The sequence below is a fragment of the Bradyrhizobium sp. genome (genome assembly GCF_036735945.1).
GTDB lineage: Bacteria > Pseudomonadota > Alphaproteobacteria > Rhizobiales > Xanthobacteraceae > Bradyrhizobium.
The window spans coordinates 1-57,671 of sequence record NZ_DAINNI010000026.1 but is presented as its reverse complement, the minus strand read 5'-3'; the positions used below and the strand labels follow the sequence as shown (position 1 = coordinate 57,671).

Below are 57,671 nucleotides of genomic sequence, written 5' to 3'. Positions count from 1 at the left end.
CTGCGGGAAACCCTGCCATAGTGGCCCCAAGCCGGACCACCGAAGGAAGACGCGATTCTCACCCATCACCCGCCACAAATCGCCCGCGCCAACGGCATCGACATCTGCTACGAAATCTTCGGCGATCCGGCTGCGGAACCGCTGCTGCTGATCATGGGGCTCGGCGCCCAGATGATCCACTGGGATGACGATTTCTGCCGCCAGCTTGCCGCGCGCGGGTTTCGTGTCATCCGCTTCGACAACCGCGACATCGGCAAATCCTCCCATCTCTCCGGCGGCAAGCGCCTGACGGCGTTCGAACTGCTGAAGCTGAAGTTCCTGAAGATGCCGGTCGCATCGACCTACCGACTGATCGACATGGCCAAGGATACCATCGGCCTGATGGACGTGCTCGGCATCAAGTCCGCGCACCTCGTCGGCGCCTCGATGGGCGGCATGATCGCGCAGGAAGTCGCGCTCTCGTTCCCGCAGCGGGTGCGCTCGCTGACCTCGATCATGTCGACGACAGGCAACCCCAAAATACCGCCGCCGACGCGGGAGGCCGCCGCCATGCTGATGGCGCCGCCGCCGCGGACCAGGGAAGAGTATTTCGAGCGGTTCGCCAGGACCTGGAAGGTGCTGCGCGTCGGCTCGTTCCCCGAGGACGAAGCGCTCGACCCGGCGCGCGCCGCCCGCACCTTCGAGCGCGGCCTCAATCCGGCCGGCGTCGGCCGCCAGTTGCGGGCGGTGCTGGCATCCGGCAGCCGCAAGGAACGGCTGCATCACCTGAAAATCCCGACGCTGGTCATCCACGGCACCGTCGATCCGCTGGTGCGCCCCGAAGGCGGCAAGGACACCGCGGCCTCGATCCCCGGCGCGAAGCTTTTGATGGTCGAAGGCATGGGCCATGCGCTACCGATCCCGATGTGGCCACAGATCATCGATGCGATCGACAAGCACGCGCATGGCGCGGCGGCGAAGGCGGCGTGAATTACGAGTGGCCCGGATGGAGCGCAGCGCACTCCGGGATCATCATCAGCCCGCGCAACTGCCCCGGATTGCGCTGCGCTCCATCCGGGCTACGGTTTCTTCGCCATCCAGATGACGTGACGCACGCCGCTGCCTTTGCCGGTGGCGCGGATGTTGATCTCGTTGGCGTCGAAGCCCGCGCTGCGCAGGCGTTTTGTGAACGCGGGATTCGGTCCCGAAGACCACACCGCCAGCACCCCGCCCGGCCGCAGCGCGGCGCGCGCGGCATTCAAGCCGGTCAGGCTATAGAGCGCGTCGTTGCCCTTGCGCGTCAATCCTTCCGGACCGTTGTCGACGTCGAGCAGGATCGCGTCGAATTTCGCACGCTGCGAGCGGATGGTGTCGGCGACATCGGCCTCGCGAATGGTCACGCGTGGATCATTCAGGCTGTCGCCAAAGATGTCCGCCATCGGGCCGCGAGCCCAGGCCACCACCGCCGGTACCAGTTCCACGACCACGATCCTGGCCTTGTTGCCGAGAACCGCGAGCGCCGCGCGCAAGGTGAAGCCCATGCCGAGGCCGCCAATCAGCATGTGCGGGCCTGCGACCTTCTCGAGGCGCTTCGCCGCAAGCGTCGCCAAGGCTTCTTCTGAGCCCGAGAGACGGCTGTTCATCAGCTCGTTGCTGCCGAGCTTGATCGAGAACTCCTTGCCACGGCGCATCAGGCGGAGTTCATCGCCGGTGCCGGGAATGCGGGCGGTGTCGATCTTTTCCCAGGGAATCATGCAGGGCTTTTAGCATGCCGTCATGGTCGCTGTGGTCATCTGCGTTCGCAGAGACGACAAAATTACCCACCCGCCCACACATCGAGCACATAGCGGTTCTTCGTGCCCAGATCGTCGATCCAACGCAATCCGGCATCGGCATCCGCCCCCGACTTCTCGCGGTAGATCGCAACCAGCGCCGCCTTGACGTCAGGCTCCATCTTGCCGCCGTCGCCGCAGACGTAAACGATCGCACCCTGCTCGATCAGGCTCCAGACGCGATCCTTCTGCGCGGCGACCAGATGCTGCACATAGGTCTTCGGCCCGTCGGCGCGCGAGAACGCGATATGCAGCTCGGTGATCCCGTCGGCGGCGAAGGCCTTCAGTTCGTCGGCGTAGAGGAAATCCTGATCGGGATGGCGGCAGCCGAAGAACAGCATCGCGGGACCGAGCTTCGCGCCTTGCGCCTTGCGGTGCGCGCGTTCCTGCAGGAAGCCGCGGAACGGCGCCAGCCCGGTGCCGGGGCCGATCATGATCACGGGCACTGAAGGGCCGTCCGGCAGGCGGAAGCCGGCCTTGGTCTCGCGCACCGTCGCATGCACGCTGTCGCCGACCCGGCGGCCGGCGAGATAATTGGAGCAGACGCCCCTGTAGACGCCGCGGCCCGAGTTGGCGGGCGCCTCGACCACGCCGACGGTGACGCTGCAGCGCGCTGGATCGAGCGAGGGCGACGAGGAAATCGAGTAATAGCGCGGCGCCAGCAGCGACAGCATTTCCAGATAGGCGTGGAACGGCAGCTCGCAGGCCGGATGTTCCTCCAGGAGATCGAACACCGATTTGCGCTTCGCCAGCACGTCCGATCGATACAGCTCGGTGGACGCGGCATCGTCGCCGACATAGGCGAGCAGCTTCGGCTTGGTGACGGGGCAGCGGGTGTGCTCCGACATGATCTGGATCTGCTTGCGGGTCGCGATCTGCTGCAACTCGACGAACTCGGTCAGCAGACGCCCGACCGAGACGGCATCGCCGACCGGCAATTGCGCGCGTCGGCCTTCCGCGACCTGCAGCCGGATCTGGTCGGCCGGCAGGAAGCCGAAACGCCGCGCGACGGAATCGACCAGCGCCGGATCGTTGCGTGGGACGACACTGAGATGGTCGCCGACGCGGTAGGTCACCCCGGGCGGCAATTGCACCTCGATATGCCGGGTCGAGCGGTCGGACGGATGGCCGCCGGCCTTGCTCTGCAATTCGGAATTAACCAGCACCTTCATCGGCGCGACGCCGCCCTGCGCCACGATGGCGTGAACCGTCGATGCCGCGACCGGCTCGATCGAATAAAGCGGTGCGTCCTCGGCGCTGCGGGCGAAGCCGGTATCGACACCGAGTTCCTTCATCGCCGCGGGCGCGGCCGCCGCGAACCACTTCTCGAACTGGCCGTCGAGATCGCTGCGGGCGTCGCCCTCGCCGCGGCCATGGAGGCTGCGCGCGCCATGCGCCGCCAACTGCTCGTCGATCAGCCGCGGCACGGATTGATAGGTCGCGGCCCAGTCGCTGTTGCCGCAGCCGAACACGGCATAGCGCACCTTGGCGAGCGCATCCTTCGCCAGGCCGCTGTCCAGCCATCTAACGAACTGCGTGGCGTTGTCGGGAGGCGCGCCATTGTAGGAGGCGCAGAAGATCAGGAGCGCGCCCTGCTCCGGCAGCTTGCCGACATAATCGTCGAGCGCGCCGAGCCGGGTCGAAAAGCCGTTGACCTCGGCGAGATCGGCGACCCGAGTCGCCAGCTCTTCGGCGCTGCCGAGATTGGAGCCGTAGAGCACCAGTAGCGGCGTGTTGTGTCCGGGTCGTGTGCGGGCCTGCGGCGCGGCCGCATTCGAGGCGGCCGCCGCCACTGCGGCGCGACCGGCAAAGGCGCCGCGGTCCTTCTCGGCGCGCGGCCGCACCTTGATCTTGAAGCCGTCGGGCTTGACGGTCAGCGTTTCCTTCAGGTGCATCTGGTAGCGGTGAATGTCCAGCAGCTTGAAGCGCTGCAGGATCATGCCGACCGCCAGCGCCGCCTCGTGCATCGCAAAGCCGCGGCCGATGCAGGCGCGCTGGCCGTTGCCGAACGGCTTCCACGCATTGATCGGACGCCTGGCCTCGGCCTCGCGGCTGAAATTCTCGGGATCGAAGACGTCCGGGTTCGGGCCCCAGACGCTGGGGTCGCGGTGCAGCGCCATCACCAGCACCGTGATGAACGTGTTCTTCCGCAGCTTGTACTTGCCGCCGGCGAGGGTCTCGTCGCTGAGCGGCGTGATCCCGTAGGCCGGCGCCGGCGGCCACATCCGCAGCGCTTCCTTCAGGATCTGCGTGATGTAGGTAAGCTGCGTGACCTGCTGGTAGGTTGGCCTCGCATTGACGTCGGGCCCGAGCACCCGGTCGACTTCCTCATACGCCTTCTTCAGCACCTCTGGGTGCTTGAGCAGCGCGTAGAGGGTGCACGAGAGCAGCCCGCTGGTGGTTTCGTGCCCGGCGATCAGAAACGTGTTGATCTGGTAGCGGATGTTGACGTCGTCGAGCTGCTCGCCGGTCGAGCGGTCGACGCCGGTCATCATGGCGCCGAGCATATCTTTCTTCGTCTCGGTGGCGTCGGCGCTGCCGCGGCGCTCGGCGATGATCTCGTCGACCATCCTGTTCATGAACATCACGTCTTCGGCGAGCGTCTTGCGCCGCTTCTGCATCCACAGATTTTCCAGCGGCAGGCCGCGGGTCATCATGATGGTCTCGAGCGAGCGCACCAGCGCTTCCACGAATGGGTGGTAGTCGCGACGATAGAACGAGTTGAAGCGGTACTCGAAGCCGCACAGCCCGATGGTGTCGAGCGTCAGCGCCGTCATGTCCTGCACGACGTCGATTTCCTCGTCGGGGTTGAGGCGCTCCCATTTCTTGACGAGCTGCTCGGCGATATCGACCATACTCGGGTGGTAGGACTGCATCGCGCGGTTGCCGAACGGCTGCAGCAGGATGTTGTGCGCCTTGCTCCAGTTCGGCTCTGATGTATCGGCCGTGAACAGCCCATCGCCGCCGACGGCGCGGACCCGGCGCAGCGAACCGCGCACCGTCTTGTCGAAGCGCTTCTCGTCGGAGAGTTCGTCGATCAGGTCGTGGCCGGAGACGATGACGAGCGGCGCGCCCATCATGTCGAGCCAGAAGATCGGCCCGAGCTCCTTCGAAAGCCGCACCAGATCCTGCACCGGCGCGTTGGGGTCCAGCGACAGCATGTTGCCGACGACGGGCTTCTTCGGCGGATGCGGGATCGGACTGAGTTTATTGCTGGACGCCATTGTCGAAGTGTCTCCCTGCCTAATCCCATCCTCGCCGTCATTCCGGGATGGTCCGAAGGACCAGACCCGGAATCTCGAGATTCTCAGGGGCGCAAGGGCGCCCCGTAGTTCGATGCTGCGCATCACCCCGGAATGACTGCAAAGCTCGCTTCGCTCCTCGCAATGACGGTGGAGATAGCCCCTATTTATCCAAATCTCTTCCGATGCCATTCGATCAGCTTGGCGCTGACCTCGTCAGGCTTTTCCTGCTGCGTCCAATGGCCGCTGTCGCGCACGAGATATTTTTCGAGATCCGCGACCAGCCGCTCCATGCCTTCGGTGGCCGACGGCGGCAGCACCGCGTCGTTCTCGGCCATGATCATCAGCGACGGCACGCGCACCGTATGGTCGAGCCCTTCCGAGCGCTGCCAGTTGCGTGAAAAATTGCGGTACCAGTTGATGCCGCCGGTGAATCCGGTCCTGCTGAAGGTATCGACGAACACCTTCTTCTCCTCCGCCGACAGGATCGGCGTGCGCGGATCGAATTTGGCGTCATAGGCCGCGATCATCTGCGGGAACGCCAGATTGGTCTTGGCCGAAGCGCCGACGCCGGCAACCGGCGGCTGATCCGGCTCATCCTTGCGCGGCAGCGGCTTGCGCATGAAGGCGTCGAACGTCTGCTCGACCCGGCTGCCGAAGATCCTGTCCGGCTCGCGCGCCGGATCCTGGAACTGCACGATATACATGCTGTCGCCGAACCGTTTCCGGAACAGCTCGATCGGATCGGCCGGCGAGCGGTCCCAATGCGGCGTGTTGACGCCGACGACGCCGGCCACGCGAGCGGGATGACGCAGCGGCATCTGCCAGACGACGAAACCGCCCCAATCGTGGCCGACAAAAATCGCCTTGTCGATCTTAAGATGATCGAGCAGACCGACGAGATCGCCGGTCAGATGCTCCATGTCGTAATCCTCGACCGCTTCGGGCCGGTCGGTCGCGCCATAGCCGCGCTGGTCCGGCGCAATCACCCGGATGCCGGCCTCGCTCAGCGCCTTGATCTGGTGGCGCCAGGAAAACGCCAACTCCGGCCAGCCGTGGCAGAGCACGACCGGCGGCGCGTCGGATCTGGGCCCCGCCTCGTAGTAGCCCATGCGAATACCGTTCACGTGGGCGAACTGCAGCGGCGGCATTTCAATCATTGCGACTTCCTATTCAGCGGCGCTGGTCATGCTCGGCGGTGGCGCGAACGCCGCCTCCAGCGCATCAAATTCGGTCGGCAGCATGTCGCAGAGAACCTGGACATGCGGAATGATGTTGGCGCCTGCGATGAAGCCGAAATCGAGTTGGTCGCGATAGCTCTGCACGGTGATGTTGAGCGCGATGCCGTGCGTCGAGATCGACACCGGGAAGATGTGCAGGAGTTCGGCGCCCGCAGCATAGAGTGTCTGCCGGGGCCCGGGCACGTTGGAAACCGTGATGTTGGCCGCCGGCGGCAGCACGTCGGACAGGTTGGACCGGCTATACAGCAGCGCAAGGATCTGCGTCACGATCGGCGCACCCAGCATCGACAGGTTGGAGACCTGCGGCACCAGGGCCCGCAGCGGATGCGACATCTCCTTCGACTTGGTGGATTGCGCGATGATGGTTTCCAGCCGCGTCTTGGGATCTTCCACATTGGTGGCGATCGAGCAGATCATGCCGAACACCTGGTTGTTGGCGTCGGCATTGCCCTCTTCGCGCAGCGAGATCGGCACCGCCGCCGTCAGGGATTTGTTCGGCAGCCCGCCCTGGCTGATCAGATAGCGCCGCACCACGCCGGACGAGAGCGCCAGCACGACGTCATTGAGCTTGCCGCCGGAGGCTTTCGCCAGCGCCTTGGCGCGCGACAGCGAGATCGAGACGCCGGCAAAGCTGCGCTCGGACGAGATCGACTTGTTGAGGATCGTCGGCGGCGAGGCCATGCTGGCGAGGCTGTCGCGCGACTTCGGATCGGAAATCTTGCCGACCACGTCGGAGAGCGACTTCAGTACGGTCGGCACCGAGCTTGCGAACTTCACCGCGGTCTCGATCTGGAACATGGCGTTGTCGAACAGGATCGAGCCGAGATCGCTTTTTCCCGTGCGCGGCAGCTCGAGACTCTTCGGCGCGGCGTTGGCGTCGAACGGCTGGGTCCAGAGCGCCTGATAGGAATCGATCAAGTTGGCGGCGATGTCGCGCGGCTCCTGCGCCACCTTGCGCGCGGCGGGCGGCTCGACCTGGCGCGGCACCGGCGTGACGTCATAGATCATGCTGGTGAGCGCGGCGCCTGCGCCGCCGTCGATGCAGGCATGGTGCATCTTGGAGTAGAGCCCGATCTCGTTGTCCTTCATGCCCTCGAAGACGTAGAACTCCCAGAGCGGGCGGGCACGGTTGAGCAGTTTGGCATGCGCCCAGCCGACGATGCGCTCCAGCGTGGCGCGGTCGCGCGGCGCCGGCAGGCTGGCGCGGAAGATGTGGCGGTCGATGTCGAACTGGTCGTCCTCGACCCAGGACGGATGATCGATGTCGAGTGGCGCCTTCTCCAGACGGGCCTTCAAGATCGGCGCGATGTGCAGCCGCGAGGCGATCATCGCCTTGAACTCTTCGAAGAAGTCGCCCTTGTAACCGTCCGGCAGGCGGAAGATCGCCATGCTGCCGACATGCATCGGCATTTCCGGCGTTTCCAGGTACAGGAACGACGCGTCCAGCGAAGACAGTTTCTTGGCGTCCGCCATTTTCTCCTCCCGCAGTCGATAACGCGGCGCCTTGGCGGCGCTTCTGGCGTCTGGAATGTCTTTATTATTGGAGCATATCCGAAGTCCGCTAGCCATCCCGCGTCAAATGCAGGGCGGGACCATCAGGGATCATGCCCTTGAAAGTCAGGGCGCTGGTTCAGGATTGTGCATTTTCAGGGGGGCCGTAGGCAATGGCAAAAGGTCCTGATCGGTCAAAATGCTTGAATTCGCCCTCCGGCTGCGCCAGGCGGTCGGCCACCGCCCATAGTGCAGCGGGGTTGACGCCGAGCCCGATATGGCTGGCGAAGTGGACCTCGATGTTCTCGGCGGTCGCGGAGGGGCGCAACAGGCTGGTGTGCCAGTTCACGATGCCGTCGGTACGGGAATAGATCGAAGTCGCCGGCACCGGCATGTCCCCGGCGATCGCCGCGAGGATTTGCGGATTGTCGTCGACGGTCTCCCCCGACAGCGCCTCATACAGGCGCGTGGCATTGGTCGCGCGGATATCGTTGGCGAAGGGGCTGCCGAGCGTGATCACCGAGCGCACCATCTCCGGCGCCTGCACGGCAAGATCGCGGGCATAGACGCCGCCGAGACTCCAGCCGACCAGGCTGACCTTGCGGCCGGTCGTCTCATGAATGCTGCGCAGAAGGTCGCACAATGCGCCGCGCCTGGAGACGACGCCGCCGAGATTGCGGCCCATGTTCCATGCATGGGCATCGTAGCCGAGTTCTTTCAGGTAGCGCCGCATCGGCGCCATCGAGATATCGCTGGCGAGAAAGCCCGGCAGCGCCAGCACCGGATGGCCGTCGCCCTTCGGCGCGCGCAGCAACAGCGGCGACAGCCAGAGGCTCGAATTCAGTTCGAACAGGCCCCGCGCCTCGGCCAGCATCAGGAACAGGCTCGGCGGCCGAAGTCGTTGCTCTTCCGTCGCCACCCCGCCCTCCGCGATGGCCACTTACTTCTTGTCCTTCGAAGCCAGGCCGCCGAGGCCGGCCATGGTCACGAACATATCCTGGAACCGTTCGGCGATCTTCGGATCGAACGTGAACCAGCTCTGGATCAGCGATTCCGGCGAGACCTTCTCGATATTGGCCATCACCTGCTGCTGCATCTTGTCCATCACGGCGGTCTGCATCGGCGAGACATCGGGCAATCCGAAGAACTGCCTGGCCTCCAGCGGCGTGCAATCGATTTCGACGTTAACTTTCATGACCGCTCCTCTTGCTGGCTTCCTTGCAGTATCGCCACGATGGCCCTGATTGCGCAAGGAAAAGCCCGGGTCCCGCCTTGCTCAATTCCGATATGGTCAACCAAAACGTTCGGCGGCGAACGGCCTGGCGTCGGCAAACGGGGTCTCGCCGGTCATCAATTCAGCCACCAGGCGGCCGGTGGCAGGCCCGAGCGTCAGGCCGTGGTGCTGGTGGCCGAAATCGAACCACAGCCCGGCATGGCGGGGGGCCTTGCCGATGACCGGCAGCATATCGGGCAGGCAGGGCCGTGCGCCCATCCATGGCTTGGCGTCGACCGGCCCGTCCAGCGGAAACAGTTGATGCGCGCGCGGCAGCGCCCGCTCGACCTGGACCGGCGTCGGCGGCGCATCACGGTGGGCAAACTCCGCGCCGGTCGTCAGCCTGATGCCGCGAGTCATCGGCGCCAGCAGAAAGCCCTGATCGGTATCCAGCACGGGATGATTGAGAACCGCGTTGCCACCTGGCTTGAGATGCAGGTGGTAGCCGCGCTTGACCTGCAGCGGGATCGAATAGCCGAGCGGCCCGAATATCTGGTCCGACCACGGCCCCATGGCGACGACGACATCGCGCGCCGTGATGGTGCCCTCCAGCGTGGCGACCTTCCAGCGGGCGCCGGACTGTTCGAGGGTGCGGGCGTCGCCCACCAGATAGCGCCCACCCTTGCGGCCGAACAGCGCGGCATAGGCCTTGGCCAGCCCGCCGGGATCGGGTACGAATCCAGGTGCGGGAAAATGGATCGCGCCACTGAACTCGCCTGTCAGATGCGGCTCTCGCGCGATCACCGCCGGACCGTCCAGCACCTCGCCGGTGACGCCATGCTCGCCGGCACGCTTGAGATCCTTCAGCGCCGCGGCGAGCGTCGCCTCAGAGCGAAACAGCTTGATCCAGCCGGTCCGCCGCAACAATTCCGGAACATTGGCTTCCTCGATCAGGGCCTCATGCTCGATCAGGCTGCGCTGGATCAGCGGCAGTTCGGCCATTGCACTATGCAACGCACGCTGCGGCGACGAGGCGAGGAAGTAGCGTGCCAGCCAGGGCAGGAAGGCCGGCAAATCCCTGAAATGATAATTGACCTGCGGTGCACGAAGGAAGGCATAGCGCAGGATCTCGCCGACGTTCCGCGGAAACATGTAGGGAAAAACCGAGGCGCATTCGATCAGTCCGCCATTGCCATAGCTGGTCTCCTCGCCGGCGACGTCGTTCCGGTCGATGAGAACCACGTTGCGGCCGCGCTTCTGCAGGTGCAGAGCGGCGCTTACGCCGACCATGCCCGCACCGAGGACGAGAACATCGGCCTTCAGTTCCGCCATCCAACACTCCGAAAGTCCAATGCCCCGCGCTCGCCTTGAGGCGCAACCTAGTCTTTGCCGCACCGCCGCGCAAACCGGCACGCAATGCGGGATAATGAAGCTTGCGCGGCGGCTGGACTCTGGCAACATGGCTCGGCAATATCCGCCGTTAACAGCGGAAATTGCTGATCAAAGCGGGGAAATCGAACAGATGTCGGTACGTCAGACTTTGCTTGCAGTGGCCACGGCTTCCATCCTGGCACTAGCCATGGCGCCGGCATCGGCCCAGACCCTGCGCTATGCCAACCAGGGCGATCTCAAATCGCTGGACCCCTACACCCTCAACGAGACCACCACCCATGCCCATCTCGGGCATGTGTTTGAAGGTCTCGTCGCCCGCGACAAGGACCTGAAGATCGTCCCCGCGCTGGCGGAGAGTTGGGAAACGCCGGAGCCGACCCGCTGGCGGTTTCATTTGCGCAAAGGCGTGAAATTCCAGAACGGCGATCCCTTCACCGCCGACGACGTGGTGTTCTCGGCCGACCGCGTTCGCAAGAAGGGTTCGAACCTGCAGACCCGCATTCCCACCGACGCCAAGGTCGTCAAGGTCGACGACTACACGGTGGATTTCATCCTGACGTCGCCCAATCCCATTCTCAACTCGCAATGGGATACCTGGTACATCATGGACAAGAAATGGGCCGAGGCGAACAACGCCGTCGAGCCCACGCCCGCCGCCGCGACGACGCCGAGCTTTGCCTCGCTCAATGCCAACGGCACCGGCCCGTTCACGGTCGAAAGCCATCAGCCCGGCGTCAAGACCGTGTACAAGGCCAATCCGAACTGGTGGCGCAAGCCGGAGCATAACCTCAAGGAGATCGTGTTCACCCCGATCGGCTCCGACGCCACGCGCGTCGCCGCCCTGCTCTCGGGCGAAGTCGACGTCATCGAGCCGGTACCGATCCAGGACATCACGCGGATCGATTCCAGCCCGAACGCGCAGGTGCTGAAGGGACCGGAACTTCGCACCATCTTCATCGGCATGGATCAGGTGCGGGACGAACTGCTCTATTCCAACATCAAGGGCAAGAACCCGTTCAAGGACGTCAGGGTGCGCGAGGCCTTCTTCAAGGCCATCGATATCGAACTGATCAAGACCCGCGTCATGCGCGGCCTGTCGACGCCCTCGGCCCTGATGATCGCCCCGCAACTGTTCAAGCTGTCCGGTGACTTCACGCGGCCGAAATTCGATCCAGAGGGCGCCAAGAAGCTGCTGACCGCAGCAGGCTATCCCGACGGCTTCGAAGTCACGATGGACTGCCCGAACGACCGTTACGTCAATGACGCCGCGATCTGTCAGGCGGTCGTCGGCATGCTCGCCCGCATCGGCGTCAAGGTCACGTTGCTGGCCCAGCCCAAGGCGCAGTATTTCGCCAAGGTGCTGAAGCCCGGTGGCTACCAGACTTCGTTCTATTTGCTTGGCTGGACGCCCGGCACGCTGGATTCCCACAACGTCCTGTTCGACATCATGGGCTGCCGCGACGATCCCAAATCCAGCCGCGGCGAGGCCAATCTCGGCGGCTACTGCAACAAGAAGCTCGACGAACTCACCGACAAGGTGCTGCAGGAGTCGGACACGGCCAAGCGCGACCTTCTGATCAAGGAAGCGTACGAGATCGGCGCCAAGGACTTCAGCTATATCCCGTTGCACCAGCAGGCGCTGGCCTGGGGCGTGTCGAAAAAAGTGAAGCTGACGCAGCGCGCCGACAATCAGGTTCTGCTGTACTGGGCGACCAAACAGGACTGATCGGGCTTCAACACAGGTCCCGGCGGCTCCATGGCTTCCGGGACCTTTTCTTTTTCGAAGCGACCGCGGCGTCTACCGCCGCACCACAGGGCAGTGAAAGGAATTCATGCTCGCTTTCACTCTTCGCCGCGCTATCCAGGCCATCGGCGTCATGATCGCGGTCGGCGTCATCGCGTTCTCGATGTTCCGCTTCGCCGGCGACCCCGTCAACCAAATCGTCTCACTGGATACGCCGGCGGCCGAGCGCGAGGCGGTACGCAAGTCGCTCGGCCTCGACGATCCCGTGCCGGTGCAGTTCGCGCGCTATTTTATCAATGCCGCGCAGTTCAAGTTCGGGGTTTCCTATCAGTTTCGCCAGCCGGTCTCGAACCTGCTGATGGAGCGGATGCCGGCGACGCTCGAGCTTGCGTTCTGCGCCACCGTGCTTGCCATGGTGTTCGGCATCCTGATGGGGGTCTATTCGGCGCTGCGGCGCGATACGATCCTGACGAAATTCTTCCAGGCGGTGTCGCTGATCGGAATCTCACTGCCGACCTTCCTGATCGGCATTCTCCTGATCTACCTGTTCTCGGTGACGCTGGGCTGGCTGCCTTCTTTCGGCCGCGGCGACGTGGTGCGGATCGGATGGTGGACCACCGGATTGCTCACCCTTTCCGGGTTGAAGGCGCTGATCATGCCCTCGATCACGCTTGGTCTGTTCCAGATGACCCTGATCATGCGGCTGGTGCGCGCTGAGATGCTCGAAGTGCTCCGTACCGACTACATCCGCTTCGCCCGCGCCCGCGGCCTGACCACGCGCGCGATCCACTTCGGCCATGCGCTGAAGAACACGCTGGTGCCTGTGATCACCGTCGCCGGCCTGCAATTTGGCTCGGTAATTGCTTTTGCCATCATCACCGAAACCGTCTTCCAGTGGCCGGGGATGGGATTGTTGTTCGTGCAGGCCGTGCAGAATGTCGATATCCCGATCATGGCCGCCTACCTCTTGATGGTCTCGCTGATCTTCGTCACCATCAACCTGGTGGTCGATATCCTCTACACCGTCGTCGATCCGCGCCTGCGCTCGACCATCAGCCGTCCGGCATAAGCGAGAAATCCGATGTCCGACGCCGTGGTGCCACACCGAGTTGAGCCGAATGCGCCAGATGCGCGCACCGGTACGAACTGGCTGAAGCGCGCGCTCGACAGCGATATCTTCTATTCGTTCCGCCGTTCGAAAATGACCATGGTGGCGGCGGCGGTCACCGCCCTGTTCTTCCTGCTGGCGATCTTTGCCTCGCAGCTTTCGGTGCAGAACCCGTTCGACCCGGCGCAACTGCAATTGATGAACTCGCGGATCTCGCCGCTGTGGACCGCCGAGGGCCAGAGCCCGTTCCTGCTCGGCACCGACGAACAGGGCCGCGACGTGTTCTCCGCCATTCTCTATGGCCTGCGGATATCGCTGATCGTCGGGCTGCTCGGCGTAATCTTCGCCGGCACGCTCGGCATTACGCTCGGGCTGATCGCAGGCTACGTCGGCGGCGCGGTCGACGGCCTGATCATGCGGATCGCCGACGTGCAGCTTACCTTCCCTGCCATCCTGATCGCGCTGTTGGTCAATGGCGTCGCCAAGTCCGTGCTCGGCAACCGGCTGGATGCCATGAGCACGCTCGGCGTGCTGGTGATTGCGATCGGCCTGAGTTTCTGGGTGCAGTATGCCCGCACCGTGCGCGGCTCCGTGATGGTCGAGAAGAACAAGGACTATGTCGCCGCCGCCCAACTGATCGGCCTGCCCGCGCCGAAGATCATGCTGCGCCACGTGCTGCCGAACACGATGGGTCCGATACTCGTGATCGCGACGATCAACCTCGCGCTGGCCGTCATCACCGAGGCGACGCTGTCGTTCCTCGGCGCCGGCATGCCCGACACCATGCCATCGCTCGGCACCCTGATCCGGATCGGCAACAACTATCTGTTCGCCGGCGAATGGTGGATCGTCGCCTTCCCCGGCATCGCGCTGGCCGGCCTGATCCTCGCCATCAACCTGCTCGGCGACTGGCTGCGCGACGCCCTCAATCCAAAGCTCCGATGACCACGCCTGTCCTCTCCGTTCGCAACCTCGAGGTGGAATTCCTCACCCGCCGAAGCACGCTGCGCGCGATCAACGGCGTGTCCTTCGACATCGCCAAGGGCGAAGTGCTCGGCGTCGTCGGCGAATCCGGCGCCGGCAAATCGGTCACCGGGCTCGCGGTCATAGGATTGATCGACCCGCCCGGCCGCATCTCGGGCGGCGAGATCTATTTGTCGGGGACGCGGATCGATCACCTGCCGCCGGAGGAGATCCGCCGCGTCAGGGGCAAACGGATCGGCATGATCTTTCAGGATCCGCTGACGAGCCTCAACCCGCTCTACCGGATCGGCGACCAGATCGTCGAGACGATCCGCACCCATCTGAATCTGTCGGAGACCGCCGCACGCAAGCGCGCCATCGATCTGCTGGCGGAGGTCGGCATCCCCGCGCCGGAGAAGCGCATTGATGCCTATCCGCACGAATTCTCCGGCGGCATGCGCCAGCGCGTCGTGATCGCGCTCGCGATCTGCGCCGAGCCGGAACTGATCATCGCCGACGAGCCGACCACCGCGCTCGACGTTTCCGTGCAGGCGCAGATCATCTCGCTGATCAAGCGGCTCGGTCGCGACCACGGCACCGCGGTGATGCTGGTGACCCACGACATGGGTGTGATCGCCGAGACGTCCGACCGCGTGGCGGTTATGTATTCGGGGCGGATCGCCGAGATCGGCCCGGTTCAGGACGTGGTGCAGAACCCGATGCATCCCTACGCCAAGGGCCTGATGGGGGCGATCCCGACGCTCGCCGGCGAGGAGAAACGCCTGGTGCAAATCCCGGGTTCGATGCCGCGCCTGTCGGCGATCCCGCCGGGCTGCTCCTTCAATCCGCGCTGCGCCTTGGCCTTCGACCGTTGCCGCGTCGACCGGCCCGAACCGCTCAGGCAGGGCTCGCATGCGGTGGCCTGCCATCTTTACGATAGCGCCCCCGTCAAGGAGACCGCGGCATGACGGCCTCCTTTGTCGATGTACGGAATCTTCGCCGGGTGTTCGACGTCTCGAAGCCGTGGCTCAACCGCGTGCTCGAGGGCGGCCATCTCGAATTCCTCAAAGCCGTCGACGGCGTGACCTTCGATATCCGGAAGGGCGAGACCTTCGCACTCGTCGGCGAGTCCGGCTCGGGCAAGACGACAGTGGCGCGGATGGTGGTGGGATTGCTGCCGCCAAGCTCGGGCGACGTCATGATCGACGGCGTATCGATGACCGATGCGAGGCAGGCCCAGGCCCGGCAGCGGCTACGCCGCCGCATCCAGATGATCTTCCAGGACCCCTATGCGAGCTTAAATCCACGCTTCCGGGTCGATGCCATCGTCTCCGAGCCGATCCGCGCCTTCAACCTGATCCAGGGCGAGCGCGACATCGCCGCCCGCGTCGGCGAACTCCTGAGCCTTGTCGGGCTGCATCCCGACGACGGGCTGAAATATCCGCATGAATTTTCCGGCGGCCAGCGCCAGCGCATCGCGATCGCGCGGGCGCTCGCCTCCGAGGCCGAATTCATCGTCTGCGACGAACCGACGTCGGCGCTGGATGTCTCCGTACAGGCGCAGATCCTCAATTTGATGCGCGACCTGCAGGACAAGTTCGGCCTGACCTATCTCTTCATCAGCCACAATCTCGCCGTGGTCCGCCACATGGCGACGCGCATCGGCGTGATGTATCTCGGCCGCATCGTCGAGATTGCCGAGGGGCGCGAACTGTTCGCCAATCCGCGGATGCCCTACACCAGGATGCTGCTGGGCGCGGTGCCCGATCTGGCAATGTCCGGCCGCCAGCGCATTCCGGTCAAGGGCGAGATTCCGAACCCGATCGATCCGCCGCCCGGCTGCGCCTTCAATCCCCGCTGCCCGCTGGCCTTCGACCTCTGCCGCAAGCAGGCGCCCGCACTGATCGACGGCGTCGCCTGCCACGCCGTCAACCATCCGGTTGAGACTGCCGCGGCGGTATGATGGCGGGGATGGCAGCAATGCGTGGCATGCCACAGGTTGGCATTCAGCCGCGCCTGTGGTCAAGTGCGCCAGCATCGCGATACCAGCCCGGCATTGGATTCCCATGAGCAACATCAATCCCGATCCCTTCACCACACGCCCGGAAATCGAAGGCACGTTCGGTGTCGTCACCTCCACCCACTGGATCGCGACCGCCGTCGGCATGAGCATTCTGGAAAAGGGCGGCAACGCCTTCGATGCCGGCGTCGCAACGGCTTTCACGCTGCAGGTGGTCGAGCCGCATCTGAACGGTCCCGGCGGCGACGTCCCTGTTATCGTGCACGACGTCAAGCGCGGCCGCACCGAGGTGATCTGCGGCCAGGGACCGGCGCCCGCGAAAGCCACCATCGCGCACTACAAGAGCGAGGGGCTGGAGATGGTGCCCGGCACCGGCCTGCTCGCGGCCTGCGTGCCCGGCACGTTCGAATCCTGGATGCTGCTGCTGCGCGATTACGGCACGATGCGGCTGCGCGACGTGCTGGAGCCCGCGATCGCCTATGCAAGCAACGGCTATCCGCTGGTCGAGCGCGCCTCCGCCACCATTCAGGTGGTCGAGAAACTGTTCAGGAAGCACTGGACGACGTCGGCCGCCGTCTACCTGCCGAACAATGAGGTGCCGCGGCCCGGCACGCTCTTCACCAACCAAAAACTCTCGGAAACCTATGCGCGCATCCTGAAGGAGGCCGAAAGCGCCGGCGGCGATCGCGTCGCGCAGATCGAACGTGCGCGCAAATCCTGGTCGCAGGGTTTTGTGGCCGAGGCGATCGACAAATTCTGCCGCACGCAGGAAGTGATGGATGTCTCCGGCTCGCCGCATCGCGGCGTGCTCTCAGCCGACGACATGGCGCGCTGGCAGCCGACCGTCGAGGCGCCGCTGACCTACGACTACGGCCGCTACACGGTGTGCAAGCCCGGCGTCTGGAGCCAGGGTCCCGTGATGCTGCAGCAACTCGCGCTGCTCAGGGGTTTTGAGCTCGACGGGCTCGATCCCGCCGGTCCCGAATTCATTCATCTGCAGATCGAATGCGCCAAACTCGCCTTCGCCGATCGCGAGAAGTTTTATGGCGACCCCAAATTCACCGACATCCCGATCGCGACCTTGCTGTCGGATTCCTACAACGACGAGCGCCGCAAGCTGATCTCGCGGGATAAGGCCTCGCTCGATTTCGTCCCGGGTTCGGTGGAAGGCTTTGGCTCGGTCGTCAAACTGCGTCGCGCCGAGGGCCATCGCGAGGCTGTCGGTGCCATGGGCGCAGGCGAGCCGACCGTCGGCCGCTTTGGCGAAGTGCGCGGCGACACCGTGCACTTCGACATCATCGACCAGGCCGGCAACATGATCTCGGCGACGCCTTCCGGCGGCTGGCTGCAATCCTCGCCGGTCATTCCCGAACTCGGCTTCTGCCTCGGCAGCCGCGCGCAGATGTTCTGGCTGGAAGAGGATCATCCGGCGGCGCTGGCGCCGGGCAAGCGCCCGCGGACCACGCTCTCGCCGACCATCGCGCTGCGCGACGGCGAGCCTTACATGGCCTGGGGTTCGCCCGGCGGCGACCAGCAGGATCAATGGACCACGCAATTCTTCCTGCGCCACGTGCACGCCAGGCTGAACCTGCAGGAAGCGATCGACGCGCCGGCGTGGCACTCCGAGCATTTCCCGATCTCGTTCTGGCCGCGCACCGCGCGTCCCGGCGTGCTCGTGCTCGAAAGCCGCGTGCCGAAGGCGACGGTCGATACGCTGAAGGACCGCGGCCATGTCGTCGAGATCGGCCCCGAATGGTCCGAGGGACGCCTCACCGCCGCCTCCAGGGTTGGCCGCCGCCGCCGCGCCGCCGCCAACCCGCGGGGCATGCAGGGTTATGCAGCGGGCCGGTAAATAGAGGGACGAAACAGATGACCTGGTCGATCATCGCCCGCGATCCGATAACCGGCCAGATCGGCATCGCGGTTGCGACCAGGTTCTTCGCGGTCGGTGCGCGCGTGCCGCACATCGCGCCGGGCATTGGCGGTGTCGCGACGCAGGCGCTGGTCAACCCTTACTATGGCATCGACGGCGTCAAGCTGCTGCGCGAGGGACGCAGCCCGCGCGAGGTGATCGATACGCTGATTGCCGCCGACAACGGCCGCGAGGCCCGCCAGCTTCATGTCATCGACATCAAGGGCCGCATCGCCGCGCATACCGGCAAGGAATGCATCGACTGGTGCGGACATATCCAGGGCGACGGCTATTCGCTTGCCGGCAACATGCTGGCCGGCGCCGCCGTGCTCGACGACACCGCAAGAGCCTATGTCGCGAACGCTGCCCTGCCCTTTGCGCAACGGCTGATCGTGGCGATGAAGGCCGGCGAAGCGGCCGGCGGCGACAAGCGCGGCAAGCAGTCGGCGGCGCTGTTGATCCATGGCGAGGAGGAATGGTCCGAGCTCGACCTGCGCGTCGATGACCATACCGATCCGCTCGCCGAGCTAGAGCGTCTCGAACAGGTCAGCCGCGAAAGCTGGGTGCAGTTCCGCTCCTTCGTGCCGACGCGGAAGAACCCGGCCGGGATCACCGACCGCGCCGTGATCGATGCAACGATCGAAGCCGCGATGGCGGCCAAGGCATGACCGCGAGCCCGCTGATCGAGATCGAGCGCCTGCGCGTGCTCTTTCATGGCGACGATGGCCGCACCACGCATGCGGTCGACAGCGTCGACCTCAGCGTCGCCAATGGCGCGACGCTCGGCCTCGTCGGCGAGTCCGGCTGCGGCAAGAGCGTGACTTCGCTGGCGATCATGGGGCTGTTGTCGAAGGGGTCCGCCGAGGTCTCCGGCTCGATCCGCTTCGACGGGTTCGACCTGCTCGATGTCCCCGACGAGACGCTGCGCGATCTCCGCGGCAACCGTCTCGCGATGATCTTCCAGGAGCCGATGACCTCGCTCAATCCGAGCTTCACCATCGGCGACCAGATCATCGAGACCATCCTGCGCCATCGCGGTGGAACGCGGCGGCAGGCTCGCGAGCGCGCGATCGAGCTGTTGCGCCGCGTTCACATTCCCTCACCCGACAAGCGGATCGACGAATATCCGCACAAGCTCTCGGGAGGCATGCGCCAGCGCGTCATGATCGCGATGGCGCTGGCCTGCGATCCGCGCCTGCTGATTGCCGACGAGCCGACCACGGCGCTCGACGTCACGCTTCAAGCGCAGATCCTCGACCTCATGCGCGAGCTGAAGGCGGCCTCGGGCGCGGCCATCATCCTGATCACCCACGACCTCGGCGTGGTCGCCGAGGTCTGTGATGAGGTCGCGGTGATGTATGCCGGCGAGATCGTCGAGCGCGCGCCGGTCGACGAACTCTTTGCCAATCCGCAGCATCCCTACACCGTCGGCCTGCTCGGCTCGATCCCGCGCCTCGATCGCCGCACCGCGCATCTGGCGACGATCGAGGGCATGGTGCCGAACATGGCAAGCCCGCCGGCCGGTTGCCGTTTCGCCGCGCGCTGTCCCTTTGTCGTCGAGCTTTGCGTGGCCACGCGACCGCCGCTCGCAATGGTCACCGACGGTCACGCCTCGCGCTGCATCCGCGCGCCGCTCGAGAAGCTGGTATCATGACCGCGCTTCCCTCCGTTCCCCGGGCGCAGTGCAGCGCAAGCGAAGCGCAGTGGTGCATTGCTGAACCGGGGCCCACCATTGATCCACGGCACCATGGGTCCCGGTTCTGCAACGCATCGCTTCGTGCTGCGCTGCGCCCGGGACACGAGGGAGGCCGACGGTGACCGCGCTTCTCGAAGTGGAAGGGCTGGTGAAGCATTTCGCGGCTGCCCGCTCCGTGCTGGGCCGCCCGACGGCCTATGTGAAGGCGGTCGACGGCGTCAGCTTCACCGTCGAGGCCGGCAGGACGCTGGCGCTGGTCGGCGAGTCCGGGTGCGGAAAATCCACCGTGAGCCGGCTGGTGCTGCGGCTGATCGAGCCGGATGCCGGCACCGTTCGCTTCGAGGGCCGCGACCTCGGCACACTCGGCGCCAATGAACTGCGCGCTTTTCGCCGCAATGCGCAGATCATTTTCCAGGATCCCTATGCGTCGCTCAATCCGCGCATGACGGTGAGCCAGATCCTGACCGAGCCGCTGGTGCTGCACGATCTGGTGCCGGCGGCGCGGCGGCGCGAGCGGGTGGACGAGTTGCTGCGGCTGGTCGGGCTGGAGCCGCGCTTCGCCCGTCGCTATCCCCATGAATTCTCCGGCGGCCAGCGCCAGCGCATCGCGATCGCGCGTGCGCTGGCCGTGGAGCCGAAGCTGATCATCTGCGACGAGCCGGTATCCGCGCTCGACGTCTCGATCCGCTCGCAGATCCTCAATCTGCTGCGCGATCTGCAGGACCGGCTCGGCCTCGCCTATATCTTCGTCTCTCATGACCTCGCCGTCGTAAAGCACATCGCCGACCGCGTCGCGGTGATGAATCTCGGCGGCATCGTCGAGACGGCGGAAGCCGAGGCGCTGTTCGCAGCACCCCGCCATCCCTATAGCCGCGCGCTGTTGTCGGCCATTCCCGTGCCGAAGCCGCAAGCCAGGCGCAGCCGTATCGTGCTGGAGGGAGAGATGCCGAGCGCGCTCGATCCACCCGCGGGCTGCCGGTTTCATACCCGCTGCCCCCATGTCATCGCGCGCTGCCGCACCGAGGTTCCGGCGCTGCTTGCAGACAATACGGGACACGCCACTGCCTGTCACCGCACCGCGGAATTGCCGCCGCCCGGGGCGATCGTTCCCGCCGATGGCGGCTTCTCGCCGGTGCTGGAAAAATTGGTCGCCGCCTTCAGCGGTGGCACGGAAGGTGCAGGCCACGGCGGGGTTGATCAATCAGGAATACGGCCAGCGCTGATGTAATCGTTGTCCGATGTAATCTTGGATCAAGGGGATCGCAGCAATGAAGACATTTCATATCGCAGTCACCGCGGCGGCGCTGCTGCTGTCGCTTCCAATGGCCGTGCAGGCCCAGACCACACTGCGGATCGGGCTGGCCGAGGATCCTGATATCCTCGACCCGACCATGGCGCGCACCTATGTCGGCCGCATCGTATTCGCCTCGTTCTGCGACAAGCTGTTCGACATCGACGAGAAGCTCAACATCGTGCCGCAGCTCGCGCTGAGCCACGAAACCTCGGCCGACGGCAAGGAAGTCACCATCAAGCTCCGTCCCGGCGTCAAGTTTCACGACGGCGAGACGTTCGACGCCGAAGCCGCCAAATATTCGATCGATCGACACCTGACCCTGCCCGGCTCGTTCCGCAAGCCGGAGCTCGCCAGCGTCGATCGTGTCGATGTCGTCGATCCCCTTACCATCAAGCTTGTGCTGAAGGCGCCGTTCTCGCCGCTGATCGCACAGCTCACCGACCGCGCCGGCATGATGGTTTCGCCCAAGGCGGCCAAGGAGGCCGGCGACAAGTTCGGCCTGCGCCCGGTGTGCGCCGGACCCTACAAATTCGTCGAGCGCGTCCAGCAGGACCGCATGGTGTTCGAGAAATTCGCCGACTACTGGAACAAGGACAATATCTTCATCGACCGCATCGTGTTCCTGCCGATCGTCGACGCCACGGTTCGGCTCGCCAACCTGAAATCCGGCGGACTCGACCTGATCGAGCGCGTGCTCGCAACCGACATCAAGGACGTCCGCGCCGATTCACGGCTGAAGCTTTCGACGGCGATCGAACTTGGCTATCAGGGCATCACGCTTAATATCGGCAAGGACAAAGCCAAGGGACCGCTCAGCCAGTCCGCCAAGGTGCGCCAGGCGCTCGATCTGTCACTCGATCGCGAAGCCATCAACCAGGTGGTATTCAACGGCGAGTTCAAACCGGGCAATCAGTGGGTCAACCCGGATCATCCCTATTACCAGAAGTCCTTCCCCATCCGCGGGCGAGACGTCGCGAAAGCAAAGGCACTGTTGAAGGAAGCCGGCGTCTCACCGCCGGTGACTGTCGATTTCATGGTGCCGAAGGGCGCGGAGACCGAAGCGGTCGCGCAGGTCGTGCAGTCGATGGCGGCAGAGACCGGCTTCGACTTGAAGCTCAGGGTCACTGAATTTGCGACCTCGCTGAAGCAGGCCGAAGCCGGTGAATATCAGGCCTTCATGCTGGCATGGAGCGGCCGGATCGATCCGGACGGCAATTCCTACGTCTTCCTCAAGACCGGCGCGCCGCAGAACTACAGCGCCTGGAGCAACGCGGTAGCCGACAAGGCATTGGACGATGCCCGGCTGGTCACCGATCTGGCGCAGCGCAAGGCGATTTACGAGAAACTTGCCGGGGTGGCGATGGAAGACCAGCCGCTCCTGTACATCTATCACCGCCGCATCCTGATCGCTCACACGACCAAGCTCGACGGCTACAAGCAGATGCCGGACGGGTTGGTGCGGGTGGTCGGGCTGAAGCTGAAGTGAGCCATGCTGAACTTCCTCGCGCGCCGCATCGTGCAGCTGATCCCGACGCTGTTCTTCGTGTCGGTCCTGATCTTCTCGCTGCAGCAATTGCTGCCGGGCGATCCGGCGCTGGTGATGGCAGGCGAGGAACGCGACCCTGACGTCATCGCGCAGATCCGGCAGCAGTACCGGCTCGACCAGCCGGTGCCGATTCAATATGTCTACTGGGTCAAGGGCGTGCTGTCGGGCGATTTCGGCGAGTCGCTGCGCAACAAGGTCCCGGTGCGCGAGCTGATCGCGCAGAAGCTGCCGGTGACGATGCAACTGGCGTCGATGGCGATCATCATCGCCTTCCTGATCGGCATTCCGGCCGGCATCGTCTCGGCGGTGAAGAAGGGCACGGCCTGGGACTATGGCGCCAATTTCTTCGCGCTGTGGGGCATCTCGACGCCGAATTTCTGGCTCGGCATCATGCTGATCTTCCTGTTCTCGATAAAGCTCGGCTGGCTGCCGGCCTCGGGCTATGTGCCGCTGACCGAGGATTTTCGCGCCAGCATCGCCTCCACCATCATGCCCGCCTTCGTGCTGGGCAACGCGATTGCCGCGATCCTGATGCGCCATACCCGCAGCGCCATGTTGCAGGTGCTGGAGAGCGATTACGTCCGCACCGCCCGCGCCAAGGGCCTGCTGGAACGGTCGGTCATTCTCAAGCACGCCATGCGCAATGCGCTGACGCCAGTGATCACGCTCGGCGCCCTCGAACTCGGCACGCTGCTGTCGGGCGCGGTCCTGACGGAACAGATTTTTTCGATTCCCGGTTTCGGCAAGCTGATCGTCGATGCCGTGTTCAACCGCGACTATGCGGTCGTGCAAGGCGTCGTGCTGGTGACGGCGACGATCTACATCACGCTCAACCTGATTGCCGACATCGCCTACATCCTCGTCAACCCGCGGCTGAGGGCGTAAGCCATGGCCGACGCCACACTCAACGCGCTACCGGTCGCGGCTTCCGACGAACTGGAGAGCCCGGCGCGGCGCGCGCTGCGCCGCCTGTTCAAGCGCAAGGGCGCGGTGGCCGGCCTCGTCGTGATTGCGACCTTCGTGCTGCTCGCGCTGTTTGCGCCGCTGATCTCGCCTTATGAGCCGATCGCGACGAGCTGGTCGCTGGTGCGCAAGCCGCCGTCCGCGCTGCACTGGTTCGGCACCGACGAGCTCGGCCGCGATATTCTGGCCCGCGTGATCTACGGCGCAAGGGCCTCGCTGCTGGCCGGCGCGATTTCGGTCGGGATCGCGCTGTCGATCGGCGTGCCGCTCGGCCTGCTGTCGGGCTATCGCGGCGGCTTCATCGACGCACTGATCAGCCGCATCACCGATGCGATGCTGGCCTGCCCGTTCCTGATCCTGGCGATCGCGCTGGCCGCCTTCCTGGGGCCCAGTCTCGGCAATGCCATGATCGCGATCGGCATCTCGGCGACGCCGATCTTCATACGGCTGACTCGGGGCCAGGTGATGAGCGTCAAGGTCGAGGACTATGTCGAGGCTGCGCGCGCCATGGGAAATCCGCGCTGGCGCATCGCGTTGTTCCATATCCTGCCCAACATCATGCCGGCGCTGCTGGTGCAGGCGACGCTGTCGATCGCGGCTGCGATCATCGCGGAAGCCGCGCTGTCCTTCCTCGGTCTCGGCCAGCAGCCGCCCGCCCCGTCCTGGGGCAGCATGCTGAACGCCGCGCAGCGCTTCCTGACCAACGCGCCCTGGATGGCGGTCTGGCCGGGGTTCGCGATCTTCATGGTCGTGCTGTCGTTCAACCTCGTCGGCGACGGCCTGCGCGATGCGCTGGACCCACGGGAGAGGTAGCGATGTTGCTCCTCATGGTGAGGAGGCGCGAAAGCGCCGTCTCGAACCATGAGGCCACGGGCGGGCCTCCATCCTTCGAGACGCGCGCAATGCGCGCTCCTCAGGACGAGGATCTAACTAAACCACCACCTCCCGCAGCACTCTCCTGCAATCCATCTCATACTCCAGATCGATCACCGGCGGCCGGGCGAAGTGCCAGGTCAGGCCGGCGCGCGCGGCGCCGCGGCGGACCAGCGCCTCGGCGAAGACGTGGTGGAAGTCGTGGATGGTATAGGTCTGCACCCCGGTCGCATCCTTCCAGCCGAAGCCGAACTCGCCCATGCGCCGCTCCATCACGCCGGCGACGTAGCGGACTTTTTCGGCAATCCCGTCGGGGCTGATGTCGCAGTAGCGCACGGTGCGCTCGGCGTAGCTCGCGTTGCCCTCCTGCGACTCGCCGCTGCCGGCAATCACGAAGCTCGGACCTGTGCCCTCGCTTGGCCGCGTGAAGGAAAAGGCATAGAACGACGGCTCGGATGGCGGATCGATCTCCGGGCAGACATTGCTGCGCGCCACCGGATTGGTGGTGCCGTCATAGACGGCCCATTCCGCCAGCGTCTTGACGTAGTGCAGGTTGAAGTTGCGAAAGCCCTCGTCGGTAAACGCCGCGGGGGATCGCAATTCGCAGGCGCAGAACGAGGTCAGCGGCCGGCCTGCCGCCCTGATGGTGTCAGCGATCCGGGCAAATCCCGCGGCCAGCGGCACCGGCCTGTCGAAACGCACCCGCTCGATCTCAAAACCCGGGCTGGCGGCGACGCCGCCGGAATACTGGAACACGGCGGGGATAAAGCGGTAATTGCCCGCGGAAAACTCGCTCGTCATGTTGGCTCCCTGCTTTTTCTTTCCTCTCTAGCATGGGGAACCGGCCGCGTCGCCGCCCTCGCGGCATGAAAAAACGGCGGCAGCGATATGAGCTGCCGCCGTCGATACCTCTTCCTAACCGCGAGCGCTCAGGTCGGCTTCAGCGCATTGTTGCCGAGATCGAAGTCAGCGATTTCCTTCGTGCGCTCCGAGTTGGCATGGGCCTGGTGGTCGGTGGCCATCCAGACATAGACCGCCGGCAGCACGAACAGCGTGAACAGCGTACCGATCGACATGCCCGCCACCACGACCAGGCCGATCGAGAAGCGGCTGGCCGCGCCGGCGCCGGTTGCCGTCAACAGCGGGATCAGGCCGGTGACCATCGCCGCCGTCGTCATCAGGATCGGACGCAGCCGGATCCGGGCAGCCATCTCGATCGCCGAACGCTTGTCGAGCCCTTCCTTGAGCTGCAACTCGTTGGCGAACTCGACCATCAGGATGCCGTGCTTGGTGATGAGGCCGACCAGCGTCAACAGCCCGACCTGGGTATAGATGTTGATGGTCGCCACGCCGAAGAACAACGGGATCAGCGCGCCGACGATCGCCATCGGAACCGAGATCATGATCACCAGCGGGTCCCGCAAGCTTTCGAACTGCGCCGCCAGCACCAGGAAGATGATGATCAGCGCAAAGCCGAAGGTGATCGCGAGCTGGTTGCCCTCCTGCACGTACTGGCGGGAATCGGCGAGATAGTCGTGACCGAAGCCGGTGGGCAGCTTCTTCGCTTCGCCCTCCAGGAAGTCCACCGCCTGGCCGACCGTCACGCCCGGCATCGGCACCGCCGAGAAGGTCGCCGAGTTGAGCTGGTTATAATGCGTGAGCGAGTTCGGATCGGTGGCGGTCTCGATCGACACGATGGTCGACAGCGGCACCAACTGCCCGGTGTTGGTCGGGACGTAGTAGCCGCCGAGCGATTCCGGCGATAGTCGCATCCCGCGCGGCACCTGCGGAATCACCTGATACGAACGTCCTTCGAGATTGAAGCGGTTGACGTAATTGCCGCCGAGCAAGGTCTGCAAGGTAGCGCCGACCTGGGCCATGTTGATGCCGAGGTCGCTCGCCTTGGAACGGTCGACGGAGACGCGCACCACCGGCTGGTTGAATTCGAGATCGCTGTCGGACACGATGAACAGGCCGCTCTTGCGCGCGGCGTCCTTCAGCTTGGCCATCTGCTCGTAGACGGCCTGGAATCCGGAAGTCGAATTGATCACCATCTGGATCGGCAGGCCGCCGGGTCCGCCGGGCAGCGGCGGCAGGTTGAACGCGAACGCCTGGACGCCTTCGATCTTGCTGATTTCGGCCTGCACCAGCGGCTTCAGCTTGATCGAGGAACGCTTGCGCTCATCCCACGGCTTGAGCAGCATGCCGGCGATGCCGCCCTGCGGCCCGTTGATGCCATTGAGGACGAAGCGCAAATCGGTCTCGGGGAAGCTGGCAAACGCCTTGTCGAGCTTCTCGCCATAGAAGTCGACGTAGTCGATGTTGGCGTATTTCGGCGCCTTGGTCACCGAGAACACGATGCCCTGGTCCTCTTCCGGCGCCAGCTCCTTGGCGGTGTTCATGTAGAGGAAGCCGACCATGCCGAGCATCGTCAGCGCGAACAGGCCGGTGACCGGCCGGTAATCGAGCGAGCGGTCGAGCTGACGTCCGTACCAGCGCGTCATCGCGCCGAACACACGGTTGACCAGCCTGGCAAACCGTCCCTCGTCCGCGCTCTTGAGCAGCACCGAGCACATCATCGGCGACAGCGTCAGCGCGATCACGCCCGATACGATCACCGAGCCTGCCAGCGTAAAGGCGAACTCGCGGAACAGCGAACCGGTCAGGCCGCCGAGGAACCCGATCGGCGCGTACACCGCAGCCAGCGTGATCGTCATCGAGATGACAGGACCGACGATTTCGCGCGCGCCCTGCAGCGACGCCTGTACGGGCGTCTTGCCCTCCTCCAGATGGCGGTGGATGTTCTCGACCACCACGATGGCGTCGTCGACCACGAGCCCGATCGCCAGCACCATCGCCAGCAGCGTCAGCAGGTTGAAGCTGAAGCCGAGGGCCAGCATCAGGCTGCAGACGCCGATCAGCGACAGCGGGATGGTGACGACGGGAATGATGACCGAGCGGAACGAGGCCAGGAACAGGAAGATCACGACCACGACGATCAGCACGGCCTCGATCAGCGTGTTCTTCACCTCGTCGATCGACGACTGGATGAACTTGGTCGAATCATACGCCACCTTCATCTTCATCGACGGCGGCAGGTTGCGCTCGATCTCCGGCATCAACGCGCGCACGCCCTTGACCAGCGTCAGCGGGTTGCCCTGCGGCGTCGCCTGCACGCCGATGAAGATCGCGCGCTCGCCGCTGAAGGCGACGCTCGCATCCGAGCTCTGGGCCGCAAGCTCGACGGTCGCGACATCCTCGATCCGCACGAAGCCACCGTCCTTGGACTTGACGATCATCTTCTTGAACTGCTCGAGGTTTCGCAGATCGGTATTGGTCTGGATGTTCGAGACGATGAAGTAGCCCTTGGCCTGCCCGGCCGCGGCCTGGAAGTTGTTGGCGGCAATCGCAGCCGATACGTCGCTCGGCGAGACGCCGCGTCCCGCCATCTTGACCGGATCGAGCCATAGCCGCATCGCAAAGGTCTGGCCGCCCAGAATATCGGCCGAGGCCACGCCGTCGACCGTCGACAGCACCGGCTGCACCACGCGCGTCAGATAGTCTGATATTGCCGAGCCGGAGAGCTCGTCGCTGGAGAAGCCGAGATACATCACGGCCGTGGTCTGGCCGGTGGTCTTGGTCACGATCGGGTCGTTCGATTCCTTCGGGATCAGGTATCGGACCGAGTTCACCTTGGCGAGAACTTCGGTCAGCGCCTGGTTCGGGTCGAAGTTCAGCTTGATGTAGACCTGGATCGTGCTGGTGCCCTGCACCGACGACGAGGTGATGTAGTCGACGCCCTCGGCGGAAGCGACCGCCTGCTCGATCGGCGTGGTGATGAAGCCCTGGATCAGGTTGGCCGAGGCGCCCGGATACACGGTGGTGACGTTGACCACCGTGTTCGACAGTTTCGGGTATTGCCGGATCGGCAATACCATGGCGGCCCGCAGACCGATCAGGAGGATCAGCAGGCTGACGACGACCGACAGGACCGGACGCTTGATGAAGATATCGGTTAAGGTCATCGCAGATCAATCCCGCTGAGTTCAGCATACCGGGCGCGGTCTCGTCACGAAGACCGCTGCCCGCCTTTCTCGTTCAGCACGGCCCGAGGGCCGCGCGATTATCCGTCAGTAGCGCGGCGGCTTTGCCGGAATCGGCGGCAACGGATCGTTCGAGATCGTCACCGCGGCTCCCGATTGCAGCTTGAGCTGGCCGACGGCCACGACGCGGTCGCCCTCCTTCAGGCCCTTGAGGATTTCGGCGCGTCCATCCACGCGGTTGCCGGTCTGCACGAAGGTCCGGGTCACCGTGAGGCTGGTCTTGCCATCCTCCTCCTTCTTCTCGGTGAGGAGATAGACCGAGTCGCCATAGAGCGTGTAGTCGACCGCGGTCTCCGGCACCGTGATGACGGGCGGCTTGTCCGGCAGCACCACCGTGGTGGTCGCGAACATGCCGGGTTTGAGGATCTTGTCCGGGTTCTGGATCGTCGCCTGCACGCGAATGTTGCGCGTGTCGGTCGCAATCTGCGGCTCGATCGTCGTGATCTTGCCTTCGAAGGTGCGGCCCGGATAGGCGTCGACGGCGATACGAACGATCTGGCCGACCTTGAGCTGGCCGGAATCCTTCTCCGTCACGGTGAAGTTGGCGAACAGCATCGACAGATCGGTCAGGGAGACGATCTGCGTGCCGGCAGTCAGATATTGCCCGACCTCGACCTTGCGCACGCCGAGCTCACCGTCGAACGGCGCCCGCACCATCTTCTGCGAGATGATCGCTTCGGTCTTGGCGATGCCGGCGCTGGCCTGTTCGAACACCGCCTGGGCGTTGTCGACCGTCGCCTGCGGTCCGACCTGACGCTCTGCCAGTTGCTTGGCGCGGTCCAGCGTGATCTGCGCGACACGCTGCTGCGCCTTGAAGTTGGCGAGGTCGCCCTGCTCCGGACCGTCAAACAACTGCACCAGCGGCGCACCCTGCTTCACGGTGGCGCCCGCCTTGAACATGATGTCGGTGATACGGCCGTTGACGTCAGACGTCACGTTGACCTGGTGCACGGCGGCGAGATCGCCGACCGCGGTCAGGAGATTCGGAATGGTTTCGGTCTTGGCCGCGGCGATGTTGACGCTGATCGGCGGCGGCGGCTTGCTGAAAATCTGCTTGAACAGATTGGGCAGGAACACGAACTTGAAGAACACCAGGCCGCCGACGACGGCGCCAAGCAGCACCCCAACGATCAAGAACCAGCGCACCGTCCGAACCGGCCGCTTGTGCGGCTTATCGGTAATCGGCTTGCCCGAAAGTTTGGGTTCAGTCACGATATTCATGTCATGCACTTTCCGCAGTTACCGATTGTCCCGGTTTCGGTGACAGCTCGCCGTCCAGATGAGAAGCAATTGCGGCCTCGGTAAGTCCGATGCCGCGCAGGATGAATTGAGTAAGCTGCCGCTCCAGATCGGCGGCGTTGCCGTAGGCGAGACAGGGCACGGCCGGAAGCCGCGTCAGCGCCGACATCAGCACGGTGTGGTGCGCGAACCAGAACAGGTTGAGCGGATCGCTGCCGATCCGCGCCGCATCGCCGGCCGCAACAGCGTTTTCGATCGACGCCGCAAACACCGGCCCGATCAGGCCGCCGATCTTGTCATAGAGCAGCCGCGCGAACTCGCCATCGTCAAGATGGCTCGTCGTCATCAGCCGCAAGCGCTGCGCTTCCTCCTGGTCGGAGCCATCGGACACTTCGATGAAGTAGCCGACCATCCCCTTGACCAGTTCCACCAGCGTGGCCGTCGAAGGCTCCTGGCCGAGCAGGTTGGCGAAATCCGGATCGGCCTCGCACTCCTCGGCCAGGATCTCTGCATAGAGCGCACCCTTGGACGGGAAGTGTTTGAACAACAGCCCTTCCGAAATAGCCGCGGCGGCCGCCACGCTCTTGGTCGTGGTGCCGGCAAAGCCGTTGCGGGCGAAGCATCTCTTGGCGGCGCTCAGGATCAATTGGCGCCGCAAGTCACTGGTCATGCGCAGGGTAGACATGGGGGCGTGAGTAATTACTCACCTAGACGAAGTCAAGCAGCTATTGCAGCGCACCAAATGAATTCCCAGGCAGGGTGGCGGCAATGACACAGCGTCATCGCCTTGTTTGAGCGTGATTTTTCGCGAAAATTGGCGCACACCCTGTCAGCTCATTTGGATTCGCGTGCAACCCCAAGGCGTTGCGAGAACCTCTGGTTGCCGGCCGCAACTGCGGCTTGACGGCCGGGGGCCGCCATCTAAGATCGTTGCAATTGCGACTAATTGGATGGCCGCACCGGCTGGTTCCTTCCAAAGCATATGGCGAGCCATGGATCTAGATGCGCGCGAACTGGCGGCCACATTCGATCTCGAAAAGCTGACGCCCGGGTTCTACGCCAACCCCTACCCGACCTACCGGGCGCTGCGCGAGAACGAGCCGGTCAAGCGCCTGCCGAACGGTTCCTATTTCCTGACCCGCTATGACGACCTGGTCGCGGCCTACAAGAACACCAGGGCCTTCTCTTCGGACAAGAAGAAGGAGTTCTCGCCGAAATACGGTAACTCCCCGCTGTTCGAGCATCACACCACGAGCCTCGTCTTCAACGATCCTCCCGCCCATACCCGCGTCCGGCGATTGATCATGGGCGCGCTCTCGCCGCGCGCGATCGCCGGCATGGAGCCCGACCTGATCCGGCTGGTCGACCGCCTGCTCGACGCCATCGCCGCCAAGGGCAAGGTTGACCTGATCGACGATTTCGCCACCGCCATCCCGATCGAAGTGATCGGCAATCTGCTCGACGTGCCGCAGGACGAGCGCGAGCCGCTGCGCGACTGGTCGCTGGCGATCCTCGGCGCGCTGGAGCCGGTGATCGGCCCGGAGGCATTTGCCCGGGGCAACAAGGCGGTGAGCGATTTCCTCGCCTATCTGGAGGTGCTGGTGGCGCGGCGGCGGGCCAGGCCGGGCAATCCCGACGGCGACGTGCTGACGCGGCTGATTCAGGGCGAGGATAATGGCGAGCGGCTGACCGAGAAGGAACTGCTGCACAACTGCATCTTCCTGCTCAATGCCGGCCACGAGACCACCACCAACCTGATCGGCAACGGCCTGGTGACGCTGTCGAACAATCCGGGCGAGAAACGACGCCTGATCGAGCAGCCCGCGCTGATCAAGACCGCCATTGAGGAAATGCTGCGGTTCGAGAGCTCGAACCAGCTCGGCAACCGCATGACCGTGGAGCCGTGCGAACTCGGCGGCGTGGCGATGCCGGCGGGTACATCGGTGACGCTGTGCATCGGTGCCGCCAACCGCGACCCGGCGCAGTTCGCCGATCCCGAGCGTTTCGATGTCGGCCGCACGCCGAACCGGCATCTCGCCTTCGGCACCGGCGCGCATCAATGCGCCGGGATGGCCCTGGCGCGGCTCGAGGGCGCGATTGCGATCTCGCGCTTCCTGGCGCGCTTTCCGGATTATGCGCTCGATGGCGAGCCGGTCCGTGGCGGCCGCGTGCGCTTTCGCGGGTATCTGAGCGTGCCGTGCAGGATTGGCCAGGCTATTTCGCCGCAAGCAGCGACGCCAACGCGCGTTCCATCGCCTGGCTCACGATGACCGCGGAGCGTTCGTCGAGATGAACGCCGTCGCCCCAGCGCAACTCGCGCCGGTTCACCTCGATCGGCAGCCATCGGGTCGAATCCGGAAATGCGGCGTGAACCACCTGCCGCGTGATCGCCGCATATCTCGAGCCTTCGATCGGCCCGGAATAGGGAAGCTCGAACAGAAGGACTCGCGCGCCGCGCTGCTCCAGGGTGTCGATCAACTCGCCAATTCTCTTGGCATTTAGCTGCGACGCATGCGTCGGATCTTCCGCATCGAACTGCTGCAGAGCGCGATCCGCGTAGACCTTATTGTCGAAATCGCTCGGCGGCTGCTCGATCAGTCTGCGCAGATTTTGCGCGACCTGCTCGTGCGTAAGCGGGGCGTGCAGCCGCTGCTCATAGGCGGCAACCGCTGCCCTGACCGGGCGAAAGAACCACGGCTCGGTGCTGCCGCGCGAGTAGCGCTCGACCAGCGCGGTGTCGGCCGGCCGTGTCAGAACATTTGCCTCGACCAGAATGATGTTCGGAAGGCGCGGCTGGTTCGCGACGATCTCCAGCCCGGTCACCGGCGAGCCTCCCGCAAGCGCCAGGTTCCGCAACCTTGGCGTCGCAAAATATTCCTCCTTGAGGCGGAATGTGAGCGAGCTGCCCAGCAGCACCACGTCAGGCAGCGCCTCGCGCATGTAGCGGCTCAGGGTGATCAGCGTGCCGTCCCGCGTCGTCGTCGCAGGTAACTGCAGCCCGCTGCCGAACCGAGCCGTGGCGACACCGCAGGCGATCAGGCCGACCGCCGCACCGACACCGCATTTCATCAACCACCGAGCGGCAGACACGCTTTTCCTCGCCTAGAACTGAAAATAGATGAACGACGTTTCGGGACCGGCTTCGAGATATGTCAGCGCGGCCATCGCGCCGTAGAGATACGGCTCCATCAGGCGCAACCTTGCCTCCGACAGAAGACGCAGGCCGAGATGCTGGATCATGACCGGCAGCGAATAGAGCAGCGCCAGGCTGTAGAACAGTTTTGTCGGGTTCGGATTCGTGCTCGGTGCGAACATTCCAGCGAGGTAGCCGGCCGCATGATCGAAATTGGGCAGCTTGAAGAAAATCCAGAGCATGGTGACACAGGTAAAGACGACAGTCCTGCGCGCCACCCGAAACGCCGCGACGTCGATCGACGCCAGCCACGGCAACATGGGGCGTTCGAGCACCAGCAGCAGGCCGTGCATCAATCCCCACGCCAGATAGCCGAGGCCGGCGCCATGCCAGAGGCCGCCCAGCCCCATCACGACCATCAGGTTCAAATAGGTCCGCCATACCCCGTGGCGATTGCCGCCGAGCGGAATGTAAAGATAGGTCCGCAGCCAGCTTGACAGCGAGATATGCCAGCGCGTCCAGAATTCGGAGAACGAAGCCGAGATATAGGGAAGATCGAAATTGACCGGCAGGCGGTAGCCGAACAACAGGCCAAGGCCGAGCGCAATCGCGGAATAGCCGAAGAAGTCAGCATAGATCTGATAGCTGTAGAGGAACACCAGCAGCCAGCGATCCTGAGTCTGCAGCGTCTCATAGAGCGGGAAGCTCATATAGGACGTCATCTCATCGAGGTTGTTCGCGACATACAGCTTGAAGAAGAACCCGCAGATGATCCATTTCGCAGCGTCGACGAACGGAATGTCCGCAAAATATTTCGGCTTGATCTGCGGCATGAACATTTCCGCACGCGTGATCGGCCCGGACACGAGCTGCGGAAAGAAGATGATGTAGAGGAAGACGCCGGTCAGCGTCGGCGGCGTCGCTTTGTGCCGGGTCAGGTCGACCAGCAGGCTGATATTGTGGAAGACGAAGAACGAAATACCGATCGGCAGCGGCAGTTTCAGAAGAAGGTCAAGCGGCGCAAAACCCACCAGGCTGGGAGACGCCGGATCGAGGAACAGAAACTTGTATTTGAAGAAGGCCAGCAGCGCGAGGTTGAAGGTAATGCCGACCGGCAGCCAGACCCGCCGGTTTCGCAAGGCGAGCACAAGAAACAGATAGGTTCCGAACACGGCGACGGCCAGCAGCGCCAACAATTCCGGCTGGCCGTATCCGTAGAAAAACAGGCTGGCGAACACCAGCAACTGGACCTGAAAGCGCCGTAGTGCCGGAAGATAATACGCCGCGAAAACGATCGCGACGAAGACGCCGAATTGCCAGGATGTGAAGGTCATGCCGCCCCAACGGGTGTTGGGGAAGGCCTAGCATTTCGATCCCATCAGGCCTAGCCGGAACCAGGCCTTCGATACCGCCGGACAGCCCGAACGCCGCCGGACTGCTGAGATCAGAGAGTTCTAATTACCGGCGGTGTTGAAGCGGGAAAGATCGCAATCGCGCTCGGCATATTTCACGCGCCGCAGGCCCTCGCTGTCTTCCACCACGACTGGCCGGCAACGGGCCTTCCATGCGGCCTGGCCGGCTTCATCGGCCTTCAGCTCTTCCGCGGTCCGGGGCACGACCTTTATCGTGCCCTGCCCGCCGACGTAGAAGTTGGTTTGCTGGCTTGCAAGCAGCGGCGTTCCGTTGGCAATGGCCGACGCCTTGGCGGCTTCGGCAGCCCTGGCCGAGCGAGCGGCCGAAGCGGCGTCCGCGGCATGGCCATGGTCCATCGCGAACTGCGCTGATGCGGACGAAACCGAAGCGACGACGATCGAGATTGCGATGAGGACGCGCATTGACCCTGCCTCTTGAAATGAATGCCTTTACGTCAGCATTGACGGACAAGCATTGAGGCGCCGTAAAGCGGCGTGACTAACCGGATCGCAATTTGATCGATAAAGATTTAGCGGTTCTTCGCCGCGTATGAGCCGCGCACGGCGCCGAAATCATCGCGCCAGACGCGCGAAAATGCTCCTCGCCGGCGGCGAGGAGCGAAGGCCGGCGCTTACTCGCTACGGCCGAACTCGCAGCCCTTGCGGGCATAGGTCAGGCGGGTGACGCCTTCGTCATCATAGGTACGCTTCGGCTTGCAGAACGCTTCCCACTTTTCAATGGAAGCTCGCCTTGCCTTCTCGTCCTCCTGCTCCTGCGCGGCATTGCGCGCGGGGTCGTCGAGATAGGATGTCGTGCAGACCCTGCCATAGAACTTGCTGGAGGTGCAGCGTTCCACGACCTGCCACGCCTGTGCCGACGACGACAGCAGAACGAGGGCCGCAATTGCGTAAAGGATCTTCATGGTATCGCTCATCGCTTGCGGAGAAACCTTTCTCCATAAAGCGTAGCTAGCGCCGTAGTTCTTGCGGGCGCAACGCTAACCCTTTGTTAAGCTAAATACCCCCAACAAACGTTAAATCTGGAACCGGCGCGCTGTCGCGTTTCGCGACGTTGTCCGTACAGCGGCCGTGCCGCAGTTCAGCAACGACACAACATCGTCCGTCGCTGACACAGCGGCCGCGCGGCGGGGCTAGACCACCGTGCGGTGCCGCGCGATGCAGGTTTGCAGGACCTCGTCCATCGGCATCGCCCACCAGTCGTTGGAGAAGATTTCGATCTCGGAATAGCCGGCATAACCCTGCGCCTCGACGGCCGCTCGCGCGGACTTGATGTCGATGACGCCGTCGCCCATCATGCCGCGGTCATTGAGGATGTCCCTTGTCGGCACCAGCCAGTCGCAGACATGAAATGCAAGCAGGCGATCGCTGCCGGCGCGCGCGATCTGCGTCATGACCTCCGGATCCCACCAGATGTGATAGACGTCGAGCGCGACGCCGAGCGCGCCGGTGCGCTCCGGATCAAGCTGGTCGCAGATATCAAGCGCCTGCTTCGTCGTATTCACGCAGGCGCGGTCGGCGGCATAGGCCGGATGCAGCGGCTCGATCGCAAGCGGCATGTTCGCCTGCCCTGCATACTCCATCATTTCCGCGATGGCGTCATGGACCTGCGTGCGTGCGGCCACGATGTCCTTCGAAGCTGCGCTTCCCGGGCGCGAATATTGCGGCAGGCCGCCGACAACAAGCACGATGCAGGGTGCGCCGAGCGCCCTGGCTTCGTCGATTGCGCGGCGATTGTCGTCACGCGCCTCGATGCGGTGCACAGCATCTGCGGTGAACATGCCGCCACGACAGTAGCCGGACAGTTCGAGCCCGGCATCGCGCACCGCGCGAACCGCACGGTCGAGGCCGACAGCCGCAACCTGGTCGCGCCAGGGATCTATGGCGCGGATACCATGCCGCGCGCAGGCCTCGATGATGGCGACAAGGTCGCCCTGCTTGCGGACGGTCGCCGTGTTCAGCGACAGCCAGCGATGATCGCCCGAGAAATCACGCATCAGGCTTCGATGCTGCGCGTTGCCAGCACCATCTTCATGCGCCGCGTCGCCAGTTCGGGGTTGGCGAGCAGCCCGGCCTTGTCGGCGAGACGGAACAGTTCGGCCAGATGCAGCGTCGAGCGCGTACTCTCCTGCCCGCCGACCATGGTGAAGTGATCCTGATGGCCGTTGAGATAGGCCATGAAGACGATGCCGGTCTTGTAGAACCGCGTCGGCGCCCGGAAGATATGGCGCGACAGCGGCACCGTCGGCCCCAGCACGTCGTGGAAGCCGGCCTCGTCGCCGGCGGCGAGCCGCGACAATGCATAGGACGCCGCCGGCGCAATGGCATCGAAGATGCCGAGCAGCGCGTGCGAAAAGCCCTGCGCGTCACCCGCGATCAGTTCGGCATAGTTGAAGTCGTCGCCGGTATACATCTTGACGTTCTTGTCGAGCCGGCGGCGCATGTCGATCTCGCGCTGCTTGTCGAGCAGCGAGACTTTCACGCCATCGACCTTGGCCGCATTGGCATTGATGATGGCAACCGCCGTGTCCATGGCCTTGTCGAGATCACCGGTGCCCCAATAGCCTGCCAGTGCCGGGTCGAACATGTCGCCGAGCCAGTGGATGATCACGGGCTCGCGCACCTGCAAAAGCACGCGGTTGTAAACCTTGGCGTAGTCGTCGACGCTGCGGCCGAGCCTGGCCAGCGCGCGCGACGCCATCAGGATGATCCGGCCGCCGGCCTTCTCGACCGCCGCGATCTGCTCTTCATAGGCGCGGATGACGTCACCGATGGACTTGGCATCTTCCACCGCGAGATGGTCGGTGCCGGCGCCGGAAAACACCAGCGCATTGCCCTTCGCCTTTGCTGCCCGCACCGAGCGCTGGATCAATTCCAGCGAGGTCGGCCAGTCCAGCCCCATGCCGCGCTGCGCGGTGTCCATGGCTTCGGCCACGCCGAGGCCGAGGTCCCAGACATGCTCGCGAAACGCGATGGTACGGTCCCAGTCGATCGCGGCGCTGAGCCAGGGATCGTTATCGGCGAGCGGATCGGCCACCACATGCGCGGCCGAGAAGGCCACGCGGTTCAGCGTGCCCTCGAGCTTGTCCGGAAACGTCCGCGACGCCGCCAGGCGATAGGTCTCGATCGAACGATCGGCGGTCGGCAGCCTCAGGGACAGCGACGACATCGGCAGGACAGGCTTGTTCATGGCTGGGCCTCCTCACACCCTGATCGGGGCAACATCGATCCAGCGCCGCTCGCGCCAGCTCTGCAGCGCGCATTCGGCAAGCTGCACGCCCTTGGCGCCTTCCAGCAGCGTGAACTTGTACGGCGCGTCCTCGCAGACGTGACGGATGAACATCTCCCACTGCTCCTTGAAGCCGTTGTCGTAGACGACGTTCTCGGGAACCTTCTGCCAGTCGGCGTAGAAATCATGGGTGCGCTTCTCGTCCGGATTCCAAACCGGCCGCGGCGTCGCCTGCCGCGCCTGGATCACGCAATCGGTGAGGCCGGCGACCGCCGAGCCGTGGGTGCCGTCGACCTGGAAGGTGACGAGGTCGTCGCGATAGACCCGCGTCACCCAGCTCATGTTGATATGCGCGATGACGCCGCCCTTGAGGCGGAACGTGGCATAGGCGGAGTCATCCGCGGTCGCCGTATACTTCTTGCCGTTCTCGTCGAAACGCTCGGGGATGTCAGTCGTGCCGAGGCAGGAGATGCTCTCGACTTCGCCGAAGAGATTGTCGAGCACGTAGCGCCAGTGGCAGACCATATCGAGAATGATGCCGCCGCCGTCCTCGCTGCGGTAATTCCACGACGGCCGCTGCGCCTCCTGCCAGCCGCCCTCGAACACCCAATAGCCGAACTCGCCGCGCACCGAGAGCATGCGGCCGAAGAAGCCGGAATCGCGCAGGAACGCCAGCTTCTTCAGACCCGGCAGGAACAGCTTGTCCTGCACCGTGCCATGCTTGACGCCCTTGGCATTGGCGAGTTTCAGCACCGCGATGGCTTCCTCGAGATTGGTCGCAATCGGCTTCTCGCAATAGACATGCTTGCCGGCCTCGATCGCCTTGGTCAGCAGGGTCGGGCGCGCCTGCGTGGTGGCGGCGTCGAAGAAGATCGTGTCGTTCTTGTCGGCGAGCGCCTTGCCGAGATCGGTCGACCAGCGCTCCACGTTGAAGCGCCTGGCCAGCCGCTCCACCTTCTCCGCGTCGCGGCCGATCAGGATCGGATCCGGCAGCATGCGGTCGCCATTCGACAGCAGCACGCCGCCCTGGTCGCGGATCGCAATGATGGAGCGGATCAGGTGCTGGTTGAGCCCCATCCGGCCGGTCACGCCGTTCATGATCAGGCCGAGGCGTTTGGTCGTCATACTGCTTTCTCCAGGGAATTTTCAGGCGCGGGCTCGGCAAGCGGGGACATCGCGGACCAGTCCGGATGCGCTGACGTGGCGAAGCCCGGCCTGGTCAGCGATCCCGTCAGGAGGTCGCCGTCATGGATCGCGAGCCGGACTTTTCCGCCGTCGCGCGTGTAGAGGTCGGGATGGCCCGCCAGGAATGCTTCCGCTTCGGCGGCAGGGGTGTCGCCAAAGCCGTCGACGTAGTGGTGGCCGTTGCGCTCGGCATGGGTGACGCCGATCAGCGCGCCGAGCGCGAGATCCTGCTGCACGGCGAGGCCCGCCTGGCAGGTGAGGTCTTCGCCGCTGATGAAGCATTTCTCGCCCGCCGCGCTCCATTTGGCTGCGCGGGTCGCGTTGATCACCGACTTGTAGATGCCCTTGCAGGATTTCGAGGAAATGCCGCGATAGCCGAGCGCCCGCGCCATCGGGAACGCATCGTAGGAATCGTCGGCCTCGTCGACGATGAAGTCCCGCCGCGCCAGCGCGCCGAGCGGCGAGGCCCGCATGATATCGCGCGGCATCGGCTGTTCGATATAGAGCAATTTGGCCGCGATCGGCCGCAGCGCGGCGTCGTCGTCGAGGCGTTCGACCAATGCGGCCAGCGCCGCGAGATCGGCATATTGCTCATTGGCATCGAGTGTGACGCGATAGTCGTAAGGCAGCGTGGAGAGTTCGCGGCCGATCCGGATCAGGCGTTCGGCGTCATGCGCGGGATCGCCATTGAGCTTGAGCTTGAAATAGCGCGCGCCGGCATTTTCCCTGGCGTCGGCGACACCGCCCTCGCCTTCGACCTTGTCGTCCATGCCGACGGTGTGCCGGATCGCCACGCGCTCCAGCCGCCTGTGGCCCGCCAGGAACTGCGAAACATCGCCATCTGCCAGATCTCGCGACAGCCTTGCATCGACGCCGGCAATATTGGCCACCATGCCATCGAAGAAGTTGGCGCCGGTACACCGCAGCAGCGCGTCCAGAATGGCCTTGTCGATTTCAGCCGGGCCGTAAGCCGCGGCCAGCGGCGGAATGTCCTCGGCGGCACAGGCCTCGATCTGCGCGCCAATACAGGCGGCGTGCAGGCCGAACGCCGTCTCAAAGACGGAGTGCGCCAGGTAGATGTCCCGCGCGATCATCAGCGAACGCCGCAACTCGCTCACCGTCTGCTGCGGCGACAGATGCGGCCGCTTGTCGAACCACTTCGCCACCAGGAACTCGGCGCTTGCGCCGGTCGCGCTGCCCTTGCCTTCAACCTCGATCTCGACACGAACGAAAGCCTGCGGCGTCGCGTTGATGACGACGGCGCCGAACCGGAACGGCCGGGCAAAGCTGACCTGCCGTTCGAAAAAAGCGATGTCCTTTACGATCAGGCGTGGCGGCATCGAAAAGCCCGTTTCAATCCAGCGCGCTTTGGGTGAAGAAGTGTTTGCGAATCCGTTGCACCAGCTCGGTGAAAGCAGGATCGGCCATCGAATCCAGCGAGCGCGGGCGCGGCAGCGGCACATCGTAGATCGCCGCGATCGCGCCGGGCCGCTCGGTCATGACCAGCACGCGATCGGCAAGGAACACCGCTTCCGGAATCGAATGCGTGATCAGGAGGACGGTCTTGCCGGTCTCGCGCTGGATGCGCATCAGCTCGACGTTCATCTTCTCGCGCGTCATGGCGTCGAGCGCGCCGAACGGCTCGTCCATCAGCATGATCTTGGGATCGTGCACCAGCGCGCGGCAGATCGAGGCGCGCTGCTGCATGCCGCCGGAGAGCTGCCACGGCAGCTTCTTCTCGAACCCTTCGAGGCCGACCAGCTTGAGCAGCGCCTTGGCCCGCACCAGATATTCGGCGCGCGGCAGCCTCTTCATGTCGATCGGCAGCATCACGTTGGACAGGATGTTGCGCCAGGGCAGAAGCAGCGCGTTCTGGAACACGATGCCGACATTGCCGTGCGGCTTCGTCACCGGCTCGCCATCCACCATGATGCTGCCGGTCGATGGCGCGAGCAGCCCCGAGATCATCTTCAGCAGTGTGGACTTGCCGCAGCCGGACGGGCCGACCACGACGAAGAACTCGCCCTCATTGATGTGGAAATCCAGCGGCCGCAGCGACGGCACGTCGCCGTCGCGCGAGCGATAGGTTTTCGAGACGCCCGAGAGCGTGATCCCCGGCGCCGCGCCGCGGGCGCGATCCGACACCAGCCGCAGATGCGCGGCCGGCTGGTTGATGTCGATTGGTTTGGTCGCCGGGTTCATGGGAACGGTCCTCTCCACCCGTCGTCCCTGCGCACGCAGGGACCCATACGCAGTGCCCGTTGGTTCGGGCACGCATTTAGAGACCTTTTGCAGCAACTCAGGCCGGTGGTTATGGGTCCCTGCATTCGCAGGGACGACGAAAGGTGGATCATCAACGGCTCACGAACCGCCCTGCGGCAGGTAGTCGTTGGTATAGAACGCCTTCGGATTGTCCTTGGCCTTGGCGTCGAGCCCGCCATATTCGACCATCAGGTTGACCGTATCCGTCATGTTCTGGTCGGTCACCTGGAACGGCCGCTTGCTCTTGGTTTCCGCCGTCCGGTAGAGCGGGATCGTCAGCTCAAAGCCCTGCGTCAGCGTCCCGATCTTGCCGCCCTTCGGATTGGCGTCGAGGATCGACTGCGCCGCAGACTTCGGGTCCTTCTCGGCGGCTTCGACGGCCTTGGTCGTTGCCGACATGAAGCGCCTGACGAGATCGGCATTGGCCTTGACGAACTCGGTGTTGGCGACGATGCCGGAGCAGACCATGTTGATGCCGTAGTCGGCGAACTTGATCGCGTTGACGTCCTTGCCGGTGGCGTCCTTGATCTTCATCGACTGGTCCATGACGTAGCCGAGCAGCAGGTCGGCCTGGCCGTTGATGACGGCGTTGAGCTTGGTCTGCGCATCGCCCGCCACGGTCTGGAAATCGCTTTCCTTCAGGCCGGTCTTCTTCAGGAACAGCGGCCAGATCTGCGTCATGGAATCGGCCGGCGTGATCGCCACCGTCTTGCCCTTGATGTCCTCGGGCTTCTTGATGTTCTTCTCGACAAAGCCCATCGCCGACATCGGGCTGGTCTGCAAGAGCACGCCGGTCGCGACGATCGGCGCACCCTTCACCGCTGCGCGCATCATGGTGGGCACGTCGACATAGCCGAAATTGGCGGTCTTGGCCGCAACGGCCTGCGTGGTCGCCGCCGAACCGCGGCCTTCCTGAATCTCGAGGTCGATGCCTTCGGCGGCATAGATGCCCTTGGCCTTGCCGTAATAGAACGGCGCGTGCTCGCCATAGACGTACCAGTTCAGCATCAGCACGACCTTGTCGGCCGCCGATGCCGGAAGCACCGAAAGCGCGGTCCAGATCAGCGCGGCGGATACAGCCGCTATCGTTCGAATCATCGTCTTCCTCCCTTGCACTTGTTTTTTGGCTTTCTCGTTCACGAAGCAAAAATGATGTCGTCGCGCTGGCTGACATGCCAGGGGATCACGAGGCGCTCGATGCGATCGACGACCCAGAACAGCACGACGCCGAGCAGCGCGAGGATCACGAGTGCTGCAAACATCGTCGGCAGGTCGAACGTTCCGATCGAGCGCTGCATCACATAGCCGATACCGGAATTGGAGCCGACGAACTCGCCGACCACGGCGCCGACGACGGCGAGCGTCACCGACACTTTCAGGCCGGAGAAGATCGCGGGCATCGCATGCGGCAGGTTGACCGCGCGAAACACCTGGAAGCGGCTGCCCTGCATCGCGCGCGCTAGATCGACCATGTCGGGATCGACCGACTTGAAGCCCTGCACCGCGGACACCACCACCGGAAAGAATCCGAGCAGGAACGCCGAGATCACCTTCGGGATGATGCCGAAGCCGAACCACACCACGAACAGCGGCGCAATCGCGATCTTGGGAACGGATTGGGAGAACACCAGCAGCGGATAGACATAGCTTTCCACCGTCCTCGACCCCGCAATCAGCATCGCGATGGGAATGCCGAACACGGCCGAGAGCAGGAAACCGCAAATGGTGGCGTAGGTGGTGGGCCACGACTGCCGCAGCAGTTCCGGCCACTCGGTCCGCAGCACCGCCACGACATCGCCGGGCGACGGGATCTGATAGGCCGGAATCTGGAACACGCGGATGGTGACGTCCCACATCACCACGATGAAGATCAGGAACAGGAACGGCCGCACCCACGCCGCGTTCAGCGCTTTCGATACCGCACTCTCGGGCTTCAGCTCGGCCACATTCCGCTCCCTGGGATTGTCTTATGGGCACGAAATTAACCCGTTGGATAAATACTGGCAAGCGGGTTTTCAAAGCGCCATTTGCGACGTTTGGACGCGAGAGATTGCGCCGTCATACATGGTCATGCCCGGCCATGACGGCGAGAATGCCAGACTTATCAGACCGGCTGATGTTCCGGCGACCGCACACCCGGCCCCACAATCCTGCCAAAGTCCGCGGTCGATTTTCCGGTCAGCGCCGCCAGCACCAGGGCCACCATGTGGGCGAGCCGCTCGTCCCTCGCCTCCTTCTTCAGGAGATCGCGGCCGAAGATCACGGAGAGCGTGGCGCTGTTGGAGAGATAGAAGAAGCACAGCCCGGCGATCGAGATGTAGAGCTGGACCGGATCGACCGCGACGCGGAAATCGCCGCTTTCGACGCCGCGTGTCACCACCGTGCGGATCATCTCGACGAACGGCGAATGCATCGATTTGACCTTGGTCGAGCGCTTCAGGTGGCGCGCCTTGGCCAGGTTTTCGGTGTTGAGCAGCGCCAGGAATTCCGGGTTGCGTAGAAAGTAATTCCACGTGAACTCGATCAGACGCTCGATCGCGTTCGGCGGATCGAGATGTTCGAGATCGAGCTCGCGCTCCTCGGAACGGATCTTCTCATAGGCGCCTTCCAGCACCGTGAGGTAGAGGTCTTCCTTGTTGCCGACATGGTAGTACAGCATGCGCTTGTTGGCGCCGGCATTGGCCGCGATGCGGTCGACACGCGCGCCGGCGAGGCCATGGGCGGCGAATTCCTGCTTGGCCGCCTCGAGAATGCGAAGCCGCATCCCCTCGGGGTCACGCTGCCACTTTTGAGTCCGTTTCGCCTTTGCCAAATCAACCGCCCGATGGATGCATCAGGCAAGCTGTAGCATGCAAGGCGGCATTTGAGAACGAAGCTTGTTCACCCTCCCCTGGAGGGTAAGCTCACACGTCCCTCCCCGGCGACGGCTGCACCAGCAGTGTCGGCACGCCGCACGTGCCCTTCCGCACCGTCATCACCCGCGTTCCCGGCTTGCGGCCGGTACGGATTTCCGAGACGTCGACGCCGGCCTGCACCAGCCGCGCATGGGTGGCCTCGATGTCGGCGACGCGCCAGCACAGGCCATATAATTTATCCGTCGTCGTATCGGCCTGCTTGCCCGGCCGGTGCGTCACCTCGACGATGAGGTCGCCGCAGCGGAAGAACATCAACCGGCCCCAGTCGGGATGCGAGCGGTCGAGCGCCATGTCGAGGCCGAGCCGCGCGCCATAGAGCGCGGCGGCGCGTTCGGGATCCGACGTCGAGACCACGACATGATCCATCGCGGTGATCGAAGCCGGCGTCGTCCGCACCGATAGCGGCCGCTCCTTGTCGCGCTCGAGGAAGAACAGGCGGACACCGCGCGTGGCGTCCGTCGCGGTTCGCGTGCGCTTCCATGACAGCGTTGCGCCCGAGACCGCATCGCGGCTTTCGACCTCGGCAATCGGCTCCGGCTTCAGCGTCAGGCGGTCGAGCCTGCGATGCATCTTCGCAATGTCGCCGGTGCGAAAGCAGATGCTCGCCAGCCCCTCGCCCTGCGCGGCCAGCACGTTACGAATGCGATCGGCATTTGCATCCTCGCCGCTCGGCGCCATCAGTTCCAGCGACGTGTTGTCGAGCGTGAACAGGACGCGATCGGCGCCGTCGCCGCTGTTCTGCCAGGAAGGCGTGCGGGCGAACAAGGTCTGGTAGGCGGCGGAGGCCGCCTTGATGTCGCCGGTCAGAACAACGACGTGGTCGAGGCCGATGATCACGGAAACAGTCCTCGCGTGTTCTTGGCGGCGCGCACCTTCTCCACGCCGATCGCCATGGCCGCCGTGCGATGCGGGACCTTGTCGGCCTTCGCACGCTGCAGCATCGTATCGAAGGCGCGATCGAGAATCGCGTATTCGCGCCGCGTCACCTCTTCCTCCTCCCAGAACAATTGCTGCAGATCCTGCACCCATTCGAAATAGCTGACCACGACGCCGCCGGAATTGCAGAGGATGTCGGGGATCAGGAACACGTCGCCCTGGCGCTTTTCCAGCACCAGATCGGCTTCCGGCGTAGTCGGGCCGTTGGCGCCTTCCGCCAGCACACGGCATTTGAGGTTCTCCGCGACCCCGGCATCGATCACCCGCTCCATCGCCGCCGGCACCAGCACGTCGCACTTCAAGGTGAGTATCTCTTCGGGATCGAAGGTAAGCTGGTTGGAGAAGCCGGCGATGCTGCCATGCGTGCCGGCGTGCCGCATCAGGGCGGGAATGTCGAGCCCGGCGGGATCGTGCAGTGCGCCGGTGTGATCGCTGACCGCAATGATCTTGAGGCCGCAATTGTGCAGTTCGAGCGCCGCATACGATCCGACATTGCCAAAGCCCTGGATCACGGCGGTCGCCGTGCCCGGATTGATCGACAGCTCCTTCAGCACCCGTCTGGCAAGATAGGCGACGCCGCGTCCGGTCGCCTCGCGCCGCCCCAGCGTACCGCCTGACGCAACCGGCTTGCCGGTGACGATTTCGGTCACGGTCTGGCCCTGATACATCGAATAGGTGTCCATGAACCAGGCCATCACCTGCTCGTTGGTGCCCATGTCCGGCGCCATCACGTCGGTATGCGGGCCGACGAATGGAATCATTTCCTGCATGTAGCGGCGCGACAGCGCTTCCAGTTCGCGCCTCGAAATCGTGGAGAGGTCGACATTGACGCCGCCCTTGGCGCCGCCATAGGGCAGCCCGACCAGCGCGCACTTCCAGCTCATCCAGATCGCAAGCGCCGCAACCTCGCCGATGTCGACGGAGGGCGCAAACCGCGTGCCGCCCTTGGTCGGCCCGAGCGTGAGGTGATGCTGCACCCGGTAGCCTTCGAACACCGAGATCGTGCCGTCGTCGCGGTGAATCGGACAGGAGACCGTGATGGCCCGCTTCGGCATCAGGAGCCGGTCGCGCTCATCCATCGGAATTTCCAGATGGTTGGCGATGACGCCAAATTGCTCAACCGCCATGTCGAAAACCGGACCGGAATAAACGGTCATCATTCCCTCCACTTTTGTCGCGCCACCGGGAAACCCGGGCAGCCGTCAGCCGTTATACGGCAGTGTGCCCAAAACTACCTAAGCGCATGCCTAAGCTCCCAGAGACGGTCGTATTCTCCTCATACTCCCATCTCAAGCTACAAACACGGCACGGCTGCGAATAATTTCGGCGAATGCATCCGATAACCGGTGCTAATGTATGTGTGCCGGGCCGGGACCACCCCTCAGCTCATGACGGAAAACGAATGCAGGCTCTCTTCATCGGACAGACCTATATCGACGTTACCTTCATCACCGACCACATGCCGACCGGCGACGAAAAACATGTGGCTTCCGCCTATGCCGTGTCCTTTGGCGGCAACGCCGTCACCGCGGCATTCTGCTGCGCCAAGCTCGGCATCGTGCCCGACCTGATCGCGACCGTCGCCAACGACTGGCTCGGCCGCATGTTTCAGGACATGAGCGCGAAGTATGGAATCTCGATCCATCCGCGCAAGGTCAATTCCTCGTCGCTCTCGTTCATCATGCCGAAGGACGGCAAGCGCGCCATCGTGCGCTGCCGCGACGACGAGCACATCCACCCCTTTCCGATGCTGAACCTGAAGGGCTGCCGCGCGCTGCATGTCGACGGCCACCAGCCGGACGCGGCGATCCACTATGCAAAACTCTGCCGCGAGGATGGCATCCTGACATCGCTCGACGGCGGCGGCCTGCGCACCAATACGCATGAACTGCTGGAGTTCATCGACGTCGCGATCGTCGCCGAACGGCTGTGCGAGCAGATGGACAAGACGCCGCAAGCGATGCTCGATTATCTCAAGAGCCGCGGCTGCCGGGTCGGCGGCGTCACCATGGGCGAACAGGGCCTGCTCTGGTATGACGAGGCTGGCGCGGTGCGCAAGCTGCCGGCACTGCCGATCGCGTCCGAGCGCGTCATCGATACCAACGGCGCCGGCGACGTATTTCACGGCGCTTACGTGTATTCGTATCTCAGCAATCCGGCAAAAGGCTGGCAAGAGCATTTCGAGTTTGCGCGCGCGGCCTCGACGTATAAGATCCAGCGCCTCGGCAACGAGGCCGGATTGCCGACCCTTGCCGATATCGACGCCGTCAAGGCGGAATTCCAGGTCGGGCGCAAGAAGGAATTCTGGGATTAAACATTATTGGGATCAGCCATGGGGCGTGTGTTCGTCGCCGGCAGCATCAACATGGATGTGGTGGCGACAGCCGACCGGCATCCGAAGGTCGGCGAGACCGTCGCCGGCCAAGCCGTACACTATTTTTCGGGCGGCAAGGGCGCCAACCAGGCCGTCTCAGCGGCCAAGCTCGGCGCATCGTCGGCGCTGATCGGCCGCCTCGGTGCGGATGCGTTCGGACAGCAACTCCGGCAGTTTCTCGGAGAACAATGCGTCGATCTCGCACTGGTCAAGGACACCGCCGAGACCCACACCGGCACGGCCGTGATCATCGTCGCCGATGCCGACAACACCATCGTCGTCGTGCCCGGCGCCAATGCGCTGGTCAGTGCCGAGGATGTCGCGGCCCCCCAGTTCGCCAAGGGCGACGTCGCCGTGAGCCAGTTCGAGATACCACAAGCAACGATCGGCGCCTTCTTCAAGCGAGCCCGCGCGGCCGGGGCGACCACGATCCTCAATCCGGCGCCGGCTCTTCCCTGTTCTCGGGAACTGCTGGGCCTTGTCGATATCCTGATCCTCAACGAGACCGAGCTCGGACTTCTCGCACAGACCGAACTTGACGCTGCCGACGAACCCTCACGATTTATCGAAGCGGCGCGCCGGCTGCCAATCGGTTCAGACAAGATCATCTGCGTGACGCTCGGCAAGCGCGGCGTGCTTGCACTGATACAGGGCGAAGCCTCGTTGATACCGGGGCGCCCCGTCAAGGCCGTGGACACCACCGGCGCCGGCGATTGCTTCGTCGGCGCCCTCGCCGCCCGGCTTGCCAAAGGCCGCACGATCCACGACGCGCTCGAATACGCCAATGCCGCCGCATCGATCTGCGTGCAGCGGATGGGCGCCGCACCGTCAATGCCGACCGCCGCCGAAGTGGCGGCGTTACTCGGTTAGATTCTTTTCTGACGCGTTTTCTTCACGCGAACCGGTGTCCACTTCGCTTGAAAACGCTACGGCTACTTCAGGGCCTGCAGCTCGTCGTATTGCTCCCGCGTCCAGCCTGCCCCGACCGACGCATCATTATGCAGCGGGATCGCCGCGTTCCGGAACGCCTCGCGATCGGGCTCGATGACGGTCATGCCGAGCTTCTTCAATTGTCCTGCGAGGATTCTTTCGGATGCCTCGATGGACTCAGTCGCCTCCCCGGCAGCTTCCTTCAACGTATCCGTGAAGAGCTTCCGGTCGTCAGGCGTCAGCTTGGCCCAGACGTGTCTGCCGATCACCGTCACCATCGACTCCGTGATGTGCCCGGTCAGCACGACATGGCTCTGCACCTCGTAGAACTTCTTCGCCATGATCGTCGGCAACGGATTCTCCTGCCCGTCGACGAGACCCTGCTGGAGCGCGGTATAGACATCGGAAAAAGCGATCGGGATCGCGGTGGCGCCGACCGATTTGGTGAACATCAGCACGAGCGGCGCCGGCGGCACACGCAGCTTCATGCCGTTCATGTCTTCAGGTACATGGATCGGCTTCCTGGCCGTGACATGGCGCTGGCCATAATACGTCAGCGCAACGATCTTGTGGCCCGTCTTGTCCTCATAGCCCTTGGCCAGCTCGGCAAAGAGCGAACTGGCGCGATAGGCCTTCCAGTGCTCGAAGTCGCGCAGCATGAACGGCGCGCCGGTGATGCCGAGCGGCCGGTACGTCGTCGCGGCGAAGTTGATTCCGACATAGACGATATCGATGCTGCCCGACCCGAGCGCATCACTAAGCTGGCTCTCGTTGCCGAGTTGGGACGCCGGAAACACCTCGATCGCGAACCTGCCGTTGCTGCGCTTCCTGATCTCGGCGGCAGCCCACAGCGCCTCGGTGTGGAAGGGTTCGGTGACCTCGTAGACATGCGCCCATCTCAGCTTCTTCTGCGCCGAAGCCGGGCCGCTCATGACGGAGGCAACGAGGGCGGCACCGATCAATCCGAGATAGCACGACCGCAGGGACATACACCCTCCGAGAATCGACCGCTGAAGATTGCCTTCGGCAAGGTTGCCGAAACGGTCGGCAGATGCAAGCAGACTACCGAAGCGGAAGGTCCGGTCTGGGTCAGGGCTTGTTCTAGGTCAGGGCACTCTTCAGGTCGAAGCCGGCATCGGCCGCCTGCTCGGGCGTGATCGAACCGTTGTTGGCCAGTAGACGGCGTCCGAACATGTGATCGCCCGCGCGGTTCACCGACTCGATGCCGACAAGTTTTCCTGCCTTGTAGCAAAATACCGAGAACGCCCCCTGCGCGCGGTCACCGCGTACCGCCACGCTGTCATAGCCGGTGGTCAGCCCCACCATCTGCAGCTTGTCGGGCCCCTGATCACTCCAGAACCACGGCAGGCCGTCATAGGCCTTGGTATCGCCGGTCAGTCTTGCCGCAATGCAGCGCGCGTGGTCGGTGGCGTTCTGCACGGACTCCAGTCGCAGCGACCCGCCGTATCGCGGGCTCGGATAAAGCGCGCAATCGCCCATCGCCGAAATGTTCGGGTCCTCGGTCAGCAGATGCCGGTCGACGATGATGCCGGCCGCGACCTTCAAGCCGGCTTCGGCGGCCAGTTCGACGTTAGGCAGCACGCCGACGCCAACCACGATCAGGTCCGCCTTGATATGCCGGCCATCGCTCAGGCTGACGCCGGTTACCTTGCTGCCGTCGCTTTCGATGCTGGTGACCTGCACGCCGAGATGAATCCGGATTCCCGCCGCGGTATGCCGGGATTGAAAGTGCTCTGAGATTTCGGCGGTTACGGCACGCGCCATCACCCGCGGCGCGAGTTCGACGACGTCGACTTCTAGGCCCTTGGCGCGCGCAGTCGCGGCGAATTCCAGGCCGATGAATCCGGCGCCGATGACGACGACACGCTGCCCCGCCGTGATGGTGTCGCGCAGCGACTGGCTTTCGTCGAGCGTCCGCAAATAGCGCACGCTGTCGAGATTGGCGTTGGGAATATCCAGCAGGCGATTGCGCGCGCCGGTCGCCAGCACCAGATGGCCGTAATCCAGCGAAATGCCGGAGGCGAGCGCCACCTTGCGCGCGGCGCGGTCGATCGACACCGCACGGTCGGAGATCAGGTCGATCTTCTGGTCGGAATAGAATTTTCCCGGGCGGAACGTCAGGCTGTCGGGCCCGCCGGTCCCCTTCAGGTAGGCCTTGGACAGCGGCGGCCGCTGATACGGCAGATGGCCCTCGTCATTCACCAGCGTGATGGCTTCCGAAAACCCGTGCTGGCGCAGCGAGGCCGCGAGCTGATAGCCGGCGTGGCCGGCGCCAATGATAACAACCGGTCCTGTCGTCATAGGGACATCCTACGTTCGAGCGCACGGGAATGACCCATGTCGTTTCCCCTCAGAGATTTCGGCTTGCCTGTCTCGTCCTTTGGAAACGGCGCTCGTGTCCGCCCTGAACGATGACGGGCCTATCTGACCCCATGGCACGAACAGACGCAAGAGCACGGTAGCCATGAGGTCAGCCTTGCCACATTTTGCGGGCCAGTCCGGGGATTGTCACCTCTTGCCTTCTCCATTTAAATGCCTGGCCCATCCGCGCCCTCGCGAGGCCTGCCATGTCGACATCAGATGATACCGCCGCCGCCCCTGCCCTGCTCAGGATCGAGGGCGCGATCGCCACGATCACACTCAATCGCCCCTCAGCCTTCAACTCGATCAATCTTGCGATCGCACAAAGGCTCGAGCAGCTCGGCGCCGAGGTCGAGCGCAGCGACGCTGTACGCGTGCTGGTGATCGAAGGCGAAGGCCGCGCGTTTTCGGCCGGCGGCGACCTGCAGACCATCGGCGCCGCCGCCGCCAACGACACCATCGCGCCCGTGGTCGGCGAACTGCTGAAGCACTACCACGCCTTTATCGAGACGTTGCGGCGGATGCCGAAGATCGTCCTCTCCAGCGTCAACGGCTCCGCAGCCGGCGCCGGCATGGGACTCGCCTTCGTTGCCGATCTCTGCATTGCCGCCGAGGACGCCCGCTTCACGCCGGCCTACGCCAAGATCGGCGTCTCGCCCGACGGCGGCAGCACGGTCGGCATGGTGGGCACGGTCGGTACGCGCCGCGCGTTGCAGATCTTTCTGGCCGAGGACAGCTTTACCGCACAGCAGGCCTATGAATGGGGCCTGGTCGCCCGCGTCGTGCCGGCGGCAGAGTTGAAGGCGCAAACGCGAAAGTTCGCCGAACGCCTGGCGCAGAACGCGCCTGCTGCGATCGGGGGCACCAAGTCGCTGGTCTATCAGGCCGCGGTGACGCCGGTGAAGCAGCAGCTCGACGCCGAGGAAGCGGGGATCATCGGTGCCATGCTGACAGACGAATTCCGCGTTGCCGTGAAGAAGTTCACCAGCAAAGCGAAGTAGCGGCGGCCGCGGGGCACGACGGCGGGTAGACGTACGCGCTATCAATTCGGGCAGATATATCCCGTCCCCGACGGCGACTTGAAGCAGCCGACCGATTCCGGAATCACCTGCTTCGGCAGCCACAGCACGACCTTCGGGAAGTAGATCGTGAAGGTAATGGTGACCAGGAACACGACGTAGATCGGCAGCGCCGCCCGCAACGCCCTGGAGAATGGCACGCCGACGAACTTCGAGGCCATCAGCAGCACCAGCCCGTAGGGCGGCGTGATCAGCCCGAACGCCAGTGTCGCGATCAGCACGACACCCATGTGAACGGAATTGATGTCGCCGGCCTGCGTCAGCGTGTTCACCAGCGGCATGAAGATGATGATGGTCGGCACCGGCTCGATGAAGTCGCCGACCACGGTGAACAACAGCACCAGCAGCAGCATGATCAGATGCGGATCGTTGCCCGCGATCGAAACGATCCAGTCGGCGATCACGGAGGCGCCGCGCAGATAGGCCAGCATCCAGCCGAACGCATTGGCGGCGCCGATCGTGATCAGCGGCAGCGAGAAGATCAGCCCGGCGAGGCAGAAATCATAGGGAATGTTCCTGAAGTGACCGCGGTTGAGCGCGGGGATCACCACCGCGATGATCCAGATCACGGCGACGACACCCGCTTCGGTCGGGGTGAAGGCGCCGGTCAGGATGCCGCCGAGCAGGATGACAGGAATCATCAACGGAAGCACCGCGTCGCCGGCTGCAAAGACGATCTGCTTCAGCGGTGCGCGCGGCCTTTGCATCCCGGTCGGCCCGAAAAAGTAACAATAGATCATCAGGCCGAAACCGATCATCAGCCCGGGCACCACGCCGGCCATGAACAGACCGGCGATCGAGACGTTGCCCACCGCGCCATAGACCACGGCGGTGATGCTCGGCGGCACCAGTGCCGCGATGGTCGAAGCCGCCGCAATGATCGCGGCGATGAAGGCTGGGCTATAGCCCTCCTTCTTCATCGGGCCGCCCAGCGCGCGGGTCATCACGGCAACGTCGGCGGTGGTCGACCCCGACATTTCCGAGAAGAACATCGAGAACACGACCACGACCTGCGACAGCCCACCCCTGATATGCCCGACCAGCGACAACGACAGGTTCGCTATTCGCACCACCACGTTGGCCGAACTCATGAGTTCGCCGACCAGCAGGAAGAACGGGATCGCAAGCAGCGCCTCGGAGTCCACGCCGTCAAAGATCTTCTGCATGATGGCGGCGAGCGAAACGTCGGACAACAATGCGCCGACGAAGACGCCCGCCATCAGCGAAAACGGCACCGGCACGCCAAGATAGCCGAAGAACAGAAAGCAGAACGTCATCAGGCCGAGAATGACGGGCGAGCTCACAACCGGCCCCCGTTCTGGATGCCGATGTCAGCCGGCGGAATGTCGCCGGCGCCGTCGTCTTCAGGCGGCTCGGGATGGTCGAAACCGTTGCGGATGCCGTTGACGAGCTGTTCGACCGTGAACAGCGCGATCAAGACGCCGGACAGCGGGATCGCAGCATAGAGCGAAGCGATCGGCGTGTTCGACGGCAGCCGGAAGCTGCCGAAACCGCGCAGATAGTTGATGTAGCCGTAGTAGATCAGGCATCCCGCCACCGCCAGCACAACGAGGCGGATCAGGATTTCGACGATCAGGCGCGGCGTGCCGTGCATCGATTCGGAAACCGCCGTCAGGTAGAGATGATCGTTGCGGCGCGTGGCGACTGCGGCGCCGATGAAGATGGCATAGATGAACAGCGTCGACGTCACCTCCTGCAGCCACAGCCAGGGGTGACCGATGGTCCGCGTGAAGATGTCGGCCGTGACGGACAGCGAAAACCCGAAGCACAGCACACCGCAGATCACCATCAGGATCAGCTCGAGCCGGTCGAACGCCGGCCACTTCAGATGGTGCTGGCGCTGCAGCACGAGCCTGTCGGCAATGGACATTGTCACACTCTTTGTCGTCGTCCCGGCGAAAGCCGGGACCCATAACCACAGTTGCTAGTGTTTGCGGAGGCCGGCCAGCCGATCGCTCAACCGGCAGGCCGCGGCGTATGGGTCCCGGCGTTCGCCGACGACGCACGGATAGAGCCTAATTGATAGCCCGGATCAGCGTCTTGATCTTGTCGGCGTGCGGGCCGAGGTCCTTGGCGAGCTTGTCGAGATAGGGATCGGCGATCTTCTGGAAGCTCGCCTTGTCGACGTCCTTGACGATCTTGACGCCCATCTTCTCGAGCTTCGTGGCGGCCGCGTTCTCCAGGTCGAACGCCCGCTTCGGCTCCTGCGTGCTGACGTCGCGCGCGGCGGCCATCACCCATTTGCGCTGGTCGGCATTGAGGCCCTGCCAGAGCTTGTCGCTGATCCAGACGACGCAATTGTTGGCCTCATGCGAGGTCGTCGACAGCACCGGCGCGACCTCGTAGTGCTTGTTGATCATGTAGACGTTGACCGCGTTCTCGCCGAAATCGACCACGCCGGTCTGCAGCGAGGTGTAGACGCTGCCGAAGGGCATGTGCACCGTCTGGGCGCTGTAGGCGGGAAACATCAGGTCCTCGGTCGCGGTCGCCTGGACGCGGACCTTGAGGCCCTTCATGTCCTCGGGCTTGCGCACTTCCCGCTTGCCGTACATGTGCCGGAAGCCCTGGGTGCAGAGGCCGATGGCGTGAATGCCCTGCGTGGTGGTGTCGATCATGTCGCGCACCGCTTCGAACACCTTCTCGTCGCCCATCGCCTTGATGTTGTGCTCTTCCGAACGGAACAGGAAGTGCAGCGACATCACGCCGGCCTGCGGCGAGATCGTCGACGTGTTCGCTGACGACACCACGGCGAAATCAAGATCGCCGGCCTTCACGAGTTGCAGGAGCTGGGGTTCCTGCCCGAGCTGGGCGCCGGGAAACTGGTCGGTCAGCATCGTACCCTTGCTCAACTCCTTCAGCTTCGCCGAGAAGATGTCGTAGGCGATGCTGTAGCCGGAATTGAGCTGCTGATCGTGCGCGAAGCGAAAGTGCTTCGCCTCCTGCGCGCCGGCGCCGGTAGCGAGCATGACCGCCGCAGCGGCGAACGCCGCGAGCATCGATTTCCCTGGATTCCCCATGACGCTTTCCCCCGTTGGCTTGATTTTTCCCAATCAAACCACCGGGACAACGAGATTGTCAATAAAACATCCCCGCTTTCAGCCAAATCGGGCCACGAAATCGTGAAACGGACAATAATTGTCGATAATGCACCCCTGCAGTTGAGGGTTGTTATTTCCCCTGCCCGCGCATGAAGTCGAAGTCGCAGCCTTCGTCGGCCTGCAGAATCGTCTCGTTGAACAGATGCGCGTAGCCGCGCCTGGCAGCTTCGGGTTTGGCGGCCGTTGCCAGCGCCGCACGGCGCTTTGCCAATTCGGCCTCATCGACCAGAAGATCGATGCTGCGCCTGGCGACATCGAGGCGGATCATGTCGCCGTTCTTCACCAGCGCCAGCGGACCGCCCACGGCGGATTCCGGCGTGATGTGCAGCACGATGGTGCCAAACGCGGTGCCGCTCATGCGTGCGTCCGATATCCGCACCATGTCCTTGGTGCCGCCGCGCGCAAGCTTCTTCGGGATCGGCAGATAGCCTGCCTCGGGCATGCCCGGCGCGCCCTTGGGGCCGGCATTGCGCAACACCAGAACGTCGTCGGCATTGACGTCGAGATCGGGATTGTCGACCCGCAGCGTCATGTCCTCGACGGATTCGAACACAACGGCGCGTCCCGTATGCTGCAGCAATTTGGGACTCGCCGCCGATTGCTTGATGACGGCGCCACGCGGCGCAAGATTTCCATGCAGGATCGCCATCGCGCCTTCGGCCTTGATCGGATTGTCGCGCGAACGTATCGCATCCTGTCCCGGCACGTCTTCGGCGCCGGCGACGATCTCGCGCAGCGTCTGGCCCGTGATGGTTTTGGCATCGAGATCGATGAGGTCGCCGAGTTGCGCCATCAGCTTCGGCACGCCTCCGGCGTGATGGAAATGCTCCATATAGTGCTCGCCCGACGGCTTCAGATCGACCAGCACCGGCACCTCACGGCCGAGCCTGTCGAACGTCTCAAGGTCGATCCTGTGCGGGGAACGATGGGCCATCGCGGTGAGATGAATCAGGCCGTTGGTCGAGCCGCCGATCGCCTGCATCACGACCTGTGCGTTGCGGAACGACGCCGGGGTCAGGATCTCGCTCGGCTTCGGCCCCTTGGCTTTCGCCATGTCGGCCGCCACCCTGCCGCTCGCCTCCGCCGAGCGAAAGCGCTCGGCATGCGGCGCCGGGATCGTCGCGCTCATCGGCAGCGACAGTCCGAGCGCCTCGGTGATGCAGGCCATGGTGCTGGCGGTGCCCATCACCATGCAGGTGCCGACCGAGGGCGCGAGGCGGCCGTTGACGGCTTCGATCTCGTCGTCGTCGATTTCGCCGGCGCGATATTTCGCCCACAAGCGGCGGCAGTCGGTGCAGGCGCCGAGCACCTCGCCCTTGTGATGTCCGACCACCATCGGTCCGACCGGAATGACGACGGTGGGCAGGTCGGCCGATATGGCGGCCATGATCTGCGCTGGCAGGGTCTTGTCACAGCCGCCGATCACCACCACCGCGTCCATCGGCTGGGCGCGGATCATCTCCTCAGTATCCATCGCCATCAGATTGCGCAGGTACATCGAGGTCGGATGGGCAAAGCTCTCGGCGATCGAGATGGTCGGGAACACCATCGGCATCGCGCCCGACAGCATTACGCCGCGCTTCACCGCTTCGATGATCTGCGGAACATTGCCGTGACAGGGATTGTAGTCGCTGTAGGTGTTGGTGATGCCGACGATCGGCCGGTTCAGCGCGTCATCCGAATAGCCCATGGCCTTGATGAACGCCTTGCGCAGGAACAGCGAGAAGCCAGCATCGCCATAACTCGTCAGTCCCTTGCGAAGTCCGTCGGCCATTTTTTCTTCCCTGATGTTGGAATGGGCACTTAAGGAGCTCACCCGATTATTGTCAATGCTTGATTATTCTGGGCAAAAAGCGCTCTACGTCGACAGAACAGGCCCGCATTATTGACAATAATGCCGCAGCGTGTTGACTATCCGCCGCATTGGAATCGCGCCCATGAACCAACCGTTGCGCATTGGCCTGATCGGCGCCGGCATGGTGAGCCGTCATCATCTCATCGCATGGGCCAGCATACCAGATCAGGCCCGCGTCGTGGCGATCGCCGATCCCTCGCCCGAGAACGCCGCACGGCGCGCGAGCGAGTTCGGAATCGAGCAGAGCCACGCCAGCGCCGAGGCGATGCTGGCATGTTCGGGCGCCTTGCCCGGCGAACTCACCTACGACCTCGCGGTCGAGTACCAGGGTTCCTACAACAGGACGATCGCGCATTTCGTGAACGCGCTCCGCGACAATACGCCCTTCGAGACGGCGCCGCCGGATAACCTCCAGACCTTGCGCCTGGTCGAGGATTGCTATCGGCTGTCGGGCTGGGAGGCCTTGCGATGAAGCCACAGCAATCAATTGCCGACATGCCCGCGCCGTCGCGCGAGGACGAGCAGGCGGAGGTCATCCGCCGCCTGGAAGAGGACATCATCTTCGGCCGCTTCGCGCCGGGTTCGCGGCTGGTCGAGGACACCTTGATGCAGCGCTACGACGCCAGCCGGCATTTTGTGCGCCAGGCGCTGTTCCAGCTCGAGCGCCAGGGCATCGTGCTGCGCGAGAAAAATATCGGCGCCACCGTGCGTTTCTACTCTGCCGTGGAGGTGCGCCAGATCTACGAGGTGCGGGAAATGCTGACGCGGCAGGCCGCGCTGATGATCCCCCTGCCCGCTCCCCCTGGCCTGATCGAGCAGCTCGTCGAGTTGCAGCGGCAATACTGCGCCAGGGCCGACGCGCAGGATCTGCGCGGCATCCACGAGACCAACGACGCCTTCCACGTCGCGCTGTTCTCGGCCTGCGGCAACCCCTATCTGGTGCGCTCGCTGCAGGACTACATGAACCTGACGCTGCCGATGCGCGCCAAGA

Annotated in this window: 50 protein-coding genes; 19 read left to right on the top strand and 31 right to left on the bottom strand. The window is 64.0% G+C overall.

What is annotated here, in order from left to right; translation table 11 throughout:
• Window positions 1–54: 54 nt before the first annotated feature.
• Window positions 55–969, top strand: coding sequence for an alpha/beta fold hydrolase (locus V7E26_RS12055; protein ID WP_324416083.1), 915 nt, complete (start codon window positions 55–57; stop codon window positions 967–969).
• Window positions 970–1,058: 89 nt separating this feature from the next.
• Here V7E26_RS12055 and V7E26_RS12050 read toward each other — a convergent pair whose 3' ends face one another.
• The 7 genes from V7E26_RS12050 to V7E26_RS12020 all read right to left on the bottom strand — a co-directional run bounded on the left by V7E26_RS12050 (window position 1,059) and on the right by V7E26_RS12020 (window position 10,330).
• Window positions 1,059–1,733 carry a spermidine synthase gene (locus tag V7E26_RS12050; protein WP_324416071.1) on the bottom strand — a complete coding sequence of 225 codons (675 nt, stop codon included), beginning with the start codon at window positions 1,731–1,733 and terminating at the stop codon, window positions 1,059–1,061.
• A gap of 62 nt (window positions 1,734–1,795) precedes the next feature.
• A complete protein-coding gene (locus tag V7E26_RS12045; RefSeq protein WP_324416069.1) occupies window positions 1,796–5,035 on the bottom strand; it encodes a bifunctional cytochrome P450/NADPH--P450 reductase in 3,240 nt (1,079 codons plus the stop codon).
• Window positions 5,036–5,220: 185 nt separating this feature from the next.
• Window positions 5,221–6,213, bottom strand: a complete 993-nt coding sequence (locus tag V7E26_RS12040; protein WP_324416067.1) for an alpha/beta fold hydrolase — start codon at window positions 6,211–6,213, stop codon at window positions 5,221–5,223.
• Between the two features lie 9 nt (window positions 6,214–6,222).
• The gene (locus V7E26_RS12035; RefSeq protein WP_324416065.1) at window positions 6,223–7,767 is read right to left on the bottom strand and encodes a WS/DGAT/MGAT family O-acyltransferase; all 1,545 of its coding nucleotides are present in this window, start codon (window positions 7,765–7,767) and stop codon (window positions 6,223–6,225) included.
• A gap of 157 nt (window positions 7,768–7,924) precedes the next feature.
• Entirely contained in the window at window positions 7,925–8,659 is a 735-nt protein-coding gene (locus V7E26_RS12030) for an alpha/beta hydrolase family protein (RefSeq protein WP_324416082.1), read from the bottom strand.
• A 66-nt stretch (window positions 8,660–8,725) separates the two neighbouring features.
• A complete protein-coding gene (locus V7E26_RS12025; RefSeq protein ID WP_324416063.1) occupies window positions 8,726–8,980 on the bottom strand; it encodes a DUF6489 family protein in 255 nt (84 codons plus the stop codon).
• A 96-nt stretch (window positions 8,981–9,076) separates the two neighbouring features.
• Window positions 9,077–10,330 (bottom strand): NAD(P)/FAD-dependent oxidoreductase, encoded by a 1,254-nt coding sequence (locus tag V7E26_RS12020; RefSeq protein ID WP_324416061.1) that lies wholly within the window; start codon window positions 10,328–10,330, stop codon window positions 9,077–9,079.
• Window positions 10,331–10,520: 190 nt separating this feature from the next.
• Between V7E26_RS12020 and V7E26_RS12015 the strand changes: the two genes are divergently transcribed.
• The 12 genes from V7E26_RS12015 to V7E26_RS11960 all read left to right on the top strand — a co-directional run bounded on the left by V7E26_RS12015 (window position 10,521) and on the right by V7E26_RS11960 (window position 24,449).
• The gene (locus tag V7E26_RS12015) at window positions 10,521–12,116 is read left to right on the top strand and encodes an ABC transporter substrate-binding protein (protein ID WP_324416059.1); all 1,596 of its coding nucleotides are present in this window, start codon (window positions 10,521–10,523) and stop codon (window positions 12,114–12,116) included.
• Between the two features lie 106 nt (window positions 12,117–12,222).
• Window positions 12,223–13,203, top strand: a complete 981-nt coding sequence (locus tag V7E26_RS12010; RefSeq protein WP_324416057.1) for an ABC transporter permease — start codon at window positions 12,223–12,225, stop codon at window positions 13,201–13,203.
• A 12-nt stretch (window positions 13,204–13,215) separates the two neighbouring features.
• Entirely contained in the window at window positions 13,216–14,187 is a 972-nt protein-coding gene (locus V7E26_RS12005; protein WP_324416055.1) for an ABC transporter permease, read from the top strand.
• Window positions 14,184–15,173, top strand: a complete 990-nt coding sequence (locus tag V7E26_RS12000) for an ABC transporter ATP-binding protein (protein ID WP_324416053.1) — start codon at window positions 14,184–14,186, stop codon at window positions 15,171–15,173. The genes V7E26_RS12005 and V7E26_RS12000 overlap by 4 nt, the downstream gene beginning before the upstream one ends.
• A complete protein-coding gene (locus V7E26_RS11995; RefSeq protein WP_324416051.1) occupies window positions 15,170–16,168 on the top strand; it encodes an ABC transporter ATP-binding protein in 999 nt (332 codons plus the stop codon). Before V7E26_RS12000 ends, V7E26_RS11995 begins: the two co-directional genes overlap by 4 nt.
• 103 nt (window positions 16,169–16,271) lie before the next feature.
• Window positions 16,272–18,077, top strand: a complete 1,806-nt coding sequence (locus V7E26_RS11990) for a gamma-glutamyltransferase family protein (protein ID WP_324416049.1) — start codon at window positions 16,272–16,274, stop codon at window positions 18,075–18,077.
• A gap of 17 nt (window positions 18,078–18,094) precedes the next feature.
• The gene (locus V7E26_RS11985) at window positions 18,095–18,805 is read left to right on the top strand and encodes a DUF1028 domain-containing protein (RefSeq protein WP_324416047.1); all 711 of its coding nucleotides are present in this window, start codon (window positions 18,095–18,097) and stop codon (window positions 18,803–18,805) included.
• Complete coding sequence (locus V7E26_RS11980; RefSeq protein ID WP_324416045.1) at window positions 18,802–19,791, top strand: ABC transporter ATP-binding protein; 990 nt, start codon at window positions 18,802–18,804, stop codon at window positions 19,789–19,791. The genes V7E26_RS11985 and V7E26_RS11980 overlap by 4 nt, the downstream gene beginning before the upstream one ends.
• Window positions 19,792–19,951: 160 nt before the next feature.
• Window positions 19,952–21,061, top strand: a complete 1,110-nt coding sequence (locus tag V7E26_RS11975) for an ABC transporter ATP-binding protein (protein ID WP_324416043.1) — start codon at window positions 19,952–19,954, stop codon at window positions 21,059–21,061.
• 40 nt (window positions 21,062–21,101) lie between these two features.
• The gene (locus tag V7E26_RS11970; RefSeq protein ID WP_442893391.1) at window positions 21,102–22,613 is read left to right on the top strand and encodes an ABC transporter substrate-binding protein; all 1,512 of its coding nucleotides are present in this window, start codon (window positions 21,102–21,104) and stop codon (window positions 22,611–22,613) included.
• Between the two features lie 3 nt (window positions 22,614–22,616).
• Window positions 22,617–23,558 (top strand): ABC transporter permease, encoded by a 942-nt coding sequence (locus tag V7E26_RS11965; RefSeq protein WP_324416041.1) that lies wholly within the window; start codon window positions 22,617–22,619, stop codon window positions 23,556–23,558.
• 3 nt (window positions 23,559–23,561) lie between these two features.
• Entirely contained in the window at window positions 23,562–24,449 is an 888-nt protein-coding gene (locus V7E26_RS11960) for an ABC transporter permease (protein ID WP_324416039.1), read from the top strand.
• Between the two features lie 117 nt (window positions 24,450–24,566).
• Here the strand turns inward: V7E26_RS11960 and cnbZ are convergent, their stop codons facing one another.
• The 4 genes from cnbZ to V7E26_RS11940 form a co-directional block, all read right to left on the bottom strand.
• Window positions 24,567–25,310, bottom strand: coding sequence for a 2-amino-5-chloromuconate deaminase CnbZ (gene cnbZ / locus V7E26_RS11955; RefSeq protein ID WP_324416037.1), 744 nt, complete (start codon window positions 25,308–25,310; stop codon window positions 24,567–24,569).
• A 128-nt stretch (window positions 25,311–25,438) separates the two neighbouring features.
• On the bottom strand, window positions 25,439–28,534 hold the full coding sequence (locus tag V7E26_RS11950; RefSeq protein WP_324416035.1) for a MexW/MexI family multidrug efflux RND transporter permease subunit: 3,096 nt from the start codon (window positions 28,532–28,534) through the stop codon (window positions 25,439–25,441).
• A gap of 105 nt (window positions 28,535–28,639) precedes the next feature.
• Window positions 28,640–29,833, bottom strand: coding sequence for an efflux RND transporter periplasmic adaptor subunit (locus V7E26_RS11945; RefSeq protein ID WP_324416033.1), 1,194 nt, complete (start codon window positions 29,831–29,833; stop codon window positions 28,640–28,642).
• 1 nt (window position 29,834) lies between these two features.
• Entirely contained in the window at window positions 29,835–30,536 is a 702-nt protein-coding gene (locus V7E26_RS11940; RefSeq protein WP_324416031.1) for a TetR/AcrR family transcriptional regulator, read from the bottom strand.
• A gap of 307 nt (window positions 30,537–30,843) precedes the next feature.
• Between V7E26_RS11940 and V7E26_RS11935 the strand changes: the two genes are divergently transcribed.
• Complete coding sequence (locus V7E26_RS11935; RefSeq protein WP_324416029.1) at window positions 30,844–32,121, top strand: cytochrome P450; 1,278 nt, start codon at window positions 30,844–30,846, stop codon at window positions 32,119–32,121.
• Here V7E26_RS11935 and V7E26_RS11930 read toward each other — a convergent pair.
• The 14 genes from V7E26_RS11930 to V7E26_RS11865 form a co-directional block, all read right to left on the bottom strand.
• Window positions 32,066–32,941, bottom strand: coding sequence for a hypothetical protein (locus V7E26_RS11930; RefSeq protein WP_324416027.1), 876 nt, complete (start codon window positions 32,939–32,941; stop codon window positions 32,066–32,068). The genes V7E26_RS11935 and V7E26_RS11930 overlap by 56 nt on opposite strands.
• Window positions 32,942–32,953: 12 nt before the next feature.
• The gene (locus V7E26_RS11925) at window positions 32,954–34,318 is read right to left on the bottom strand and encodes an MBOAT family O-acyltransferase (protein ID WP_324416025.1); all 1,365 of its coding nucleotides are present in this window, start codon (window positions 34,316–34,318) and stop codon (window positions 32,954–32,956) included.
• Window positions 34,319–34,438: 120 nt separating this feature from the next.
• Window positions 34,439–34,819: a hypothetical protein gene (locus tag V7E26_RS11920; RefSeq protein WP_324416023.1), complete on the bottom strand. Its 381-nt coding sequence runs from the start codon at window positions 34,817–34,819 to the stop codon at window positions 34,439–34,441.
• 209 nt (window positions 34,820–35,028) lie between these two features.
• Entirely contained in the window at window positions 35,029–35,319 is a 291-nt protein-coding gene (locus V7E26_RS11915) for a hypothetical protein (RefSeq protein ID WP_324416021.1), read from the bottom strand.
• A gap of 228 nt (window positions 35,320–35,547) precedes the next feature.
• Window positions 35,548–36,411, bottom strand: coding sequence for a sugar phosphate isomerase/epimerase family protein (locus tag V7E26_RS11910; protein WP_324416019.1), 864 nt, complete (start codon window positions 36,409–36,411; stop codon window positions 35,548–35,550).
• Window positions 36,411–37,604, bottom strand: coding sequence for a dihydrodipicolinate synthase family protein (locus V7E26_RS11905; protein WP_324416017.1), 1,194 nt, complete (start codon window positions 37,602–37,604; stop codon window positions 36,411–36,413). Before V7E26_RS11905 ends, V7E26_RS11910 begins: the two co-directional genes overlap by 1 nt.
• Window positions 37,605–37,616: 12 nt before the next feature.
• A complete protein-coding gene (locus V7E26_RS11900) occupies window positions 37,617–38,768 on the bottom strand; it encodes a Gfo/Idh/MocA family protein (protein WP_324416015.1) in 1,152 nt (383 codons plus the stop codon).
• A complete protein-coding gene (locus V7E26_RS11895) occupies window positions 38,765–40,168 on the bottom strand; it encodes a hypothetical protein (RefSeq protein ID WP_324416013.1) in 1,404 nt (467 codons plus the stop codon). The genes V7E26_RS11900 and V7E26_RS11895 overlap by 4 nt, the downstream gene beginning before the upstream one ends.
• A 13-nt stretch (window positions 40,169–40,181) precedes the next feature.
• The gene (locus tag V7E26_RS11890; protein ID WP_324416011.1) at window positions 40,182–41,030 is read right to left on the bottom strand and encodes an ABC transporter ATP-binding protein; all 849 of its coding nucleotides are present in this window, start codon (window positions 41,028–41,030) and stop codon (window positions 40,182–40,184) included.
• A gap of 159 nt (window positions 41,031–41,189) precedes the next feature.
• Window positions 41,190–42,188 carry an ABC transporter substrate-binding protein gene (locus tag V7E26_RS11885; protein ID WP_324416009.1) on the bottom strand — a complete coding sequence of 333 codons (999 nt, stop codon included), beginning with the start codon at window positions 42,186–42,188 and terminating at the stop codon, window positions 41,190–41,192.
• A 38-nt stretch (window positions 42,189–42,226) separates the two neighbouring features.
• Entirely contained in the window at window positions 42,227–43,036 is an 810-nt protein-coding gene (locus V7E26_RS11880; RefSeq protein ID WP_324416007.1) for an ABC transporter permease, read from the bottom strand.
• 158 nt (window positions 43,037–43,194) lie between these two features.
• Window positions 43,195–43,902, bottom strand: a complete 708-nt coding sequence (locus tag V7E26_RS11875) for a TetR/AcrR family transcriptional regulator (RefSeq protein ID WP_442893390.1) — start codon at window positions 43,900–43,902, stop codon at window positions 43,195–43,197.
• 91 nt (window positions 43,903–43,993) lie between these two features.
• Window positions 43,994–44,842, bottom strand: a complete 849-nt coding sequence (locus V7E26_RS11870; RefSeq protein WP_324416004.1) for a VOC family protein — start codon at window positions 44,840–44,842, stop codon at window positions 43,994–43,996.
• The gene (locus V7E26_RS11865; RefSeq protein ID WP_324416002.1) at window positions 44,839–46,098 is read right to left on the bottom strand and encodes a Glu/Leu/Phe/Val family dehydrogenase; all 1,260 of its coding nucleotides are present in this window, start codon (window positions 46,096–46,098) and stop codon (window positions 44,839–44,841) included. The genes V7E26_RS11870 and V7E26_RS11865 overlap by 4 nt, the downstream gene beginning before the upstream one ends.
• A 245-nt stretch (window positions 46,099–46,343) precedes the next feature.
• Here V7E26_RS11865 and V7E26_RS11860 point away from each other — a divergent pair, with 245 nt between their 5' ends.
• Together V7E26_RS11860 and rbsK are read left to right on the top strand one after the other, a co-directional pair.
• A complete protein-coding gene (locus tag V7E26_RS11860) occupies window positions 46,344–47,255 on the top strand; it encodes a sugar kinase (RefSeq protein WP_324416000.1) in 912 nt (303 codons plus the stop codon).
• 18 nt (window positions 47,256–47,273) lie between these two features.
• Complete coding sequence (rbsK, locus tag V7E26_RS11855; RefSeq protein WP_324415998.1) at window positions 47,274–48,185, top strand: ribokinase; 912 nt, start codon at window positions 47,274–47,276, stop codon at window positions 48,183–48,185.
• A gap of 62 nt (window positions 48,186–48,247) precedes the next feature.
• Here rbsK and V7E26_RS11850 read toward each other — a convergent pair whose 3' ends face one another.
• Together V7E26_RS11850 and V7E26_RS11845 are read right to left on the bottom strand one after the other, a co-directional pair.
• On the bottom strand, window positions 48,248–49,234 hold the full coding sequence (locus V7E26_RS11850; RefSeq protein ID WP_324415996.1) for a sialic acid TRAP transporter substrate-binding protein SiaP: 987 nt from the start codon (window positions 49,232–49,234) through the stop codon (window positions 48,248–48,250).
• Window positions 49,235–49,346: 112 nt separating this feature from the next.
• A complete protein-coding gene (locus tag V7E26_RS11845; RefSeq protein ID WP_324415994.1) occupies window positions 49,347–50,567 on the bottom strand; it encodes an NAD(P)/FAD-dependent oxidoreductase in 1,221 nt (406 codons plus the stop codon).
• Between the two features lie 266 nt (window positions 50,568–50,833).
• Between V7E26_RS11845 and V7E26_RS11840 the strand changes: the two genes are divergently transcribed.
• The gene (locus V7E26_RS11840) at window positions 50,834–51,628 is read left to right on the top strand and encodes an enoyl-CoA hydratase/isomerase family protein (RefSeq protein WP_324415992.1); all 795 of its coding nucleotides are present in this window, start codon (window positions 50,834–50,836) and stop codon (window positions 51,626–51,628) included.
• 41 nt (window positions 51,629–51,669) lie between these two features.
• Here the strand turns inward: V7E26_RS11840 and V7E26_RS11835 are convergent, their stop codons facing one another.
• From V7E26_RS11835 to V7E26_RS11820, 4 genes are all read right to left on the bottom strand, one after another.
• The gene (locus tag V7E26_RS11835) at window positions 51,670–53,010 is read right to left on the bottom strand and encodes a TRAP transporter large permease (protein ID WP_324415990.1); all 1,341 of its coding nucleotides are present in this window, start codon (window positions 53,008–53,010) and stop codon (window positions 51,670–51,672) included.
• A complete protein-coding gene (locus V7E26_RS11830) occupies window positions 53,007–53,597 on the bottom strand; it encodes a TRAP transporter small permease (protein WP_324415988.1) in 591 nt (196 codons plus the stop codon). The genes V7E26_RS11835 and V7E26_RS11830 overlap by 4 nt, the downstream gene beginning before the upstream one ends.
• Window positions 53,598–53,742: 145 nt before the next feature.
• The gene (locus V7E26_RS11825; RefSeq protein ID WP_324415987.1) at window positions 53,743–54,744 is read right to left on the bottom strand and encodes a TRAP transporter substrate-binding protein; all 1,002 of its coding nucleotides are present in this window, start codon (window positions 54,742–54,744) and stop codon (window positions 53,743–53,745) included.
• Between the two features lie 151 nt (window positions 54,745–54,895).
• Window positions 54,896–56,599, bottom strand: a complete 1,704-nt coding sequence (locus V7E26_RS11820; RefSeq protein ID WP_324415985.1) for an IlvD/Edd family dehydratase — start codon at window positions 56,597–56,599, stop codon at window positions 54,896–54,898.
• Between the two features lie 163 nt (window positions 56,600–56,762).
• Between V7E26_RS11820 and V7E26_RS11815 the strand changes: the two genes are divergently transcribed.
• Together V7E26_RS11815 and V7E26_RS11810 are read left to right on the top strand one after the other, a co-directional pair.
• The gene (locus V7E26_RS11815) at window positions 56,763–57,152 is read left to right on the top strand and encodes a Gfo/Idh/MocA family oxidoreductase (protein WP_324415983.1); all 390 of its coding nucleotides are present in this window, start codon (window positions 56,763–56,765) and stop codon (window positions 57,150–57,152) included.
• 23 nt (window positions 57,153–57,175) lie between these two features.
• The coding region (locus V7E26_RS11810; protein WP_442893392.1) for a GntR family transcriptional regulator at window positions 57,176–57,671 on the top strand (496 nt) is incomplete at its 3' end.

Bases quoted from the DNA above. Each gene is read 5' to 3' on its own strand.
- V7E26_RS12015 (WP_324416059.1), top strand. From the start codon at position 10,521: ATGTCGGTACGTCAGACTTTGCTTGCAGTGGCCACGGCTTCCATCCTG.
- V7E26_RS11915 (WP_324416021.1), bottom strand. From the start codon at position 35,319: ATGAAGATCCTTTACGCAATTGCGGCCCTCGTTCTGCTGTCGTCGTCG.
- V7E26_RS11845 (WP_324415994.1), bottom strand. From the start codon at position 50,567: ATGACGACAGGACCGGTTGTTATCATTGGCGCCGGCCACGCCGGCTAT.
- V7E26_RS11910 (WP_324416019.1), bottom strand. From the start codon at position 36,411: ATGCGTGATTTCTCGGGCGATCATCGCTGGCTGTCGCTGAACACGGCG.
- V7E26_RS12010 (WP_324416057.1), top strand. From the start codon at position 12,223: ATGCTCGCTTTCACTCTTCGCCGCGCTATCCAGGCCATCGGCGTCATG.
- V7E26_RS12040 (WP_324416067.1), bottom strand. From the start codon at position 6,213: ATGATTGAAATGCCGCCGCTGCAGTTCGCCCACGTGAACGGTATTCGC.
- V7E26_RS11820 (WP_324415985.1), bottom strand. From the start codon at position 56,599: ATGGCCGACGGACTTCGCAAGGGACTGACGAGTTATGGCGATGCTGGC.
- V7E26_RS11920 (WP_324416023.1), bottom strand. From the start codon at position 34,819: ATGCGCGTCCTCATCGCAATCTCGATCGTCGTCGCTTCGGTTTCGTCC.
- V7E26_RS11925 (WP_324416025.1), bottom strand. From the start codon at position 34,318: ATGACCTTCACATCCTGGCAATTCGGCGTCTTCGTCGCGATCGTTTTC.
- V7E26_RS11970 (WP_442893391.1), top strand. From the start codon at position 21,102: ATGAAGACATTTCATATCGCAGTCACCGCGGCGGCGCTGCTGCTGTCG.
- V7E26_RS11885 (WP_324416009.1), bottom strand. From the start codon at position 42,188: ATGATTCGAACGATAGCGGCTGTATCCGCCGCGCTGATCTGGACCGCG.
- V7E26_RS11965 (WP_324416041.1), top strand. From the start codon at position 22,617: ATGCTGAACTTCCTCGCGCGCCGCATCGTGCAGCTGATCCCGACGCTG.
- V7E26_RS11935 (WP_324416029.1), top strand. From the start codon at position 30,844: ATGGATCTAGATGCGCGCGAACTGGCGGCCACATTCGATCTCGAAAAG.
- V7E26_RS12025 (WP_324416063.1), bottom strand. From the start codon at position 8,980: ATGAAAGTTAACGTCGAAATCGATTGCACGCCGCTGGAGGCCAGGCAG.
- V7E26_RS11900 (WP_324416015.1), bottom strand. From the start codon at position 38,768: ATGACGACCAAACGCCTCGGCCTGATCATGAACGGCGTGACCGGCCGG.
- V7E26_RS11840 (WP_324415992.1), top strand. From the start codon at position 50,834: ATGTCGACATCAGATGATACCGCCGCCGCCCCTGCCCTGCTCAGGATC.
- V7E26_RS11865 (WP_324416002.1), bottom strand. From the start codon at position 46,098: ATGACCGTTTATTCCGGTCCGGTTTTCGACATGGCGGTTGAGCAATTT.
- V7E26_RS12005 (WP_324416055.1), top strand. From the start codon at position 13,216: ATGTCCGACGCCGTGGTGCCACACCGAGTTGAGCCGAATGCGCCAGAT.
- V7E26_RS11905 (WP_324416017.1), bottom strand. From the start codon at position 37,604: ATGAACAAGCCTGTCCTGCCGATGTCGTCGCTGTCCCTGAGGCTGCCG.
- cnbZ (WP_324416037.1), bottom strand. From the start codon at position 25,310: ATGACGAGCGAGTTTTCCGCGGGCAATTACCGCTTTATCCCCGCCGTG.
- V7E26_RS12000 (WP_324416053.1), top strand. From the start codon at position 14,184: ATGACCACGCCTGTCCTCTCCGTTCGCAACCTCGAGGTGGAATTCCTC.
- V7E26_RS11890 (WP_324416011.1), bottom strand. From the start codon at position 41,030: ATGAACCCGGCGACCAAACCAATCGACATCAACCAGCCGGCCGCGCAT.
- V7E26_RS11995 (WP_324416051.1), top strand. From the start codon at position 15,170: ATGACGGCCTCCTTTGTCGATGTACGGAATCTTCGCCGGGTGTTCGAC.
- V7E26_RS11960 (WP_324416039.1), top strand. From the start codon at position 23,562: ATGGCCGACGCCACACTCAACGCGCTACCGGTCGCGGCTTCCGACGAA.
- V7E26_RS12045 (WP_324416069.1), bottom strand. From the start codon at position 5,035: ATGGCGTCCAGCAATAAACTCAGTCCGATCCCGCATCCGCCGAAGAAG.
- V7E26_RS11950 (WP_324416035.1), bottom strand. From the start codon at position 28,534: ATGACCTTAACCGATATCTTCATCAAGCGTCCGGTCCTGTCGGTCGTC.
- rbsK (WP_324415998.1), top strand. From the start codon at position 47,274: ATGGGGCGTGTGTTCGTCGCCGGCAGCATCAACATGGATGTGGTGGCG.
- V7E26_RS11990 (WP_324416049.1), top strand. From the start codon at position 16,272: ATGAGCAACATCAATCCCGATCCCTTCACCACACGCCCGGAAATCGAA.
- V7E26_RS11830 (WP_324415988.1), bottom strand. From the start codon at position 53,597: ATGTCCATTGCCGACAGGCTCGTGCTGCAGCGCCAGCACCATCTGAAG.
- V7E26_RS11985 (WP_324416047.1), top strand. From the start codon at position 18,095: ATGACCTGGTCGATCATCGCCCGCGATCCGATAACCGGCCAGATCGGC.
- V7E26_RS11850 (WP_324415996.1), bottom strand. From the start codon at position 49,234: ATGTCCCTGCGGTCGTGCTATCTCGGATTGATCGGTGCCGCCCTCGTT.
- V7E26_RS11895 (WP_324416013.1), bottom strand. From the start codon at position 40,168: ATGCCGCCACGCCTGATCGTAAAGGACATCGCTTTTTTCGAACGGCAG.
- V7E26_RS11940 (WP_324416031.1), bottom strand. From the start codon at position 30,536: ATGTCTACCCTGCGCATGACCAGTGACTTGCGGCGCCAATTGATCCTG.
- V7E26_RS11860 (WP_324416000.1), top strand. From the start codon at position 46,344: ATGCAGGCTCTCTTCATCGGACAGACCTATATCGACGTTACCTTCATC.
- V7E26_RS11825 (WP_324415987.1), bottom strand. From the start codon at position 54,744: ATGGGGAATCCAGGGAAATCGATGCTCGCGGCGTTCGCCGCTGCGGCG.
- V7E26_RS12050 (WP_324416071.1), bottom strand. From the start codon at position 1,733: ATGATTCCCTGGGAAAAGATCGACACCGCCCGCATTCCCGGCACCGGC.
- V7E26_RS11980 (WP_324416045.1), top strand. From the start codon at position 18,802: ATGACCGCGAGCCCGCTGATCGAGATCGAGCGCCTGCGCGTGCTCTTT.
- V7E26_RS11945 (WP_324416033.1), bottom strand. From the start codon at position 29,833: ATGAATATCGTGACTGAACCCAAACTTTCGGGCAAGCCGATTACCGAT.
- V7E26_RS12035 (WP_324416065.1), bottom strand. From the start codon at position 7,767: ATGGCGGACGCCAAGAAACTGTCTTCGCTGGACGCGTCGTTCCTGTAC.
- V7E26_RS12020 (WP_324416061.1), bottom strand. From the start codon at position 10,330: ATGGCGGAACTGAAGGCCGATGTTCTCGTCCTCGGTGCGGGCATGGTC.
- V7E26_RS11815 (WP_324415983.1), top strand. From the start codon at position 56,763: ATGAACCAACCGTTGCGCATTGGCCTGATCGGCGCCGGCATGGTGAGC.
- V7E26_RS12030 (WP_324416082.1), bottom strand. From the start codon at position 8,659: ATGCTGGCCGAGGCGCGGGGCCTGTTCGAACTGAATTCGAGCCTCTGG.